Genomic DNA, 55,037 nt, shown 5'->3' on the forward strand with positions numbered 1-55,037 from the left:
GCGGTAGGCCCCGGGCCGGCCGTTGAGGCACCGCCGAGCAGCGCAGCGGTGCGCGGATCAGGGCTCGCGACTGTTTGAGTGGAGCGCAGCGGAGCGAGTTTGAGCGAGACCCCGCGTACCGCGAGCAGCGCAGGGCAGCCGCGAAGCGGCCGGTGACGTCGGCCGGCCCGGGGCCTACCGCCCGCCGCCGACGCCCGCCCACGCCGGCAAGCCCCCGCCCCGATCTCAATCAGCCAGCGTCCGGCGCCACCGGATGCTGCGCCATCGCCTCCAGCGCCCGCACCAGCGCCGAGTGGTCCTCCTGCCCGTACCCCAGCGCCGCGCATGCGTTCATCAGCTGCGCCGCACTCGCGGTCTGCGGCAGCGCCACCCCCAGCGCGCGAGCCCCCTGCAGCGCAAGGTTCAGGTCCTTCTGGTGCAGCGCGATGCGGAAACCCGGGGCGAAGGTGCGCTTGATCATGCGCTCGCCATGGACCTCGAGGATGCGCGACGACGCGAAACCGCCCATCAGCGCCTGCCGCACCTTGGCCGGATCGGCCCCGGCCTTGGAGGCGAACACCAGCGCCTCGCCGACCGCCGCGATGTTGAGCGCGACGATGATCTGGTTGGCCACCTTGCACACCTGGCCGTCGCCGACGCCGCCCACCAGCGTGATGTTCTTGCCCATCTTCTCGAGCAGCGGCCGCACGCGGCCGAAGTCGCTCTCGTCGCCGCCGCACATGATCGTGAGGCTGGCCGCCTTGGCGCCGACCTCGCCGCCCGAGACCGGGGCGTCGACGTAGGCGCACCCGAGCTCGGCGATCCGGGCGGCGAAGCCCCTGGTCGCGATCGGATCGATCGAACTGCAGTCGACCACGGTCTTGCCCTTGGAGAGCCCGGCCGCGACGCCAGCCTCGCCGAACAGCACCTTCTCCACGTCCGGCGTGTCCGGCACCATGATGAAGACGATGTCGGCCTGCCGCGCGACCTCGGTGCCGCTGGCGCAGACCGTGGCGCGAGAAGCAAAGGGCTCGGGGGTCTTGCCGTGGGTATGGACGAACAGCTGGTGGCCGGCTTCGAGCAGGTGGCCCGCCATCGGGGCGCCCATGATGCCGAGGCCGATGAAGCCGATCTTTTGGGTGGTGCTGGACATTGCTTTGGTTTCTTTCATCAGTTCTCAGGAGGTGAGGGCGGTGCGCCAGCCGAGGCCCTCGACGGTCGTTCCGCGCGGCTTGTATTCGCAGCCGATCCAGCCGTCGTAACCCAGCGAATCGATGTGCTTGAAGAGCCATGGGTAGTTGATCTCGCCCGTGCCCGGCTCGCCGCGGCCGGGGTTGTCGGCCAGCTGGATGTGGCCGATGCGCGCCATGTTCTTCGTGAGCGTGTTGCCGAGCTCGCCTTCCATGCGCTGCGCATGGTAGATGTCGTACTGCACCCGCAGGTTGGGCGAGCCGACTTCGTCGAGCAGGGCCAGCGCCTGGTCGGTGCGGCTCAGGTAGAAGCCCGGGATGTCGAAGGTGTTGATCGGCTCGATCAGCAGCCGGATGCCCGCGCTCTGCAACTCCTTCGACGCGAAGCGCAGGTTGTCGACGACGACCTTGCGCGCATCGGACGGTGCCACCCCCTCGGGCAGCTTGCCGAGCAGGCAGTTGACCTGCGGACATCCCAGCGCCGTCGCGTAGTCGATCGCACGGGTCACGCCCTCGCGGAATTCGGCCGTGCGGTCCGGGTGGCAGGCGATGCCGCGCTCGCCGCCGTCCCAGTTGCCGGCCGGCAGGTTGTGCAGCACCTGTGCCAGCTGGTTGTCGCGCAGGGCGGCGGCCAGTTCCTTCTTGTCGAAGGCATACGGGAACAGGTATTCGACGGCCTGGAAGCCCGCCTTCGCGGCGGCCTCGAAGCGCTGCATGAACGGCAGCTCGTTGAACAGCATCGTCAGATTGGCTGCGAACTTGGGCATGTGTTTGTCTCCTGGTCTGTCCCGCAAGGTTTCAGTCGAGCATGGCGGCGGCAATCGCCGTCGGCGCGTCTTCAAGGCCTTCTGCCAGCGCCTCGAACTCGTTGATGGCGTCGATCTCGGTGCCCATCGCGATGTTGGTCACGCGTTCGAGCATCACCTCGATCACCACCGGCACGCTGAACTCGGCCATCAGCTGCTCGGCGCGCTGGATCGCCGGCGTCATCTCTTCCTGCTTGTAGACGCGGATCGCCTTGCAGCCCAGGCCTTCCACCACCTTGAGGTGGTCGACGCCGTAGCTGCGCTCGACGCCGCTGTCCTCGCCGGCATTGATGTTGTCGAAGCCGAGCTGCACGCAGTAGTCCATTTCGAAACCGCGCTGCGCCTGGCGGATCAGCCCGAGGTAGGAGTTGTTCACCACGATGTGGATGTAGGGCAGCTTGAACTGCGCGCCCACCGCCAGCTCCTCGATCATGAACTGGAAGTCGTAGTCGCCCGAGAGCGCCACGATCTTGCGGCCCGGGTCGGCCGCGCGCACGCCCAGCGCCGCCGGAATGGTCCAGCCCAGCGGTCCGGCCTGGCCGCAGTTGATCCAGTGGCGCGGGTTGTAGACGTGCAGGAACTGCGCCGCCGCGATCTGCGACAGGCCGATGGTGCTCACGTAGCAGGTGTCGTGGCTGAAGTTGTTGTTCATGCACTGGTACACGCGCTGCGGCTTCATCGGCACGTCGCCGAAGTTGGTCTTGCGCAGCATCGTCTTCTTGCGGTCGCGGCATTCGCCGGCCCATTCGCGGCGGTCGGGCAGCCGGCCCTGGGCCTTCATCTCCTCGGCCACCTGCACGAAGAGCTCGAGGGCGGCCTTCGCATCCGAGACGATGCCGAGATCGGGCGTGAACACGCGGCCGATCTGCGTCGGCTCGATGTCGACGTGGACGAAGGTGCGGCCCTTGGTATAGACCTCGACCGATCCGGTGTGGCGGTTGGCCCAGCGGTTGCCGATGCCGAGCACGAAGTCGGAAGCCAGCATGGTCGCATTGCCGTAGCGGTGGCTGGTCTGCAGGCCGCACATGCCGGCCATCAGCGGATGGTCGTCGGCGATCGCGCCCCAGGCCATCAGCGTGGGAACCACCGGCACGCCGGTGGCTTCGGCGAAGCGCACCAGCAGGTCGCTGGCATCCGCGTTGATGATGCCGCCGCCGGCCACGATCAGCGGGCGCTCGGCCGCGTTGAGCATGGCGACGGCCTTCTCGACCTGGGCCCGCGTGGCGGCCGGCTTGTAGGGCGCGAGCGGCGTGTAGGTGTCGATGTCGAACTCGATCTGCGCCATCTGCACGTCGAAGGGCAGGTCGATCAGCACCGGGCCCGGGCGGCCCGAGCGCATCAGGTGGAAGGCCTGCTGGAACACCTGAGGCACCTGGCCGGGCTCGCGCACCGTGACTGACCACTTGGTGACCGGCTTGGAGATCGACTCGATGTCGACCGCCTGGAAGTCTTCCTTGTAGAGCCGGGCGCGCGGCGCCTGGCCCGTGATGCAGAGAATCGGGATCGAGTCGGCCCAGGCCGAGTAGAGCCCTGTGATCATGTCCGTTCCGGCCGGGCCGGAGGTGCCGATACACACGCCGATGTTGCCGGCCACGGCGCGGGTGTAGCCCTCGGCCATGTGCGAGGCGCCTTCGACGTGGCGGGCCAGGATGTGGGCGATGCTGCCCTGCTTGCGCAGCGCGGAATACAACGGGTTGATGGCGGCGCCGGGAACGCCGAAGGCCTGCGTCACGCCTTCCTTTTCCATCACGAGCACGGCGGCCTGTGCCGCGGTCATCTTTGCCATGCGAGTCTCCTTGGGTTGAGCTCGACTGTAGGAATTCGGGGCCGTCAGCAGAAGGGGGCGCTGGACCATAAAGCCTATTCCTGGGTGGAATAAGTGAGTAGCATCCGACCATGGACCGACTGTTGGCGATGGAGATGTTCGTGCGCGTGGTGGAGACCGGGAGCTTCTCCAAGGCGGCGCGCGAGTTCAACACCACCCAGCCCACCGTGACAAAGCAGGTCGCGGCCACCGAGGCGCGACTGAAGGCGCGCCTGCTGAACCGCAATACCCGCGGCGTCAGCCTGACCGAATCGGGCGCGCTCTACTACGAGAAATGCAAGGCCATCGTGCGCGACGCCGAGGAGGCCGAGAGCATCGTCCAGCTGCGGCAGTCGCAGGCGCAGGGCTTGCTGCGCATCGGCACCTCGACCGCCTTCGGCCGCCGCATCGTGGTGCCGCTGGCGCTGGAATTCATGGCGCGCCACCCGCAGGTGCAGGTCGACCTCAGTTTCGAAGACCGCTATGTCGACCTGGTGGCGCAGGGCATCGACGTCGCGATCCGCATGGGCAAGCTGGCCGATTCGTCGCTCGGCGCGCGCTTCCTGGGCATGAATCCCTGGGTCATGGTGGCCGCGCCGGCCTACCTCAAGAAGCACGGAATGCCCAAGAAGGCCCAGGACCTGAGCGCCCACGTGGCGCTGATCTACAGCAGCGTGGTCGGCGACGACGTCTGGCACCTGCACACGCCGCGCGGCGAGCCGGTCACGGTGCCGGTATCGGGGCGCCTGCGCTCGAACAACGTCTCGGCGGTGCTGGCCGCCGCGCGCGCCGGCCTCGGCATCGCGCTGATGCCGCGCTACGTGGCGAGCGATTCGCTGGCGTCAGGGCAGGTGAGCGAAGTGCTGGCCGACCACGCGCTGCCCGAGCAGGAGATCCATGCCGTCTTCCCCTCGCCCAAGCTGGTGCCGGGCAAGGTGTCGAGCTTCGTCGCCTTCCTGCAAGGGAGGTTCGGCGAACGCTGGTGGGAGCGCTGACGGGCGGTCGATCGGCAAGTCAGTGCGTGTCGTTGGCGACCCTCTTGCCCGGTGGCTGGATGCCATGCTCCCGCAGGACCGCCTCCGTGTGCTCGCCGAGCGCCGGAACCGCGGCCATCGCCGCCTCGAAGCCCGAGAAGGTCGCTGGCGGCAGCAGCGCGTCGATCTCCCCGACCGGCGTCATGACGCTTCGCCACCGCTGGCGTGCTTTCAGTTGCGGATGGTTCCAGACATCTTCCATGGTGTTCATCGGCGCGTTGGCAATCCGGGCTTCGTCCAGAAGCCGGAGGGCTTCCGACCGGTCGAGCGTGGACAGTCGCTTGACGATGAGCTCGTCCAGCAAGCCCCGGTGGGCGACGCGCTGTGTGTTCGAGGCGAATTCGTCCCGGGTCGCGGTCTCGGGGGAGCCGAGGACCACCTCGCAGAATCTCGACCATTCGCGCTCGTTCTGCAGACCGAAGATGATGCTGCTCCCGTCTCCCACCGGGTACTGGCCGTAGGGCGCGATGGCGGGATGCGAGCTGCCGGCGCGCACCGGTGCGGCACCCCCGTAGTGGCTGAAATTGAGCGGATACGACATCCACTCTGCCAGCGATTCGAGCATCGAAACCTCCACATGCTCGCCACGCCCCGTCCTCGACCGCTGCACGAGCGCGGTCAGGATGCCCGAGTAGGCGTACATGCCGGCCGAGATGTCAGCGATCGATATGCCGGCGCGCGACGGACGATCTTCCGGGCCGGTGACCGAGATCAGCCCCGCAGCGGCCTGAATGAGCAGGTCGTAGGCCCTGGCATCGCGTTCGGGCCCCGTGCTTCCGTAGCCGGAAATGTCGCACACGATCAGGCGGGGGTAGCGCGCCGACAGCGCGCCGAAGTCGAGGCCCATGCGAGCTGTGGCGCCGGGCGCAAGGTTCTGGACGAAGACATCCGCCGAACTCAGAATGCAATGCAGCGCCTCCACGGCCTCGGGCTGCTTGAGGTCCAGGCAGAGGCTTTCCTTGCCGCGGTTCGCCCAGACGAAGAAGGACGACATGCCGCGAACGGTCTCGTCATACCCGCGCGCGAAATCGCCGACCCCCGGCCGCTCGATCTTGATGACCCGCGCGCCCAGGTCCGCCAGTTGCCGGCTGGCGAACGGCGCGGCGACGGCGTGCTCGAGCGCAAGCACCTTGAGTCCATCGAGCGGGCGCGGGGCTTGGCGTGAAGTCATCGGGGAGGAGGAGTGAATGGCCGCGGCGGGGGCAGGGGGGTTACTTCTGGACGACATGGTCGGCGAAAGCCTGCGCGTACTTGGGGAGTTCCGAGAATTTCTGACACACGATCAGATGCTGCCGCAGCGCCCACGGCTCTCCCAGCTTGACGATGGCGATCGTTGCCTCTTCCTGGACTTCGGCCGCGACGGAGCGGGGGATCAGCAGGATGCCGACGTCCTGCTCCACCAGTTGGAGCGCTGCCGCGAAATTCGGCGCGTGGACGCGCACCCGCGGCTGAACGCCCAGGCGCGACGCCATCATCGAGAGGTAGAGAAAGTTGCTGGTCTTGCGGCCCGTTGCGATGAAGTCGAACGCCAGCGCATCTTCCAGCGAGACCTGTAGCCGGGCCGCCAGCGGATGGTGGACGGCGACGGCAAAGACGAGTTCATCGTCCGCGTAGTGCACGGCTTCGAGCCGCCGCAGGTCGACCGGGCCGGCCACGAGGCCGAGGTCCGCGGCGCCTTCGGCCACGGCGGCGACGATCTCGTCGCTGAGCCGCTCGGAAAGGTCGACATCGACGCTGGGATAGGCCGACAGAAAGCGCCCCAGCGTGGGCGTGAGCCGGTGCAGGGTGCTGCTGTTCGCGAAGACCCTCACCGTGCCCTTGACGCCGGAATTGAATCCGACCAGTTCGCCGTTGAGGCGAGCCGCTTCGGCCAGGATCGCCTTGGCGTGCTTGAGCACCACTTCGCCGGCCTGCGTGATCTCCATGCCCTTTTGAGTCCGCACGAACAGCGACACGCCCATGGCTTCTTCGAGGTGCTTCACCCGGTAGCTGACTGAGGGCGCCGAGAGGCAGAGGTCCGACGACGCCACGGTCAGGTTCCGGGACTCGGCGATAGCGACGACGACACGCAGATCGGTCAGTTCATAGCGCATGGTCGGCTCCCTCCGGCCGCTTGCGCAGCAAGTACTTCTGCGTTCCTTCGAGCACCTCGACGCCGTCCTGGTTGACGACGCTCGATCGCATGACCAGCACGCCCGTCGTGCGGCCCGGCACGAGCTCGATCACTTCAAGCGTGGCGTAGAGGGTGTCTCCCACGAACACCGGATGCAGAAAGCGGCTGGACTGTTCGATGAAGGCCTTCAGGGATTCCTCCACCATGTGCGGGAACAGGCCGGCGCCGGCCGCCGTCTGGATCAGCACCTGAAAACCATGGGCCAGCATCTGCGGCATCCCCAGGCGGCGGCAGTACGCCGCGTCATAGTGGATCGGATGGTTGTCTCCGCTGGCCAGCTGGAAAGCCGCGAACAGCGCATCGGTCATCGTTCGCGAGGGCAGGACGAATTTCTCGTGCAGTGAAAAGTCATCGAAGTAGCGCTGTTCGCACATGCGGTGGGCGGCAAAGTCGAAAGCCATGGCGTCGGGTTCCCGGAAGATCAGTCGGCGGCGATTTGGGCCGCCTTGGCGACGCGGCCCCATTTCAGGATCTCGCCATCCAGAAACTCGGTGAGTGCGGCGGGCGAAGGGTTCTTTTCAAGCAGCAGACCCATGTCGTAGGCCTTCGCCTTCAGTTCCTTGTCGTCGAGGGCGTCGCGCAGCGACCGGGCCAGCTTCTCGACGATCGGCGCGGCCGTGCCTGCAGGCGCGAACACCGCGTTCCACGTGTACGCCTCGTAGCCCGCCACCGTTTCCGCGATGGCCGGCGCGTCGGGTGTCTGCGGCAGGCGCTCTTTCATCGACGTGCCAAGCAGGCGGACCGCGCCCGACTTCGCCTGCGCAATGCCCGTGGGCGCGCTGTCGAAGGTGTAGCCGATGTGACCGCCCATCAGGTCGGCGCTGACGGGGCCGTTGCCGCGATAGGGAATGTGCGTGGACTGCAGGTTCGCTTCGTGGTTGAGGAGCGCTGCGCCGATGTGCGATGCACTGCCCACGCCCGCGGAGCCGTAGCTGACTTCCCCCGGATGGGCCTTGAGATAGTCGATGAATTCGCGCATGTTTCGGGCGGGGAACGATGGGTTGACCAGCAGCACCAGCGGCGATCTGGCGGCGAGCCCAATCGGGGTGAACGACCGGATGGTGTCGTAGGGCAGTTTCTTGTTGATGGCCGGGTTCACGGCGTGCGCCACGGTGGTCATCAGCAGCGTGTAGCCGTCCGGCCTGGCCCGGGCCACGGTATCGGTGCCGACGATGGTGCCTGCGCCGGTGCGGTTTTCAACGACCATCGTGGCGTTCATTTGCTTGCCCCATGCGCTGGCGAGCACGCGCGCGAAGGTGTCGGTCGGGCCGCCCGCCGCGTAAGGAATCACCAGGGTGATCGGCTGCCTGGGGTAGCTGTCCTGCGCCCGGACGGCGGGTGCGGCGAAGAAGAAGGCAGCGAGAAGTGCCCATCCCAGGCGCGACGGCAGGTTCATGATGTGTCTCCAGGAGCGTTGTTTTGCGGGGCCGTGAGTGTTGAAGCTCGGCCAGACGATAGCGGCGGCCCTCGGTGCCGGCCAGTCGAATTCTTCTAACGCCGCATTGCGCGCCCATGAACGCGTGGCGTGGGCCGGCGCGTGCCCCACGCCGACGCCCCGGCTCCCTACTGCAAGGGCGGCACGTTGCCGCTGTCCTCTTTCGAGGAGGCGAACAGGTCCCAGGCCGCCATGAACAGCGCCGCGATCACCGGCCCGATCACGAAGCCGTTGATGCCGAACAGCGCGATCCCGCCGATGGTCGACATCAGCACCATGTAGTCGGGCATCTGCGTGTCCTTGCCGACCAGGATCGGGCGCAGGATGTTGTCGACCAGCCCGATCACGAAGACGCCGACGAAGATCAGCACGAAGCCCTTGCCGAAGGCGCCCACGGCCAGGAAGTAGACGGCGACCGGGGTCCAGATCAGCGCCGCACCGATGGCCGGCAGCAGCGACAGGAAGGCCATCAGGACGCCCCACAGCAGCGAGCCCTGCAGGCCCAGGAACGAGAAAGTCGCGCCGCCGATGATGCCCTGCGTCGCGGCCACCGCGATGTTGCCCTTGATGGTGGCGCGGATCACCGTGGTGAACTTGTTCAGCAGGTAATGGGTGTGCGGCTTGGCCAGCGGCAGCGATTCGCGCACCTTCGTCGACAGGTCGGCGCCGTCGCGCAGCAGGAAGAACAACAGGTACAGCATGAGGCCGAAGCTGACGATGAATTCGAAGGTGTTCTGGCCGATCGCCAATGCGTGCGTGGCGATCACCTGGCTGCCTCGCGCGGCGGCTTGCGACACCTGGGCGATCAGCCCATCGACATTGCCAAGACCGAAGCGGTCGAGCAGGCTCAGCGCCCACTTCGGGATCACATCCACCACCTGCTGGAAATACCTGGCGAAGCTGATGTCGCCGGATCGGATCTTCTGCGACACCAGCGACACCTCTTCGACCAGCGACACGGTGACCGCGGTGAGCGGGATGATCACCACCACCATGGCCATCAGCAGCGTGCTGATGGCCGCGAGGTTGCGCCGGCCGCCCATCTTCCTGAGCAGCCGACGATAGATCGGCGTGAACAGGATCGCGAGCGCCAGGCCCCACATCACGGCGCCGAAGAAGGGGAGCAGGATCCAGCCGAAGGCGATCGTGACGGCCGCCAGCAGGAAGAGGAGCGTGCCGCGCTGCAGGGCTGGGGTATTCATGCCGGATCGACTGTAGCCGAAACAGCCGTCCCGCTTGAGGCCAGAGGTGTCAGCGCAGGCCGCGAGGCAATGCCAGCGGCGCCAGTGTCGCCCGCAGGCGCTCGTCGGCATCGGGCCCGGTCGCCACGTCGACCTGCAGCGCCTGCTCGACATTGCCGATGTGGTCCAGCATCAACTGGCGGGCGCGCGGCGTATCGCCGGCCTCGAGCGCCGCCACGATGGCGGCATGCTCGGCGCAGGATTCGGCCGCCTCGTGCTTCGACTGGAACAGCGTGGCCGCCAGCGTGGTGCGCGCCGTCAGGTCGCGCAGCACGTCGCAGAGCAGGCGGTGGCCCATCTGGTCGGCCAGGCAGACATGGAAGTCGGCCAGCAGGAAGGCGCGGGTGGCAGCGTCGGCGCCTGCGATGGCGCGCTTCTCGTCGGCGATGTGCTCGCGCAGCTTGCGGATCACCTTCGAGAGCGGCCGCCCGGCTTCGGCCAGGATGCCGGCCTCGACGATGCGGCGGGCCGCGAAGGCATCGCGCGCTTCCTCGGCCGAGGGTTCCACGACGTACCAGCCCCGGCGCGACTGCACCTCCACGAAGCCGCGGGCCTGCAGCTGCATCAGGGCCTCGCGCACCATGGTGCGGCTGACGCCGAAGTTCTCCGCCAGCGCCTGCTCGCCGAGCCGCTCGCCGGGCGCGAGCTTCTGCGCCAGGATCGCCTCGACCACGCGTTCGGCGATGTGGGTGGGCGTGACGTCGGTCATCGGCTTGCTCAATGGGCTGCCGAAACGGCGGCCGGCGAGCCCGGCTCGGCCAGCGGCTCGTCCTCGGGCGAGTGGGTGCCGTTGAGCACCGCATGGGCCCGCTCGCGGTCGATGTCGCCCTCCCAGGCGGCGATCGCGACCGTGGCGACACAGTTGCCGACCAGGTTGCCGAGCGCCCGGGCGATGCCCATGAACCAGTCGACCGACAGCACCAGCACCAGCCCGATGGCCGGGATTGCCGGAATCGCGTGCAGCGTGGCGGCCAGCACCACGATCGCCGAGCCCGGTACGCCGTGCGCGCCCTTGGAGGTGACCAGCGCGATCGCCAGGATGGTCAGCAGGTCGGCCATCGAGATCGGGGTGTTGGTCGCCTGGGCGATGAACACCGCTGCCAGCGTGATGTAGATCGAGAAGGCGTCGAGGTTGAACGAGTAGCCGGTCGGGATCACGAGGCCCACGGTCGAGTCGCGGATGCCCATGTGGCGCAGCTTGGCCATGATCTGCGGCAGCACGCTGTCCGAAGAGGTGGTGGCGAAGACGATCGTGAGTTCCTCGCGCAGGTAGCGCAGCAGCTTGACCAGGCTGAAGCCCGAGAAGCGCATCACCAGCCCGAGCACCACGAAGACAAAGAACAGCACGGCGAAATAGAACAGCGCGACCAGCATGCCGAGCTGCTTGAGCGAGCCGATGCCGTACTGGCCGACCGTGAAGGCGATTGCGCCCAGCACGCCCAGCGGCGCCAGCTTGATGATGATGCCCATGATCTTGAACAGCACCAGCGAGAGCGCATCGACCACCGCGCCGACCGGCCGGCCGCGTTCGCCGAGCAGCGACAGCGCGCAGCCGAACAGCACCGCGAACAGCAGCACCTGAAGCACGTCGCCGGTCGCGAAGGCATTGACCACCGTGGTCGGGATCAGCTTCATCAGGAACTCGACCGTGCCGCCGCTGGTCAGCTTGTCGGCGTTCGAGGCATAGGCGCTCATGGCCGCGGGGTCGAGCTTCGACGGATCGACATTCATGCCCACGCCGGGCTTGAAGACGAAGGCCAGCACCAGTCCGAGGGCCAGCGCGACCGTGGTCAGCACCTCGAAGTAGATCAGCGCCTTGACCCCGACCCGGCCGACGCGCTTCAGGTCGCCCGCGCCGGCGATGCCATGCACCACGACGCAGAACACCAGCACCGGAATGATCATCTTGATCAGCTTGATGAAGCCGTCGCCGAGCGGCTTGAGCTTGACGGCGAAGTCGGGAAAGAAGAGGCCCGCGACGACGCCGAGCACCAGCGCGATGACCACCTGACCGAAGAGCGATTTGGCGAAACGTGGCATGGGGGTTCCCTGTGTAGGTTTGCATGCAAGCTTCACGTTGTCTTGCATACAAGCAATGTAGGCAAGATTCACCGAAATGCCCTGAGGGTATTCCCGGAATCGGGTCACTGGCCTCCGAGAACTGTATGATGCGCATCATGCGAAAAGGAAAGCCCAATGCCAGAGCCGCAGCCAAGGATGCCACGCACGAACGCATCGTGGCCGTGGCCGCCCGGGCGATCCGTCGCAGCGGATACGACGGTACCGGGGTCGCGGACATCATGAAGGAGGCCGGCCTGACCCATGGCGCCTTCTATTCCCACTTCACCTCACGTGAGGCCATGTTGGCCGAAGCGGCAGGCAGGGCATGCGCGGAGTCCACTGCCGCCGTGGCCGACGTTGTGGCCAGCGTGCCCCGCGGCATGGCATTGGCATCCATGCTCAGCGCCTATCTCTCCAGGGAGCACTGTGAGCAGGTCGACACGGGATGCCCCCTTGCCGCGCTGGGCTCCGAGACGTCACGCCAGGCTTCCGATGTGCGTCGAGTGACGACGCGCCACATCAAGGAAATGATCGACCTGGTAGCCCGCCAGTCGCCGGACTGGGGACAGCCCGGTGCCCACGAACGGGCCATCGTGACCATCGCCACCATGGTGGGCGCTTTGCTGTTGTCACGCGCAGTCGATGAGCCAGATCTGTCTGACGAATTGCGCGAGGCCGCGCTCAAGCACCTGATCGCTGCGGGTCACTGAAAGCCACCGATGGATCGTGCTTATTTTTTCGTCTATTCACATGATGATCATCATGTGACAATGCCCCGCAGCCCACGCAATCTCCCCCCATTCACCGCCATGAACCAGGCCCCCGCAGTCTCACGACGCGATTCATGCGGGTGCACCAGGAACAAGGAAGACTGATGAAGGCATTTGTCCTGGAACGCTATGGCAAAAAGCGCGCGTTGCGGTCGACAGAGATGCCGACTCCGGAACTGCACGATGACGAGGTCTTGGTCGAGGTCCATGCCGCCGGCGTGAACCTGCTGGACGCCAAGATCAGGGACGGAGAGTTCAAGCTCATCCTGCCTTATCGCCTGCCGCTCATCCTGGGACACGATGTGGCGGGTGTCGTGGTCAAGGCGGGACCACGGGTGCAGCAGTTCAAGCCGGGTGATGAGGTCTATGCCCGGCCGGATGATTTCCGGATCGGCGCGTTCGCCCAGTTCGTCCCGGTCAAGGAGGCATCGCTTGCCCTTAAACCGAAGAACCTCACGATGGAGGAAGCCGCTTCCATTCCCCTGGTGGGCTTGACGGCATGGCAGGCACTGATTGAGAAGGCCAACCTGAAGAAGGGGCAAAAGGTCTTCATTCAGGCAGGCTCCGGCGGCGTAGGCACTTTCGCGATCCAGTTGGCCAAGCATCTGGGCGCAGCTGTCGCCACGACGACGAGCACTGCCAATGTCGGGCTCGTGAAGAGCCTGGGTGCAGACGTCGTCATCGACTACAAGACGCGGGACTTCGAGGACGTCTTGCGCGACTACGACGTGGTCCTGAACAGCCAGGATGGCAAGACCCTCGAAAAGTCTCTTGGCGTGCTCCAACGAGGTGGGAAGCTCATCTCCATCTCGGGACCGCCTGACCCCGAATTCGGCAAGGATATCGGGGCCCCCGGATTCGTGAAACTGGTCATGTGGCTGATGAGCTCAGGCGTCAGGCGAAAGGCGCAAGGCCGAGGCATCGGCTATTCGTTCCTCTTCATGAAGGCGAATGGGAGCCAACTGCGCGAGATCACCCGACTCATCGAAGCTGAGGCCATCCGACCTGTGATCGATCGGGTCTTTCCGTTCGAGTCGACCAACGAGGCCCTGGCTTACGTCGAAGCAGGCCGCGCGAAGGGCAAGGTCGTCGTCCAGATCAAGTGAGTCTTTTCTCCCCAACCATGGAGTTTCATTGTGAAGATTGAAAACGCTGTTGTCCTCGTCACCGGTGCCAATCGTGGCATCGGCTTGGCATTCACCCGCGAGTTGCTCGCCCGCGGTGCCCGCAAGGTCTACGCCGGAACGCGCGACCCCGCGGCCGTCATGCAGGCGGGTGTTCAGCCCCTGCGACTTGACGTCACCAGGTCAGACGACGTGGCGGCCGCCGCAGAGCGAGCGTCGGATGTGACGCTCGTGATCAACAACGCCGGCATTGCCCAGCCCGGAGGCTTTCTTGCGCCGGACAGCGAAGAGGTCGCGCGACGCATCTTCGAGACCAACTTCTTCGCCATGTTGCGCGTGAGCAGGGCCTTTGCACCGGCTCTCGAGGCCAACGGCGGCGGCGGTTTGCTCAATGTGTTGTCGGTCGCCTCATGGGTGAACGGCGGCGAACTGGCCGCCTATTCGGCCAGCAAGTCCGCCGCCTGGTCGCTCACCAATGCCCTGCGCCACGAACTGGCGGCGCAGAAGACGCAGGTGCTGGCACTGCACATGGCCTACGTCGATACCGACCTCACGCACGGGTTCGATGTCCCGAAGTCCAGTCCTGAGCAGATTGTCAAGCGCGCGCTCGATGGACTCGAGTCGGGCCTCGACGAGGTGCTGGCCGATGAACTCACGCTGCAAGTGAAGCGCGGGATGACGGCGGCCAGGCCCAGCTACCTGCCACAAGCCTCCTGAGGCCCCCATTCGATTGCGCCCCACTCCCTGCCAACGACAAAGTCTCGAACGACCTGCACTCACTCAAGGACCCTCATGCTGTTTGAACCTCTCACCGCCGCGTCGATTCAACTCGCCAACCGCGCCGTCATGGCACCGATGACGCGCAGCCGTGCCGTCGATGCCAACACCCCCAACGTATTGATGGCCGAGTACTACGGCCAGCGTGCTTCGGCGGGCCTGATCGTCAGCGAGGGCACCTCGCCCTCGCCCAATGGCCTGGGCTACCCCCGCATCCCCGGACTCTTCAACGGTGCGCAGGTGCGTGGGTGGAAGACGATCACCGACGCGGTCCACGCCAAGGGCGGCAAGATCTTCGCGCAGCTCATGCACACCGGCCGCGTGACTCACGTGGCCAACCTGCCAGCAGGCGCGGAGGTTCTCGGGCCGATGGCCATGGCGTGCCCCGGCGAGATGTACACCGACTCACAGGGCATGCAGCCGCACAGCACCCCGCGAGCGATGACGGCGACCGACATCGCCCATGCCGTCGACGAGTATGCGAAGTCAGCGCAGTTGGCCATCGAAGCGGGATTCGACGGTGTCGAGCTGCACGCCGCGAACGGCTATCTGATCGAGCAATTCCTGAACGCCAATGTGAACCTGCGCACCGACGCCTACGGTGGCAGCATCGAAGGCCGCAATCGCTTCGCGCTTGAAGTTTCCCGCGCCACTGCGGCCGCCGTCGGTGCCCATCGCGTCGGGATACGGGTGTCGCCCTACGGCGTGTTCAACAGCACGGGCGCGTTCCCCGACGTCGACGCTCAGTACTTGGCGCTCACTCAGGAACTGTCGAGGCTTGGCTTGCAGTACATCCACTTGCTCGACCATTCAGCAATGGGCGCGCCGTCGGTGCCTGCCGAATTGAAGTCCCGGCTTCGCGGTGCGTTCCAGGGCTTGTTCATCCTCGCTGGCGGCTTCGATCGCGCCCGTGCCGAAAGTGCGCTCAGGGCAGGCCAGGCGGATCTCATCGCCTTCGCCCGCCCGTTCCTCGCCAATCCCGACCTGGTGGAGCGCATGCGGGCCGAAGCGGCGCTGAATGCCGCAGACATGGCGACGTTCTACACCCCTGGTTCAAAGGGCTACACCGACTATCCGGCACTTGCGGCCTGACTTGCGGTGCCGGGCCGGTCGAGGGATCCTCGATCGCATGCTTTGCTGCGCCGCAATGACCACTTCGAAAAGGGGGGCGCCGCACGCCCTGGCTCGCCTTCGACGGGCGCCTGGATCGTGCTTCGCATGGAATTTTTTACAACATTGAAGGCCGTCAAGCACGAGCCAAGTGGCTGCGGAAAGCGCATCATCCTGTTTGACGAGCACCACGGTGCGGACTGCGTGCGAGGCAGGGCAGGGCATGACATGGATCAAGAAGGTTTTCTGGATCGGCGCTGGGCTCGCCGCCGTGGGTGCGCTTGTCTCATTCACGGTGGACGAATTGAAGACGTCCCGGCTGCAATCGGCCCTGTGGCGCGACCTCGCCAGCGGTGCCCGCTTCAGCGTCGACGCCGGTGCCAGCGATGCCATCCGCTTCCCCCATACCGGGCCCTACGATGAGCGGCTGGGCTACGACCAGCTGCCAGGCTTCATCGAGCGCCTGGAGCCCCTGGGCTTCGCGATCACCCGCCAGGCCCGCATGTCGCCGCGGCTGATCGAACTGCAGGAGCGCAAGCTTTTCATTCCCTACCGGGAGAAGAATCAGGCCGGCTTGACCGTGCGCGACTGCCGCGATGAAAAGCTGCTGCACACGCGCGTGCCGATGCGCGTGTACGAGCGTTTCGAGGAGGTTCCGCCGCTGCTGGTGAGCGCGATGCTGTTCGTCGAGGACCGCCACTTGCTCGACACGCAGCCGCCGCAGCGCAACCCCGCGATCGATCCGGAGCGCTTCGCGAAGGCCGCGCTCGAACAGGCGCTCCGGGCCGTTGACCCCAGCCAGGCGGCGACGGGTGGCAGCACGCTGGCGACCCAGATCGAGAAGTACCGCCATTCCCCCCACGGCCGCACCGCATCCATCGGCGAGAAGCTGCGCCAGATGACCTCGGCCTCGCTGCGCGCCTACCTGGACGGCGAGGACACGCTGGTGCGGCGCCGCCAGATCGTCGTCGACTATCTCGATACGGTGCCTCTGGCCGCGCGCCCCGGCATCGGCGAAGTGCACGGCCTGGGCGACGGGCTGTGGGCCTGGTACGGCCGCGACTTCGGCGAAGTCAACCGCCTGCTCGCCGACTACGACGAAAGCGCCGCGCCCGCGGAAGAAGCGCTCCAGCGCCAGGCCGAAGCCTTCAAGCAGGCGCTGTCGCTGATGATCGCGCAGCGCCGCCCGTCGCAGCATCTGCTCGGCGACGGCACGGGCCTGACGCGGCTGACCGACAGCTATCTGCGGCTGATGGCCGAAGCCGGCGTGATATCGCCTCCGCTTCGGGATGCGGCACTGCCGTTGCCCCTGCGCCTGCAGCCCGAGCTGCCGCCGGCGCCGAGGACCGACTTCGTCCAGCGCAAGGCCGTGAGCGCGCTGCGCACCCACATCTCCACCTTGCTCGACGTACCGCGCGCCTACGACCTCGAGCGTCTCGACCTCGAGGCGGAAACCAGCCTCGACGGCGAGGCGCAAGCGCTGGTGGCGCGAATCCTCGCCGGCCTGCGCACGCCCGCCGCGGCGAAGGCGGCGGGACTGGTCGGCTTCCACATGCTCGACCCCGGCGCGGACCCCGCCCCCCTGGTCTACAGCTTCACGCTGTTCGAGCGCGGCGCACGCGCGAACCTGCTGCGCATCCAGGCAGACAACATCGACCAGCCCTTCGACGTGAACCAGGGCGCGCGACTGGACATGGGCTCGACGGCCAAGCTGCGCACCCTGGTGAGCTACCTGGAGCTCGTCGCCGAGCTGCACGCGCGCTGGGCCGATCTGAGCCCCGTCGATCTGTCGGCGCTGGCGGTGAGCCCGCGCGATCCGCTGGGCGCCTGGGCGCGGCAATACCTCCTGCGCGCCAAGGACCGCAGCCTCGCGCCGATGCTCGAGGCCGCCATGCAGCGCCGGTACTCTGCGAGCCCGTCGGAGGCCTTCTTCACCGGCGGCGGCATGCACCAGTTCGCAAACTTCGAGCGCTCTCAGGGCGGCAGCTCGATGACGGTGCGAGAGGGTTTCAAGCACTCGGTCAACCTGGTGTTCATCCGCCTGATGCGCGATCTGGTGCGCCACCGGATGTACGGCGGCGAATCGAATGCCGAGCGCATGTTGAAGGATTCGACCGACCTGGGCCGGCGCGAAATGCTCGCGCGCTTCGCCGACCGCGAAGGCTCGGCCTACCTCGTGCGCTTCTATCGCAAGTACCAGCGTCAGCCCGCCGCGGGCGCCGAGGCACTGCTGCTGCGCGGCGTGAGGCCGTCGGCGCCACGCCTGGCGAGCGTGCTGTTCACGATCGAGCCCGAGGCCGACGAGGCGCAGCTCGACGCGCTGCTGATACGGCAGACGGGCCGCGGCGCTGCCTCGCCGCGCGCACTGCGGGCGCTGCGCACCACCTACGCCGGCTTGTCGCTCGCGGATCGCGGCTATGTCGCGCGCGTGCATCCGCTCGAGCTCTGGCTGGTCGGCTACCTGCGGCGTCACCCTGGCGCGTCGCTGACCGAGGTGCTGGACGCCAGCACGCGCGAACGCCAGGAGGCCTACGCCTGGCTCTTCAAGACGCGCCACAAGGGCGCGCAGGACAGGCGCGTGCGCGAACTGATCGAGCTCGACGCCTTCGCGCAAATCCATCAATCCTGGCAGCGGCTGGGTTACCCGTTCGCATCACTCACGCCCTCCTACGCGAGCGCGATCGGCGCGTCTGGCGACCGGCCGGCCGCGTTGGCGGAGCTCATGGGCATCATCGTCAACGACGGTGTGCGCCTGCCGACGCAGCGGGTCGGCGCATTGCACTTCGCGCGCGACACGCCCTACGAGACCCGGCTCGAGCCGCGCAACGCGAGGGTCGAACGCGTGATGTCCGTCGAGGTGGCTGCGACGGTACGCGGCGCGCTCGTCGAAGTGGTGCACGGCGGCACCGCCGGGCGGCTCCAGGGTGCGCTCAAGGACGCGGACGGCCGCGTGATCGAGATCGGCGGCAAGACCGGCACCGGTGACCACCGCTTGCAACGCATCGGCCGCGGCGGGCGGGTGATCTCGGAGCGCAAGATCGACCGCTCGGCCACTTTCGTCTTCATGATCGGCGACCGCTACTTCGGCACCATCATGGCCTACGTGCACGAACCCTATGCGGCCCGCTATCGGTTCACGAGCGCATTGCCGACCCAGCTGCTGAAGTCGCTAGGGCCGCAACTCCAGCTCGTGCTACAGCGAGACGGGTGCGGGGGCGATGGATAGCTGCTGGGAGTCGCGAATCCGCCCAAGGATCGACGCCAGCTCGTTCGCCTCCGCACGAGTGAATTCGCGCGCCAGCCTGTAGAACTGCGCTTGGTAGCAGGGCAACATGACCGCCGCTGTGAGCGCGTGGACGTCGTCGCTCCGAGCCAGGTGGCGACTGCAAGAAGCAATGCTTCGATAGATGTCGAGTGCCTGAGCGACGCGGCCTGAAGGTTGCGCGTCGCAGTTCATGGGATGCAGTACCAGATGCCCACCGGGGCCTTTCTTGCTTGTCTTGCCGGTCATCGCCGCTCCTTCGGGGGCGCCTCGGATGGCGCCTGGCGACCACTCTATTCACTCCGTAGCGCAGTGGTGAGTAACAAATCCGTCGTGAACGCAGGGCGCCGCCTGAGAGCGCCGCGGATCGACCGCTCCAGGGGCAAGGACGACTGAATTCGCCCGTCATCGGGCCGGGCCGCTATGCTGGGCGGCATGACTTCCAAGACGCTGCTCGTGGTCTACCACACCATGACCGGCGGCACCGCGCAGATGGCGCAGGCCGCCGCCGAAGGCGCGCGCGGCGAACCCGATGTGCATGTGCGCCTGCTGCATGCGCCGCAGGCCCAGCCCGACGACGTGCTGGGCGCTGACGGCTATGTGTTCGCCACGCCCGAAAACCTCGCCGCAATGGCCGGGCTGATGAAGGACTTCTTCGACCGCTGCTACTACGCCGCGCTCGACCGCGTGAACGGCCGGCCCTACGCCACGCTGGTGTGCGCTGGCAGCGACGGCCAGAACGCCGCGCGGCAGATCGACCGCATCGCAACCGGCTGGCGCCTGCGCTCCGTTGCGCCGGCATTGATCGTGTGCACCCATGCGCAGACGCCCGAGGCCATCGCGCGGCCCAAGCAGATCAGCGCCGAGGACCTTGCGCAATGCCGCGAGCTGGGCGCCGCGCTGGCCGCGGGACTGGCGCTTGGCGTGTTCTGACGCCGGCCGGAAGTCTTCACTTCATCACCAGGCCGCCGTCGACGAACAGCACCTGTCCAGTCATGAAGCGGCTCCATTCGGAAGCGAGAAACAGCACCGGGCCGGCGACGTCCTCGGGTCGCGCGATCCGCCGCAGCGGCGTTGCGGCGATCAGCGACTCGCGGAATTCTTCCCGGGTCGCGCTGCTGGCCTGCGTCGGGTAGACCAGGCCGGGGGCGACGCAATTGACGCGGATGCCGAGCGGCCCCAGTTCGGCGGCCAGGTTGCGGCTGAAGCCGACCAGCGCCGACTTGGCGGTCGTGTAGTCGTGGTACGGGATCACCGGCCGTTCGACCAGGTCGCTGACGATGTTGACGATGCTGCCCTGGGTGCGTTGCCTGAAGTGCGGCAGCACCGCCCGGCAGACGTTGTAGGCGCTGCCGACGGCGCCTTCGAACTGCGCCTGGTAATCCGGCCACGCCATGTCGCCGAACAAGGTGCGGCGCTGCGGGTCGAAGGCGTACGGCCGGAAGGCGTTGTTGACCACCACATCGATGCGACCCGCTTCGTCCAGGGCCTGTTCCACCATGGCCTGCACGGCCGTGGCCGAATTGACGTCGGCCTTCACGGCCCAGGCGTCACCACCGGCCGCCTTGCAATGCGCGACCACCTCGGCGGCCGCGGCGTCGTTGCTCAGGTGGTTGACCACCACCGTCGCGCCTTCGCTCGCGAAGGCCTGCGCGATGGCGGCGCCGATGCCGCGGCTCGCACCGGTCACCAGCACCACCTTGCCCTCGAACTTCACGGTGTCCTCCTTCATTGCGCAGGCAGCAGTTCCGTGCTGACGACGTCCGAGATCTTGATGTCGCGCTCGATCAGGCCCAGCTTGCGATAGGCATCCGCGGCCTTCTGCAGCGACTCCAGGTCGAACGCGCCAAGACCGTTCTTCGCGGTGGTGGCCGACACGCTGGCGGCATTGCGCAAGCGAATGATCTCCAGGTTGGCGGCGCGGTCGGTCCCGTCGATGGCGTGTTTCATGGCCAGGCCGGCCGCCTCCTCGGGGTTGGCGATCATCCAGGCCGCGCTCTCGCGATAGGCCTTCAGGAACCGCTTGAGCAACGGCTTCTTCTGCTGGTAGACCTGTTCCCGGACCACGAACAGGTCGCTCGACACGTTCAGGTAGTTGCGCACCTCCATCACGTTGACGTCGCCCACCCCCTTGCGCTTGCCCACCAGCAAGCCGGTGTCGGTGGCAGCGGTCGCATCGACCTGGCCTTGCAGCAGCGGCGCGAAGTTCGACAGCCCGGTGACGACGATGGTGACATCGGATTCGGACAGGCCGGCCTGGTGCAGCAGCACCAGCAGGTTCTGCCGGGTGCCGCTGGACAGGCTGTAGACACCGATCTTCTTGCCCTTCAGGTCGGCCGGCCTGGTGATGTTGGCGGACTTGAGCGAGACCACGTTGAAGACGTTCTGCGGGTAGATGTCGTAGATCGCCCGCAGCTTCTCGCCCTTGTCGAGGGCCGAGAAGAACGCGCCAGGGTCGGTGAAGGCCACGTCCGCCTGGCCGGTGAGGATGTTGCGGATCGCGTCGCCCCCGCCGGCGCCGGACACGTAGGCCAGATCGATTCCATTGGCCTTGAAGATGCCCTTGTCGGGCTCGGCCAGCAGGTGCGTGATCTCGGTGATCGGCTTGCTCCAGCCGGCCACGGTGATCTTCTCCGGCGCGTCACCGGCGTTGGCCCCGCCGGTAGCGATCAGGGTGAATAGCGCGGCGGTTGCCAGCAGTGCGCGGCGGCGTGCGATCGGTGTGTTCAAGGTCGTGTTCCTCATGAGATTCGGGTGTAGGGCCGCAGCAGTCGCTTCTCGACTGCGAGCGTGATCTGGTAGAGCGCGAGGCCGAGCACGGCGATGACCACCAGCACCGCGAACATCAGCGGCGTGTCCATCATTCCCTGCGAGGCGATGATCAGCGCGCCGAGCCCCTGGCTGGCGCCGATGAACTCGCCGACCACCGCCCCGACCAGCGCGAGCACCACCGCGACCCGCAGGCCCGCCAGGATCCCGGGCAGGCCGGCAGGCAGCTTCAGGCGCAGCAGCGTCTGGCGCCGCGTGGCGCCCAGCATCCGGAACAGCTCCAGCCGTTGCGGGTCGACCTGCTGCAGGCTGGTCACGGTGTTTTCCATCAACGGGAAGAAGCAGATCAGCGCCGTGATCACCACCGTCGATGTCATGCCGAAGCCGAACCACACGATGAAGAGCGGCGCCAGCGCCAGCTTGGGGATGACCTGGCTGATCACGACATACGGCTTCAGCACGCGCTGCAGCAGCGCCGACTCGGCCATCGCCACGCCGCTGATGAAACCGATCAGGCAGCCGGCGAACAGCCCGAGCATCAGCTCGAGGGCGGTCGTTCGGATGTGGGGCCACAGGTAGCCGGTGGACAGGCCCATCCAGAGCGACTTCATCACCGCCGAAGGCGCCGGCAGGACCAGGGCCGGAATGCCGGAAGCGCGCGCCGCCAGCTCCCATCCCGCGAGCAACGCGAGCAGCAGCGCCCAGGAGCCGAGCTGTGTGCGTGGGGAGATCGACTTCATGCCGTCGCCAGGTCCATCGCATCGCGCACTTGCGCGCAATGCAGGTTGAAGGCCGCGCCGTACCGCATCGCCGGCGCGCGCGGCCGGCTCACCTCGACGCGGATGTCCCGGACGATCCGGCCGCGGTCCATCACCGCGACCCGGTCGCCCAGATACACCGCCTCGGCGATGTCGTGCGTCACGAACAGGACGGTGGTGCGGCGCAGGCGGCACATCTGCAGCAGGTCGTCCTGCAGTTCGCCGCGGGTGATCGCGTCCAGCGCGGCAAAAGGTTCGTCCAGCAAAAGCAGCGCCGGCTCCAGGATCAATGCGCGCGCCAGGGCCACGCGGCTCTGCTGGCCGCCCGACAGCTGCCGGGGGTAATGCTGCGCATGGGCCGACAGGCCCAGCAGCGCGAGCAACTGCTCGGCCTTGTCGATCTCCTGCGCGGTGGGCTTGTGTTGCAGCGACACCGGCAGCAGCACGTTGTCGATCACGCGATGCCACTCGAGCAGGGTCGGCGACTGGAACACGAAGCCGAGTTGCGGGCCGGGCGCGACCACCTCCTTGCCCTGCAACCGGATGCTGCCGGTGTGAGGATGCAGCAGGCCCGCGGCGAGCTTGAGCAGGGTCGTCTTGCCGCAGCCGCTGCGCCCGACCAGGCAATGGAACTCGCCTTGCGCGATGGTCCAGTCGACGCTGCGCACCACCGGCGGCCAGCCGGGGTAGGTGAAGCCCACCTTGTCGATGTCGAGGAAGCTCATGGCCCTAGTCCGCGTACGGCGCCAGCCTGTCGGCCGCAAGTTCCGCCGACTGCTCGATCTCGACCATCCGCACCAGGTCCAGCAGGTTGAACCGGCCGTCGTGATGCCAGCCCGCCTCCGGCGAGGTCATCGAGCCGATGGCCGTGATGCGGGTGACGCCGGCAGCGCCCAGCAACTCCGACAGCCGGAACAGTTCGGCCGGTGCGGCCGCCACGCCCGCGGTCTGCAGAAAGGGCGGGTGCGCGGCCACTTGCGCGATCACCTGTTCCAGCGAATCGACCGCGACGACCTGGATGCTGCGGTTCAGCGCCGTGGGGGCCAAGGCCCGCGCTTCATCGGCGTAAGCGACGCCCCAGGCCGCACCGGCTTCGCCGATCAGCTCGCAGACAGGCTCGCCGCCGCCCGACATCGACTGCAGCTCGATGGCTTGCCGCCATCCGGCGACCGCGGCCGACTCCTCCAGCGCCAGGGCCCGGCGCGGGAAGCGGTTGTGCAGGTTGGCGAGCTCGCTGGCGAGGTACTGGGCGAATTCGCGCGGCGACACCTTGCCGCCGCGCTCGACGTAGAAGACATGCGGCGAATAGCAGCCCTGCTGGTCGTAGCGCATCACGTCCCAGGCGGCCAGGCGAGCCGTCGCCGGCGCGCGCAGGGTGTCGAGGGCCGCGGCGCCGACCAGGCCGAAGCCCAGCTTGTGGCCGTACGCCAGGAAGCGCGTCGTGACCGGGAGGCGGCGGCGGATGTCGTCCAGCGCGTCGTTGCCGCCGTAGGCGAGCACCGTGTCGGCCTCGGCATAGAGGGCCGACGCCTGTTCCTTCTCGCCGCCTTTCCACCACACCACGGCCAGGCAGTCGGCCAGCGGCGGGTGGACCTCGGCCAGCAGCCGCGCGAACAGGCCTGCGAACAGCGGCTCCGCGCTCGGCAGCTTGCCGATGTTGCCGGCCTTCACCAGCAATCCGCAGACCAGGCTCCACAGCGGCAGGGCCGGCACGTTGCCGGCCCAGCTGTGAACCAGCAGATCCGGCCCGAACGCCTTGGCCGCGCCGCCCTTGGGTCGCGGCTGGAACTCGTCCAGCAGCTTGGGATTGGCGAAGTCTTCGGCGACGAAGCGATGCAGTTGCGGCGCGCGAAAGGTCTGGAGGAAAGCCGTGAGGCCCAGGCGGACCATTTCGGCGTCATAGCCGCTGACGATCGGCAGCAGCTGGTCGGCCTGCATGCGGCAGGGGTCGGCCGGGTCGAGCAGGCGGGCGATCGCGCGATCCACCACGGCCACGATCTGCGACACGGTCATCGTCTTCAGATGGAGGCGGCTGGCCTGCTTGACCCGCAAGGCGAGCGCGGTCATCTGTGGCGGACTCAGCACGGGCACCGCGACTTCGAGCCGCGTGGTGCCCGATTCGAAGACCAGAGGCTGCCACTGCACGTCCGCCGGCGCCAGGCCAGGCAGGTAACCGGCAACCGCGCGCAGTGTCTTCATGCCGCTGCCGCCCGGATGAATTCCTCCACCGCCAGCGAACAGCCCTTGGCCTCAGCGCCTTCGGCGCGGCCGAGCAGCAGGAACCCGCCGTCGGCGGCCAGGCCTACGTCCTCGGTCAGGATGGTGGTCACGGAATTGAAGTTGGCGAGATCGCAATGGACCAGGATTCCGCGCTCGCTGCGCGCGACCTCGCGGCCCGTGAGCGGGTCGACCAGGCGCGAGCGGATCCAGTGCGGCCCCGACTTCACCGACGGCACCGACGCATTGCCGGCGTCGTAGAACTGCGTGCTCAGCTCGGTCATGCCGTACATGTTGATGCACTGCGATCGTTCGATGCCGAGCCGCGCCGACAGCTCCGCATAGAAGGCGTCGAGCGGCAATTCGCGCGACTGTCCCTTGTAGCCGCCGGTGTCCAGGACCCGGCTGCCTGCCGGCAGGCGGAACGACAGGCCGCGCTGCTCGAGTTCGTCGATCAGATGCACGAAGCTGTAGCTGGCGCCGAGCAGCGCATAGGGCGAGCCGCGGCGTTCGGCGTCCGCCAGCGCATCGCACAGGCCGGCGATGTCCAGCCCCTGCGGGCTCACGAAGTAGCGACTCTCCTCGGTGCCGAATTCATTCAGCGCGAGCGCCAGGTAGTGGGCCAGCGAGGAATTGGCCAGCACGGTTTCGGTGGGGAACAGGATGCCCATGCGCATCCGGCCGCTGCCGCGCATGAACCGGTTCGAGAAGTTGCGGATCATCGACCGGTCGTAGACCGCCAGCGTCGGATGAAAGTGACGGCCCTTCACCTCGCTGCGGGTCGTGCCGCTGGTCATGAAGACCCGGTCCGTGGCGGCCGGCGGCTCGCACCGCAGGTCGAGTTCCTTGAAGGCGTCGATCGGCACCGCCGGGATGTCGCTCCAGCGCTTCACGTGGCGCAGGGTTGCGCCGCGCCGCTGGCAGAAGCGCCGGTACGCCGGGTTGTTGCCGTACTGGTGGGCGAACAGGCGCAACGCCAGCCGATCGAACGCGTCGTCGGTGCACCCGTCCTGCGCGATGAAGGCGAGCACGTCGGCGACCACATCGCCGGCCGCGGCTGTGGCCGCGGGTCGATCTGCAGGGGGCTGGTTCATAAGGAGACTTCTTCGTGACCGTGAAACGGATGCTCCGAAGGCCACTTCGAGCACGGCAGGATCCGCCGATGATCGAAGTGTTGGCTCTTCTTCCGCCGGCATTAACCGGTTCAAGTTCGCGGGTTTGAATCTCAGCACTGTCGTGTGCACCCCGGAGCGTTGGCGATATTACATGCATCCCGGAGGTGCTGCTGCGAAGCGTGTTCACCGGGATCGGATGAAGGGTCATCGGATGCCCGTGCACGTGCAGACCTCGACCAAGACACCACGGCCGGCATGGGCTTGCGCTCCGGCGCCTCGAAGCAGGAGACTGAGTCCCGCTCGAACGAAGGGATCCGCCATGGCCACTTCCGATGATCTTCAAGCCACCGTGGAAGCGCTGGTTCGCAGGGGCAAGGGAATTCTTGCCGCCGACGAGAGCGGTCCGACCATTGCCAAGCGCTTCAAGGCGATCGGCGTCGAGTCGACGCCGGAGAACCGGCGCGCCTACCGCAGCCTGCTGCTGTCGACGCCCGGCCTGGGCGAGTACGTCAGCGGCGTCATCCTGTACGAGGAGACCCTGGGCCAGAGCGCGGACGACGGCGAGCTGCTCGCGGCCCTGGCCGCGCGGCAAGGCATCGTGCCGGGCATCAAGGTCGACGCCGGCAAGGGCCCGCTGGCACTCGCGCCCGGCGACGAGATCACGCAGGGACTCGACGGACTCGCCCAGCGCCTCGAAGCCTACGTGACGCAGGGCGCGCGCTTTGCGAAATGGCGCGCCGTCTACAACGTCTCCGGCACGCTGCCGAGCCGGATGGCGATCGAGGCCAACGCCGAGGCGCTCGCGCGCTACGCGGCGATCTGCCAGTCGCAGGGGGTGGTGCCGATCGTCGAGCCGGAGGTCCTGATCGACGGCGACCACAGCCTGGCGCGCTGCGCGGAGGTCACGCAGGAGGTGCTGCACGAAGTGTTCGTGGCCTTGCATCGCTATCGCGTGGTGCTCGAGCATATCCTGCTGAAGCCCAGCATGGTGGTGCCTGGCAAGGCGCATGCGCGGCAGGCCGGTCCCGAGGAGGTGGCGGCGGAGACCCTCCGCGTGCTGCGGCGCGCGGTGCCGGCGGCGGTCCCGGGCATCAACTTCCTGTCGGGCGGGCAGTCGCCTGTCGAAGCGACCGCCAACCTGGATGCGCTCAATCGCCCGGGCCGGCAGCCCTGGCAGCTGAGCTTCTCCTACGGGCGCGCGCTGCAGGATCCGGCGCTGCAGGCGTGGCAGGGTCAACCTGCCCATGCGCGCGCGTGCCAGGACGCGCTGCTCAAGCGGGCACGGCTCAATGGCCTGGCCAGCGAGGGGAAGTACAGCGCGGGGATGGAAGGGGAAGGCGCCCACTAGCGTCGATGGGGCGCGGTCATGCGGCCCGTCTTGCACGGCACTGCTGCGGCGACAATCCGAGGCTCCTTGAAAATGAACGCATCCATGCCGCTCGAACCGAACCTTCCTCTCTCCCCTGCGGATCCTTCGCCCGCGTCGCTGGAGACGAAGCGCGCGGCCCAGAGCGAGGGCAAGGCCCGTCGCTTGCGCAACGAAGCCGAGAAGCTCGCAGCCTGCTGCCTGGTCGTTCGCGCGGCTTCTGCTGCAGCGGACCACGAAGCGTTCGCCGAGGTGAGCCGTGCCGCGTCGAAGGCGCTTCGCGCCAAGTTCGGCGCTGGATCGATCACGTCGGCGTTTGCGTGGTTGGCCGGCGATGCGGGGCGAGCCGCACTGGCAAGCGTTCTTGCCGGCGAGGTCGAGCTGACCGGGCCGCTGTCGGTTCAGCAGGTCGTCGAGGCCGCGGAGCTGGCGCAGAAGGCGGAGCTTCTGCGCGGGAAAAGCTGAGGCTTCGCGCTCACGAACCCTCGCTGCCGCGTGCCTTCTCCCCGGCCTCCAGCTGCCGGTAGAAGTAGGTGGTGGTGCAGAGCCCACCGTGCGGCAGCAGCGCATAGCCCGGAATCGCGCCGACGCGTTGCCAGCCGAGCCGCTCGTACAGGCGTTCGGCGGTGTCGCTGGCGGTGTCGAGCACCAGCAGCGACTTGCCGCAGTCGCGCCCCATCTGCTCGGCCGCGCCCATGAGCGCCTCGCCCCAGCCCTGGCGCCGCGCGCGGCGGTGCACCAGCATCTTCGACAGGTCGGCGCGGTGCGGCTGGTTGTCCGGCTGGGCCAGCACCAGCTGCACGGTGCCGACGATGCCCTCGGCATCCTCGGCCACCAGCAAGGCGCGTTCGCCCTCGGCGACCCCCTCGGCGACGCGGCACCAGAACGCCATCGCCTCGGGCAGCGGCAACGGATGCATGAAGCTCACCGAGGCGCCGCCCTCCACGCAATCGATCAGCAGTTCGGACAGGGCGCGCAGCTGCGCATCGGAGACCGTTTGAAGGCGGCGGATGTTGCGAACGGGAGCATTGGCGTCGGTCGTCATGTCATCTCCAAGCAGAGGGCAGGGTGGCGATCACGACGGCATAGCGCGTGAGGCTGCGCGTCGGGTTGTGATAGCTCACGGGACGGTCCAGCACGTGGGCCAGGCAGTCGCCGGCCTCGAGCCGATGGACCGCGTCGCCGACCGTGACTTCGATCGTGTTCTCCAGCACCCACACCTGCTGGTGGATGCGGGGTTCGCGGGCGCCGCTCTCGTAGGCCACCCGCGCCTTCGGCGGGAAGGCCACCTCGACGATCTGGATCGGCGACGACCCGCCGGCGGGCGAGACGTTGCGGCGCACGTAGCCCGAATGCGGATCGCGCCACAAGGGTTGGTCGGCCAGCCGCGCGACGGGGTCGTCGCTGGCTTGCGGCGGCTCGAACAGCGAGGCCAGCGCGACGCCAAGGCCGGTGGCGAGCTTCTCGAGCAGCACCGCGGTGGGGCTGCTTTCGCCGCGCTCGATCAGCGAGATCATCGAGCGGCTGACCCCGCAGTGCGTGGCCAGCGCGTCGAGCGACAGGCCGCGCGCCGCGCGCAGTTCGCGAACCCGCGCGGCGATGCGATCGTTCAGGCTGTCTGCTTGTTCCGTCATGTTGGAATTATTGTCTTAGATATTGGATGAATCGTCCAGTGCCTCGGCGATCGCGGCTTGGTTAGCATCGTGGCGCGCGGGATGCGATCCCGCCCTACAAGAAGGAGATCCCCATGCGATATCTGGAGCTGCCCGGCGGCGGGCGGATGCCCGCGCTCGGCCTCGGCACCTGGAAGATGGGTGAATCGGCCGGCCGCCGCGCTGCGGAAGTCGCGGCGGTTCGCGCCGCCATCGAGATGGGCTACCGGCTCGTCGACACCGCCGAGATGTACGGCGAAGGCGGCGCCGAGGAGGTGGTCGGGCAGGCCGTGGCCGAGGCGCTGCGCGCGGGCGATGTGAAGCGCGAGGAGCTGTTCATCGTCAGCAAGGTCTATCCGCACAACGCCAGCCGCGCGGGCACGCCGGCGGCCTGCGCGCGCAGCCTCGCGCGGCTGGACCTCGACCACATCGACCTCTACCTGCTGCACTGGCGCGGGGAGCATCCGCTGGCCCAGACCTGCGAGGCGCTGCGCGCGCTGGTGGCGCAGGGGCGCATCCGCCGCTGGGGCGTCAGCAATTTCGACACCGACGACCTGGAGGAACTCGCCGCGCTGGGCAGCGACTGTGCCGCCAACCAGGTCTATTACTCGGCGGCCGAGCGCGGCCCCGAGTTCAGCCTGCTGCCCTGGCAGCGCGCACGCGGCATGCCGCTGATGGCCTACAGCCCGATCGACCAGGGCGCGCTGGCCGCCGATGCCGGCCTGCAGAAGATCGCCGAGCGGCTCGGCATCAGCGCGGCGCAGCTCGCACTGGCGTGGGTGCTGGCGCAGCCCGGCGTGGCCGCGATCCCGAAGGCGGTGCGCGAGGCCCATCTGCGCGACAACCTCGCGGCGGCCGGACTGACGCTGGGCGCGGACGTGCTGGCCGAGATCGACCGCCTTCATCCTGCCCCGCGGCGCAAGAAGCCGCTGGCGATGATCTGACCGATGAACCTTCAGCTCGGCCTTGTTCTTGCGCTGCTGGCCAGCGCCGTGGCGATGTTCGCGATCGGCCGCCCCCGCACCGACGTGGTCGCGCTGCTCATGATGGCGGCGCTGCCGTTCACCGGCGTGATCAGCATGCAGGAGTCGCTGGCCGGCTTCGCGGATCCCAACATCGTGCTGATCGCGATGCTGTTCGTGATCGGCGAAGGGCTGCTGCGCACCGGGGTCGCGCAGCGGCTCGGCGATCTGCTGGTGGCGCGGGCCGGCGGCAACGAGGCGCGGTTGATCGTGCTGCTGATGGTCATCGTGGCCGGCGTCGGCTCGGTGATGAGCTCGACCGGCGTGGTCGCGATCTTCGTGCCGATCGTGCTGCGCATTGCGCGCAACACCGGCGTGGCGGCCGGGCGGCTGATGATGCCGCTGTCCGTCGCGGCGCTCATCAGCGGCATGATGACCCTGGTGGCGACGGCGCCCAACCTGGTGATTCACGCCGAGCTGGTGCGCAAGGGTTTCGACGGCTTCCACTTCTTCAGCTTCACGCCCTTCGGCGTGCCGGTGCTGCTCGTCGCCATCGCCTACATGCTCGGGGTGCGGCGCTGGCTCGGCGGATCGAAGGCCCCGGCCGGGCCCGCCGGCCAGAGGGCGGGGCTCGGCCAGTGGATCGACGAGTACGCGCTGGCCGAGCGCGGGCACCGGTTCCGGGTGCTGCCCGGATCGGCCGCCGCCGGCCATGTCTTCGAAGCGCTCGAGGCGGGCGCCATCCCGGGCGTGAACCTGTTGGCCATCGAGCGCCAGCGCCGTTTCGCGAAGGACCTGCTGCCCCCCGGAACCCCGATCGAGACCGGCGACGTGCTGTTCCTCGACGTCTCGCGGCCGTCCGCCGATCTCGACGGCCTGAGCCACCGTTTCGCGCTCGAGCGGCTGCCGCTGGCCGGCGCCTACTTCTCCGCGCATGCGCAGGACATCGGCATGGCCGAGGTGCTGATCCCGCCGGGTTCGGGCCTGATCGGCAAGACCGTCGTCGAGGCCCGCCTGCGCGCCAACCACGACGTCTCGGTCATCGGCCTGAAGCATGGCCGCTCGGCCGAGCACGACGACATCCTCGACGAGCCGCTGAAGGCCGGCGACACGCTGCTGGTGGTCGGCATCTGGAATGTGATCCGAAGACTCCGGTCGGACATGCACCTGATCATCTTCAACCTGCCGTCGGAGTTCGACGAAGTGTCGCCCGCCGCCTCGCGCGCGCCGTTCGCATTGCTCGCGCTCGCGCTGGTCGTGGTGCTGATGGTCAGCGGCTGGGTACCCAATGTGCAGGCGGCGCTGATCGGCTGCCTGCTGATGGGCCTGTGCGGCTGCGTCGACCTGCGCAGCGCCTACCGCGCGATCCACTGGCCGAGCCTGGTGCTGATCGTCGGCATGCTGCCGTTCTCGCTCGCCCTGCAACGCACCGGCGGCGTCGATCTCGCGGCCCAGATGCTGATGGGCATCGTCGGCGACGCCGGACCGCGCACCGTGCTGGCCGTGATCTTCGCGGTCACGGCGGTGCTCGGCATGTTCATCTCCAACACCGCGACCGCGGTGTTGATGGCGCCGGTGGCCCTGGCCATCGCCAAGGAGCTGCAGGCCTCGCCGTATCCGTTCGCGATGACCGTCGCGCTGGCCGCCTCGGCCGCTTTCGTGACGCCGGTCTCGTCGCCCGTGAACACGCTGGTGGTCGGGCCGGGCGACTACAGCTTCATGGACTTCGTGCGCCTCGGCCTGCCGCTGGTGCTGCTGGTGCTGGTCGTGAGCGTCGCGCTGGTGCCATGGCTGCTGCCGTTCTGAAGCCGAGCAGTTAGACTGCGCGCCTTCGGGGAGGGACTCGCTCGCGCCGCGGCGGGTGTCGCCCATGGGCCAGCCGCTTCTGTCCTCCCTGGAAATTCGCAAGAACCAGAGACCCCACGGAGGGATGTGCAGCACCTGCTGGCGATGTTCGAGAAGGTGCGCGGCGAGCAGGTCTCCGACGACGCTCTACTGCTGGGTTAGCTCGCCCCCAGGTTGCCCCGCACTTCGTGTCGGGGCGCCCACCCCCTACCGGGGGCAACACCAGCGGACTGGCGAAGCCAGATCCGCGGTGTTTCACCAACGGGCCTGGCTGCGCCGGCCAAAGCAATGGGCGCTGTGGTTGTTCCACGGCTGCGCGCAGCGCGCCCGTTCGTGGGCAGTCGCGGAACCGGCTTCGCCGGGCCGCTGACTGCGCCCCCGGTAGGGGGTTGGGCGGGCTACACGAAGTGAGCCCAACCTGGGGGCGAGCCTAGTGCGCCTCGGCTTGTTTGGCAGCGGCCACGATCGCCGCCTCGTCATGCTTGGCGCCGTTCAGGAACAGGTTCAACAACACCGCGCAGATCGACGCCAGCAGGATGCCCGACTCCACCAGCGAGTGGATCGCGTGCGGCATCCACTGCTTGAAGTTGGGCGCCAGCAGCGGGATCATCCCGACGCCGATCGACACCGCGACGATCATCGCGTTGTGCCGGTTGGTCTTGAAGTCCACGCCCGACAAGATGCGGATGCCGGTGGCCGCGACCATGCCGAACATCACCAGCCCGGCGCCGCCCAGAACCACCGTCGGCAGCGACTCGACCAGTGCCGCCATCTTCGGCAGCAGGCCCAGCACGACCAGGATCACGCCGCCGGCCACGCAGACATAGCGGCTCTTGATGCCCGTGACCGCCACCAGCCCGACGTTCTGAGAGAAGCTGGTGTAGGGGAAGGTGTTGAAGACGCCGCCGATCAGGGTGCCGAGGCCGTCGGTGCGCAGGCCGCGCGCCAGGTCCTGCTGGCTGATCTTGCGGTCGGTCATCTCGCCGAGCGCGAGAAACATGCCGGTCGACTCGATCATCACCACGATCATGATCAACGACATCGTGAGGATCAGCACCGGGTCGAATTTCGGCAGGCCGAAGTGGAAGGGCAGCACGATGTCGAACCACGCGGCGCTGCCGACCTTCTCGAAGGTCATGAAGCCGAAGGCGGTGGCGACCACGGCGCCGATCACGATGCCCAGCAGCACCGAAATGTTGGCGATGAAGCCCTTGGCGTACTTGACGATCAGCAGGATCGACACGAGCACGAGCGCCGCGATGGCGAGCCCGCCCAGGTCGGCGTAGCGCGGGTTCGGCACCGAGGGCACGATCGACAGGCCCTTGGGCACCGGCGGCACGGCCGAGCCGGGCGAGGTGACGTCGGCCAGCCACTTGGCATAGACCGGGTCGACCAGCGCCGGCGCGGTCGGCCCGACCGGGTTGCCGAAGATCCAGTTGATGCCCACGCGCATCAGGCTGATGCCGATCACCGCGATGATGGTGCCGGTGACCACCGGCGGGAAGAAGCGCAGCATGCGCGAGACCATCGGCGCGATCAGTATCGAGATGATGCCGGCGCCGATGATGGCGCCGAACAGCAGCTGCGCGCCGGCCTGGCCCGGGTTGGCGTTGGCGATCGCGACCATCGGCGCGACCGACGCGAAGGTCACGCCCATCATCACCGGCAGCTTGATGCCGAACCACTGGGTGGCGCCGAGCGACTGGATCAGCGTCGCGATGCCGCAGCAGAACAGGTCGGCCGAGATCAGCAGCGCGACCTCCTGCGGCGTGAGCTTGAGCGCGCGACCGACGATCAGCGGCACCGCCACCGCACCGGCATACATCACGAGCACGTGCTGCAGGCCGAGGGCGGCGAGTTTGCCGGCCGGCAGGCGCTGGTCGACCGGGTGGATGGAAGGCGAGGCAGCCGTCATTGCGTGGACTCCTGGGCAGCGTGGAGGAAGGGGAAGGGGCGAACGCGTCTTGCCGTGAATCGTTTACCGTTCTGTACGCGAAACTGTATACAGATCAGGTGGTCGCCTGTATGGCGGAAAACCCGCGCTCCGTGCGCCCGAGCAAGTCGCGGGCCCGCGCTTCTCAGAACCTGTTTACGATCTCCCTGGGGTCGCGCAGGCGTTTTTTCGGGAGGGGATGCAAGGCGCAGTGCGCCGCCCATAGCATGGCTATGGGCAAGCGCTGCAACGCCGCAGACCGCCCGAAAAGACGCCTGCCCTTCGGGTTGGGGCGAAATCGGGCGATTTCTGCGTGCCGCTGCTTGCATGGGCAGGAGCCCATGCGGCGCAACGGCACTTCGAACTCATCCCGATTGCGCCCCAACGCGACCCCAGGGAGATCGTAAACAGGTTCTCAGGCCAGCAGAGCCTTGACGAGGTCGAGCTGGCGATCCGGCACGCCGGCCGAAAGTTGAAGGTTGGCCTCGATGCGCAGCAGGTGGTCCGTCATGCACGCCACGGCGGCCTCGACATCGCCGCTGCGGCAGACGCGCAGGAATTCTGCGTGTTCGTCGGACGAACAATGCGGATCGTTCGACGAGTGGTACAGCATGGCGATCAGCGAGCTGCGCGCGACCAGCTCACGGATCAGTTCTGCCAGGGTCTGGTTGCCAGCGGCCTCCGCCAGCGCGACGTGGAAGTCGCCGAGCAGCTTCTCCCGCACCGTGCCGGTCGTCGTGGTGGCGCGCAAGGTGGTGCGCTCGAACTGGATGTGCTGCTCGAGCGCCTGGTAGTCGGCGGGACGCGCCTTGGCGACGAACAGCCGCACCACCTCGCTTTCGAGCAGGCGCCGGACCCCGAAGACTTCGCGCGCCTCCTGCACGCTGGGCTTGCTGACGAAAGCCCCCTTGTCCGGGATCATTTCGATCAGTTTTTCCTTCGACAGCGTCAGCAGCGCCGCCCGGATCTTGGTGCGGCTGACCGAATAGAGCCGCCCCAGTGCTTCCTCGCGCAGCCAGGTGCCGGGCGGCAGCCGCTTCTCGACGATCGCGGTGGCGATGTCCTGCGCGATGCCTTCGACGGTGGCGGTCTTGTCGACCGCAGCCTCTGTCCCGGACCTTGCAGGCGGCGGGAGGGGGTGAGCGGAAGCTTTGGGGGCGCGTGGCATGGCGCCATTGTGAATGAGGCTGGATGGGCCTGGATGCGGCGGAGCCCTGGGTCGCCGCCCGCCGCGATCAGGCCGCCCGCTTCAGCGGCGGCATCGCCGGCAACGCGAAGTCGCCGAGGAGGCCGCTGATCGGCTTGGGCAGCGGGCGTGCCAGTTCGCCGCGCTTGCTGGTGGCCAGGCGCAGGCTCACCAGCGATTCGACCAGCTGCGTCCCGGCGGCCACGCCGTCGACCACCGGCACGCCGAGCACCTGTCCGATGTGCTCGCACAGGTCGGCCATGCCGGCGCAGCCGAGCACGATCGTATCGGAGCCGTCCTCGTCGAGCGCGCGGCGGCATTCGTCGACGATGCGCTCGCGCGCGCGCGATCCGGGCGCCTCGAGCTCGAGCACCGCGATCTCGCAGGCTCGCACGTTGGCGCAGAAGCGTTTCATGCCGTAGACCTCGGCGAGGTGCCAGGCCTGTCCCATCGTGCGGGCCAGGGTGGTCACGACGCTGAAGCTGCTTCCCACCAGGCTCGCCAGATGCATGGCCGCCTCGGCGATGCCGACCACCGGGCCGCGCGCCAGTTCCCTGGCGGCCTTGAGACCGGGGTCGCCGAAGCAGGCGATCACGTAGCCGTCGATGCCGTCGCGCTCGCCGGCGGCGATCTCCTGCAGCAGGCCGGGCACCGCCAGCGCCTCGTCGTAGTGGCTTTCGATCGAGGCCGGCCCCATGGCGGGGCTGACCGCCACGATCTCGGTGCCGGGCCGCGCCACCGAGCGCGCGCAGGCACCGATCTTCTCGGTCATGCTCCAGGTGGTGTTGGGATTGATGATCTTGATGCGCATGATGGGTCGGGGATTGGAAATGAGCTTGCTCAGCGCTTGCGGTTCTGCAGCATGTAGAAAACGAAGCCGAGGCCGGTGCCGATGAACCAGGCGTAGTTGGCGGCACCGCGCAGGGGCGGCACCAGCACGCACAGCACCGGCACCAGCGCGGCCGGGACCAGCGCCCAGATGGCGCGCCGGTTGTAGCCGTTGTCGTACCAGTAGGCGCCTGCCGGGCTCAGGGTGTAGAGCGCATCGACGTCGACGCGCTGCTTTTGCACCAGGTAGTAGTCGGCGATCAGGATGCCGAACAGCGGCCCGATGAAGGAACCCAGGATGTCCAGCGTGTAGTGGATGACCTCCGGGTTGTTGTAGAGGTTCCACGGCGTGATGAAGACAGAGCCCACCGCGGCGATCATGCCGCCGGTGCGCCAGCTGATCTTCTGCGGCGCGACGTTCGAGAAGTCGAAGGCTGGCGAGACGAAATTGGCGACGATGTTGATGCCGACGGTGGCGATCATGAAGGTCAGCGCGCCGATCACCACCGCGGTGGTGCTGTCGATCTTCGCCACGGTGTGGACCGGATCGGTGATGAGTTCGCCGAACACCGGCAGCGTCGCGGCGGAGGTGATCACGGCCAGCAGCGAGAAGAATAGAAAATTGACCGGCAGGCCCCAGAAGTTGCCCTTCTTGACTGCGTCGAAGCTCTTGCCGTAGCGCGAGAAGTCGCCGAAGTTGAGCATCGGCCCGCTGAAGTAGCTGACCACCAGCGCAGTCGCGCTGAGCATCACCGGCAGTGCGTCCCAGCCCGCGAACTTGACGCCACCCAGGCGCATGTCGATGTTGCTCCAGCCGGCCTTCCAGACCAGCCAGCCGCACAGCGCCGCCATCACCACGTACACGGCCGGACCGGCCCAGTCGATGAAGCGCCGGATCGCTTCCATGCCGTGCCAGAACACGATGGCCTGCAGCACCCACATGACCATGAAAGCCACCCAGCCGAGCGCCGAGAGACCGACGAAGCCGTGCTGCGCCACGTCCGCGTAGGGGGCGAGGCCGGGATGGAAGTGCAGCGCCAGCAGCATGAATGCGCCCGAGGCCAGGTAGGTCTGGATGCCGTACCAGGCGACCGCGATCAGGCCGCGGATCACGGCCGGGATGTTGGCGCCCAGCACGCCGAACGAGGCGCGGCAGATCACCGGATAGGGTGTGCCGGTCACCTGGCTGGGCTTGGCCACCAGGTTGCAGAAGAACTGCACGATGCAGATGCCCACCAGCAGCGACACCAGCACCTGCCAGCTCGACAGGCCGAGCGCGAACAGGCTGCCGGCCGTGATGTAGCCGCCGACGCTGTGGACGTCGGACATCCAGAAGGCAAAGATGTTGTATTGGCCCCAGGTCTGCCGCTTCAACGGCGCAAGGTCTTCGTTGGTCAGGCGCGGGTCGTAGCCCGGCTTGATCACTGCGTTCGATTCGCTCGGGTGCACGGCGCCTGGGATCGGCAGCTCGATGCTGGCTTGGCTGACGGTTGCGTTCACGGGTGTCTCCTCGTGGCGGATGGTCGAAGGGCCGAACGGAATGCTCGGCCGGTTGATTGCACCCTATATTTGTATACAAAAAATGGGTGCAATCAAGCCCGATGTGGGGCCAAGGACTCCGTGATTACCCTGATCTGACGGGGCGGGGCGGAGCGAGGCGCCGGCAGGTGGCCAGCGATGGGACGTAAAAAGTACACAAGATCTAATGAATCATCTTGTTACTTTTGCAGTAATTAGGCACAATGTATTACATCGATGTGCTGCCGATCCGCGGCGCCACACGGACCACCCTTTCCTTGCGAGGCCCCCATGAAGACCCAGAAACAGGCAATCAGTGAAGGCTACGACGTCGATCTGTCGGGCCCCGGAAGACCGATGGGCGCCAAGGGCAAGTACCCCGATTTCGAGGTCATTCCCTTGCTGACGGAGATGGAGGCGGAGCTCATCAACACGCTGGGCCTCGTGCGCAACCTGCTGCTCGAAGGCACGCCTTCGCCAGACGCCCGGGAGGGCGTGGTGCTCGCGATCGACGGCCTGCTGGCCGCCTCGCGCTCCTGACCCCTCATCCCTCGAACCCTATTCAGACAGGAGCCACCTCATGAACACCTATCAGACAGTCAGCCAGGCCAGCGGCGTGGCACGCACCCTGAGCAGGAGCGCTGCCTGCACCATCGTCGTGTATCAGGCCGGCGGCAACCGATTCATCACCGCCCGGCCGTCCGATGCCGTGAGCGGCCTGGTGATCGGCATCTATCAGAACGGCTACCAGGTGCAAGGCGCCCGCCGCGCGGGCTGAATCCGGCACCCGGCGCGGCGCCGCTTTTCGCGCCGCCGCCCCCCCCCCCGCTCAACGCCTGCCTAAGGCGCCATGGCGGCCGGTGCCCTGGGCGAAGCGCCCGGCACCCTTCGCGCCCTCTCTTCGCCAGCGACAGCTCCCATCGAGCGCAGGCCGAACTTCGGTCGGTGCATGCACTGCTGCGGGAACGCGGCGATCTCGCGCGCCAGCGCCTGCGCCGAGGCCAAGGCATTTCCGGGGCACCACCACGCAATTGACAAGCCGCCACCTCGGAAGCGGCGACACCGGCCACCTCGTCGAGCGCACGACCGATCCCGACGATCCGGGCAAGGCGCAGGGTGCGGGCGTCGAACCGTGCATGGACACAGCCTTCCGCCTGAATCGATGGATCCGCTGAGAAGGAGAAGGCGCCCTCAAGCCGGGCAAGGAAAAGGGCCGAAAGGAAGCCTGTTGCGTCGGCTTCTGCAACGTTTTGTGACTGATTAATATTAATAGATTGGTTTGTCGAATTGAAATTGATTGTTTGGATGGTTGTGGGAAATTTCTAAAAAGACAATAAGAAAATTCTGAAATTGATTTGAATATATAGACGATCCATGTGTGGATTTTTTCGCAAAGAGAGGGAATATGCGATTCTATAAGTGCTGATGTATTCCGCATTGGGTTTGGATGCGACTTAAAATCGAGACGAAAGCGCGGGTTGAATGCTATTCGATTGAGAAATGGCCCACGCGCAATAGCCGTCAGACGGCCAAAACTCATAGCAAGGGAATCCAAATGCATACAGTCATCGTGGTCGACGATCACCCGGCCATCCGGCTCGCGGTCCGCTCCGCACTCGAGGCCGGCGGCGACTTCAAGGTCGTCGGCGAGGCCGGCGACGGCCCCACTGCGCTGGCCGCCATTCGCGATCAGCACCCCGACCTGGTCATTCTCGATCTCGATCTGCCTCGGCTCAGCGGCCTGGACCTGCTCGAGCGCGTGCGGAAATCCCAGCCCGAGATCAAGCTGCTGGTGTTGTCCGCGCAGCAGGAATCCGTTTTCGCCGCCCGCACGGTGCAGGCGGGCGCCAACGGCTTCATGAGCAAGAACGAAAACATGACGGCGGTGGTGCAGGCCGCCCAAACGGTGCTCGCCGGCTATAGCCTGTTCCCCTCGTCAGCGCTGTCCCCGCAGGCCCATCTCAATTCGCCGGCCAGCCCCGACGCCTTGATCAAGACCTTGTCCGACCGGGAACTGACGGTGCTGCAATACCTCGCGCGCGGCATGAGCAACAAGGAAATCGCCGAAACGCTGCTGATCAGCAACAAGACGATCAGCAGCTACAAGACACGCATCTTCGAGAAGCTCAGAATTTCCACGCTGGTTGAATTGGTCGATTTCACCCGCGCTCACCGTCTCATTTCCTGAGGGGCCGAAATGATCTTCGGCCATCTGGAGGGTCACTGCCTCTGGTTCTATGCGTTCGCCGCGGGTTTCGCGTTGTGCCTCGTCCTGAGCACGATCCGGACTCGGTCGTTGCGCATCGAGATGGGGCGCCGGCTGGCCGCGAAGGCCGAACTGCACGACCAGCTCGCCTTCCAGCGGGCGACGCTCGAGGGCATCCCCTATGCCATCTGCGTGCGCGACGCCGAGGCGCGGCAGATCTTCTGCAACGCAGCCTACGAAACGCTCTTCGGCACCACGCGCGAGGCGATCGAAGGCAAGACCGTGTGCGAAAGCGGGCTCGACTTCGCCGATCCCGAGCATATGACCCTGCTTCACGAGCGCTACCTCGACCTGCTCGCCAACCACGGCACCATCAGCGAGGACGTCGACGTGTCTGTCTACGGCCAGACGCGGCGCATTCTCCACTGGGCGGCGCCCATCGCGCTGAAGGAGGGCGCTGCGGCATCCGCGCTGATCGCCGGCGCGATCGACATCACCGAGCGCCAGCACCTGATCGAGCAGATCGAAACGGCCCTGACCCGGGCCGAGGAGGCGAACCGGGCCAAGTCCAACTTCCTCGCCACCATGAGCCACGAAATCCGCACGCCGATGAACGCGGTGCTGGGCCTGCTCGAACTGCTGGTGCGCGAGGGCCGGTTGAACGCGAAGGACCGGGAATCGGTCGAGCTGGCCCGCAGCTCGGCGCAATCCCTGCTCGGGCTGATCGACGACATCCTGGATATCTCGAAGATCGAGGCCGGGGGCCTGGAGATCGTGCTGGCGCCGGTACGGCTGCGGCCGATCCTCGAAGATGTGGCCAAGGTGTTCTCGGGCATGGCGCGCCAGCGCGGACTGGTCATCGGGCTCGACCTGGATCCGGCGGTCGGCGAATGGCATGTGACCGATGCGACGCGCTTCAGGCAGATCGTCAACAACCTGGTCAGCAATGCCATCAAGTACACCGATGCCGGCAGCGTCACGCTGCGCCTGCGCCACGCGAATCGGAGCGGGGACACCGAGTCGGTCGTCCTCGAGGTCGAGGACTCCGGCATCGGCATCGCGTCCGAGGATGTCGCGAACCTGTTCCGGCCCTTCTTCCAGGCCGAGGCCGCCGGGCCGCGTGCCGTCAGCGGCACGGGGCTGGGCCTGCCCATCGTGCAGAGGCTGTGCCGGAAGATGGGGGGCACGATCGAGGTTCGCAGCCAGCGCGGGCAGGGAACCTGCATCCGGGTCGCGTTCGACCTGTTGGTCGTGGCCGCGCCGCTGGCCGCGACGCTGCCGGCGATCCAGGACGACAACGAGTCCGGGCGTTCCTGGCGCTGGCACGGCAAGGTCCTGGCGGTCGACGACCATCCGGCCAATCGGCTGCTGCTGCGCCGCCAGCTGGATCACCTGGGCCTGGACTGCGAACTGGCCGAAGACGGCGAGACTGCACTGGAACTCTGGCGCGATGGCGGCTTCGACCTCGTCATCACCGATTGTTCGATGCCGGTCATGGACGGCTACGCATTGACTGCGGCCATCCGTGCGCTCGAGCGCGAGCAGCGCCTGCCGCGCTGCCCGGTCCTGGGCTGCACCGCCCATGTGCAGGAAGCGGAGAGGCGCCGCGCCCTCGAAGTGGGGATGGACGAGTGCCTGATGAAGCCCTTCAGCCTCGATGGCCTGTCGGCGGCGCTCCATCGGCATCTGCGCGCGGATCTTGCGGCACCGCCATCCGCGCCGCCGCCGGAAGCCCCGGCCGGGAGACCGTTCGACCCGCTGGCGCTGCGCAGCCTGTCCGACGGCGATGCCCGGGTCGAGGCGAGATTTCTCGAGGCCCTGCTGCGAGCCAACCTCGGCGACCTGCGGCAGCTTGTCGACCACGTCGAGTCGGGCGAGCTCCCTGAAGCGGCTTCCATGGCGCACCGGATCAAGGGCGCGGCACGGATGGTCCAGGCCGAGCGGGTGGTTCAGGCGTGCGAAGCGCTCGAGCTCGCGTGCCGCGGCGAGCAGCCGTCGTCACCGACCGGTGGCCTGGCCCTGCTGGTGGAGCGCCTGGACGAACTCAATCGGGCGATCGAAGTGCTACTGGCGGATCTGGGGCAGCCCGCCATGCAGTCCTGGACGCATGGCGCAGCAGCCAGATCCAGCTCGTCGCCGAACCGTTCGTGAGCAGGCGTGCGTCGCTCACGAGATCCTCCCGACGGCCGGAGCGAGGGCGCGCTCGGCCTCGATCCGTTGCATTGCCGCGGCGCGTGACGAGGCCTGGAAGTCGTCGGGCACGATCAGGACGTCGCTGCTCGCCCAGCACAGCACGCGCTGCGCCACGCTGCCGAAGACGAAGTCCACGACCGGCGAGTTGCTGCGCTTGCCGACCACCAGCAGATCGGCGCCCACATGGTCCTGCTGGATCGCGGCCTGCCGGGCGGGGTCGCCGTGGCCGATGGCCGACATCACGCGGTTGCGGCGGGAGTCGAACGAATCGGTGAGCCAGAAGATGCGGTCGCGCGCATGGCGCATGCATTCGTGCCTGTAGGCCTCGATGGCGTGCCGGGACACCTCGGCGGAGCGCAGCTTCGCCTCGTTGCGGGTGCTGATGGCGTGAAACAGCTCGACTTCGGCGTCGTCGTCCAGCATCCAGGCCAGCTTGACCAGGTTCTTCGATGCCGGCGTGAAGTTCACGGCGACCAGGATCCTGCCGTAGCGTTGCCGCGGTGCCAGCTTGCTGACCAGGATCGGGCAGCGGCAAAGGCGCGCCAGCCGCTCGGCGGTCTGGCCGCGCAGCAACGCGCCGAGCGTGCGTTCGCGGCCATGGCCGAGCACCAGCAGGTCGGCGCAGCTGGCTTCCTGCGCGACATCCGCAAGGCTGTTCGCGCTCCGGCTCACCGTCCGCACGGTGATGGCGAGCCGGCGGCCCAAGTCCTTGGCGGCGTGCGCCAGCCGGCTGGCCGCGTCGACGGGCGCTGCGTCGCCCTCGGTGGCGAAAACCATGAGCTTGAGCGTGGCGCGGTGCAAGACCGCGAGCTGGGCCGCACGTTCGACGGCCTGGTTGGCTTGCCGCGAAAAGTCGGTGATGGCCAGGATGGATCGGATGTTCATTGCAGGGTGCTCCTCTGCCGCCTGCCCGATCGGACGGGCAGCGGCCACTACCGCGCGAGGCTGGTGCCCGGCGGTCGAAAGGTCTGCGCTGAAAGGGGAGAGGAGCGGACCGCCGGGCTTAGGAATCTGCGGGCGTCGGCTGGCAACCCGCCGTGCTCGCCAGGAACTGCGCATGCGCGCGGTCCGCCGCAAGGGGCAGGACTGCGAAGGCAGCGTGGTTCTGGGGCTGGACGGGGATTGGCATGCGGCCGAGTCTATCGGCGACCCCCGATCGGCTCAAGCAATGGCCTCACGCTCCTTGCCGATATGAGAACGCCGGGCGACGGGCCCGGCGCTGCGCTCGGAGGCTGGGGCCGGCTCAGGCCAGCAGGTCGCTCAGGGTCCGCGCGATGACCTTGGTGGCGCGCCGCAGGTCTTCGAGCACCACGCGCTCGTCGTTGCGCTTGGCATGCGACTCGAGCACGGTGCGCGGGCCGGCGCCGTAGATCACGCCCGGGATGCCGGCTTCGCCGTACAGCCGCACATCGGTGTAGAGCGGCGTGCCCATGGCCTTGATCGGCTCGCCGAAGAGCGCCTGGCCGTGCTTCTGGATCGCATCGACCAGCGGCTTGTTGCCGGCCAGCGGCTTCATCGAATTGGCCAGCAGCATGCGCTTGATGTCGACCGTGATGCCGGGCAGCGGCGCCGCGGCATCGGCGATGACCTTGCGGATGCTGGCTTCGACCTCGACCGGGTTCTCCTCGGGGATCATCCGGCGGTCGAGCTTGAAGACCACCTTGCCGGGCACGACGTTGGTGTTGGTGCCGCCCTCGATGCGGCCGACATTGAGGTAGGGGTGCGTGATGCCCTCGACCTTCGACGTCACCTGCTGGTAGAGCGTGTTCTGTGCATAGAGCGCGTTCAGGATGTGGACCGCGCCCTGAAGCGCATCGACGCCGCTGGTCGGGATCGCGGCATGCGCCATCTTGCCGTGCACCGTGACTTCCATCTGCAGGCAGCCGTTGTGCGCCGTGACCACCTCGTAGCTGAAGCCGGCCGCGATCATCAGGTCGGGCTTGGTGAGGCCCTGCTTGAGCAGCCAGCCCGGGCCCAGGATGCCGCCGAATTCCTCGTCGTAGGTGAAGTGCAGTTCGACGCTGCCCCGGCTCGGCTTGGCCACCGCCTCGAGCGCTCGCACTGCGAAGGTGAAGCTCGCGAAGTCGCTCTTGCTGACCGCGGCGGCGCGGCCGTAGAGGCTGCCGCCGTCGATCTCGCCGCCGTAGGGGTCATGGCTCCAGCCTTCGCCGGGCGGGACCACGTCGCCGTGCGCATTGAGCGCCACCGTGCGTCCACCGTTGCCGTACTTGCGGCGCACGATCAGGTTGGTGATGGATTCGAGGCCGTAGTCCTTCACCTCCTGTTCGGGCACGGCGTGCTTCTCGGCCTCGAAGCCGAAGGCCTCGATCAACTCCGCCGTGCGCTCGGCGTGCGGTGCGTTGTTGCCGGGCGGCGTGTCGGTGGGCACGCGCACCAGGTCCTGCAGGAAGCGCACTTCCTCGTCGAAGTGGGCGTCGATCCAGGCGTCGAGTTTCTTGTAGTCGGTCATGGTTGGCTTTGCTCGGTGGCGATGTTGTCCAGCAGCAGCTGAAACGCAAGAACCGCCAGCTGCATGTCGTCGTTGGTGCTCGATTCGAGCGGGTTGTGGCTGATGCCCGAATTGATGCCGCGCACGAAGAGCATGGCTTGCGGCATCACCTCGTGCAGTTTCATCGCGTCGTGGCCGGCGCCGCTCGGCATGCGGAACAGTGGCACGCCGAGCGTGTCGACCGCCTTCTCCCAGCGCTGCTGCCATTCGGGCGCGCTGGGCGCCGCGGCCGCGCGCATCGTTTCCTCGAGCGTGTGGCGCACGCCGCGGCGCTCGCAGATCTCCTTCAGCGCTTCGACGACGTCGGCCGCGAGCGCGTCGCGCTGTTCGTTGTTCGGCGCCCGCAGGTCGAGGCTGAACTTGCAGCGCCCGGGCACCACGTTGATCGAGCCGTTCGGCACTTCGAGCATGCCGACCGTGGCGACCGAATCGCCGTCCTTCGCAGCGCGCTGCTCGGCGAACAGGATCAGCTCGGCCACGGCGGCCGCGGCGTCGCGGCGGCGGTCCATGGGGGTGGTGCCGGCGTGGCTGGCCATGCCGATGACCTCGCCGACGTAGCGCACGCTGCCGTTGATCGAGGTCACGATGCCGAGCGGCAGGTCGAGTTCGGTCAGCACCGGGCCCTGTTCGATGTGGACTTCGACGAAGCCCAGGTACTTCGAGGGATCGCGCTGCAGCTTCGGGATGTCTTCGTCCTTGAGGCCCGCGTGGCGCCGCGCCTCGCGCATCGTGATGCCGTCGGCGTCCTTCTGGTCGAGCCATGCCGTGTCGAAGTGGCCGATCAGTGCGCCGGAACCCAGGAAGGTGGCCTTGTAGCGCTGGCCTTCCTCTTCGGCGAAGCCCACGACCTCGAAGGCGAACGGCAGCCGGCGGTTCTGCCGCTTGAGTTCGCGCACGCAGGCCATCGGCACGAAGATGCCGAGCCGGCCGTCGTACTTGCCGCCGTTGCGCACCGTGTCGTAGTGCGAGCCCGTGAGCAGCGCCCGGGCGCCGGGCGTGGCGCCCTCGTAGCGGCCGACCACGTTGCCCACGGCATCGATCTGCACGCTGTCGAAGCCGGCGTCGCGCATGTCCTGGGCGAGCTGTGCTGCGCAGGCGCGGTGCGCGTCGGTCAGGTAGGTGACCGTGAGCTGGCCCTTCTCGGCGTAGCCCGGGTCGGTGTGGACGGCGAGCTTCTCCTGCCAGTCCCAGACCACGTTGCCGAGCGTCGGGTCGGCATCGAACTTGTCGTCCAGGCGGATCTCCGCGATGCGGTGGATGTTGCGCAGCGCCTCGCCGAGCTCGAAGGCCGGGTGGTGGTGCAGCCGGCGCTCGAAGGTCTCGATGATCTCGCGCTTCAGGAGGCCCGTGCCGCGCGGGCCGCGCACCGCGAGGATGAACGGGAAGCCGAACTTGGCGTTGTAGTCGGCGTTGAGCTGCTGGATCCTCGCGAATTCCTCGGGCGTGCAGTCGGTCAGGCCGGCCTTGTTCTGCTCGTTGGTCGATTCGGCGGTCAGGCTCTTGCTGACCATGGCCTTGCCCGCGAGTTCGGGGTGGGCGCGGATCAGGCCGAGCTGCTCTTCGCGCGAGGCGTGGGTCACGGCCTGCACCAGCGCATGCTTGAGGTGCGGGAGCGAGCGGAACGGACGCGATACGAGCGAGCGCGCCGCGATCCAAGGCGAATGCTCGTAGACGCCGTCGAGCAGCGCGACGGCTTCGTCGGCCGATGCCGCGTTGAGTTGGTCGATGGTGAGCGCCATGTCAGTTTCCTTGCGAGGCGGCGTAGGGATGCGTCGCTTTCCAGTGCCGCGCGATGTCGAGCCGGGTGCAGACCCAGACCCGGTCATGCGCGGCGATGTGGTCGAGGAAGCGCTGCAGCGCGACGATGCGCCCGGGCCGCCCCAGCAAGCGGCAGTGCATGCCGATGCTCATCATCTTCGGCGCCTCGTCGCCCTCGGCGTAGAGCGCGTCGAAGCTGTCCTTCATGTATTTGAAGAACGGGTCGGCGTGCGAATAGCCCTGCGGCAGCGCGAAGCGCATGTCGTTGCAGTCGAGCGTGTAGGGCACGATCAGTTGCGGCACCACCTGGCCGTCGGTCTTCTGCACCTTCATCCAGAACGGCAGGTCGTCGCCGTAGTAGTCGCTGTCGTATTCGAAGCCGCCGTAGTCGGCCACCAGGCGGCGCGTGCGCGGGCTGTCGCGGCCCGTGTACCAGCCGAGCGCGCGCTGGCCCGTGAGCTTCTCGATGGCCTCCATGCCCAGCCGCATGTGCTGGCGCTCCGTGGCCTCGTCGAGGTTCTGGTAATGGATCCAGCGCCAGCCGTGGCAGGCGATCTCGTGGCCCAGTTCCTTGAAGGCGGCTGCAAGTTCGGGATAGCGTTCGAGCGCCATGCCGACGCCGAACACGGTCAGCGGCAGGCCGCGTTTCTCGAACTCGCGCAGGATGCGCCAGACGCCTGCGCGCGAACCGTATTCGTAGATCCCCTCCATGCTGATGTGGCGGTCGGGGTAGCTCGCGGGGTTGAACATCTCGGACAGGAACTGCTCGGAGCCGGCGTCGCCGTGCAGCACGCAGTTCTCGCCGCCTTCCTCGTAGTTGAGGACGAACTGGACCGCGATGCGGGCCCGGCCGGGCCATTGCGCATGCGGCGGATTGCGGCCGTAGCCGACGAGGTCGCGCGGGTAGGGCAGTGTGGAGTCGTAAACGGTCATGGGTCGTCAGGCCAGTGCCAGTGTGATGTCGTGTGTCGGGACCTTGCGGTCGAAAGTGAGGTTGGCCTCGACGTGCTCGAGATGCTCGGTCATGAGTCGCACGGCGCGTTCCTCGTCCTTGGCGGCGAGGGCCTTCACGATGTCGGCGTGCTCGTCGTTCGAGTGCTCTGCCGCGGTCGCGCTCTGGTACATCAGCGTGATCAGGGCGCAGCGCGAGATCAGCTCGCCGAGGATCTGCGCCAGCACCGTGTTGCCCATCAACTCGGCCATGCGCACGTGGAAGTCGCCAAGCAACTCGGTGCGGCCCGAGATGTCCTCGCCCGAGACGGCGGCCTTCTCGAGTGCGACGTGCTCCCTGAGTGCCTTGATCTTGGCCGGCGTGACGTTGCGAACGAAGGCGCGCGTCATCTCGGCCTCGAGCATGCGGCGCACCGCGAACACCTGCTTGGCCTCGTCGACCGCGGGTGCCGCCACGAAGGCGCCGCGCGCGGGCTCGAGCCGGATCAGCTTGTTCTGCGACAGCTGGAACAGCGCCTGCCGCACCAGCGTGCGCGAGACGCCGAAGTGGTCCGCGAGCTTCTGCTCGGCCAGCTTGCTGCCCGGCTGGAGCCTGTGCTCCACAATGGCCTTGGTGAGTGCGTCGACGATCGCGCGGGTGGTGGTCGAGTCCATGTTTTTCATGATAGACCCAAAGCCGATAACTGTATACACTTTTGTCGACCGTAATTTCCCGAATGCACCGAAGGAGAAGATTCATGGGCCTGAGCACTCACGTACTGGACACGATGCACGGCTGCCCGGCCGGCGGCATGGAGGTCGCGCTCTTCACCACCGACGGCACCGCGGAGGACGCTCGCGCCACGCTGGTCAGGCGCTTCACGCTGAACGCGGACGGCCGCAGCGACGGGCCGCTCTATGACAACAGCACGCTGAAGACCGGCACCTACCGGTTGGTGTTCGATGTCGCGGGCTATTTCAAGGCCCGCGGCGTGACGCTGCCCGAGCCGAACTTCCTGAACCGGGTGGCGCTGGATTTCGGCGTCGCGCATACCGACCAGCACTATCACGTGCCCCTGCTGGTGAGTCCGTGGAGCTACTCCACCTACCGTGGGTCATGATGCTCGCCCCCAGGTTGCCCGGCACTTCGTGTCCGGGCGCCCACCCCCTACCGGGGGCGCAGTCAGCGGCCCGGCGAAGCCGAAAACGTGGCTCGCCCCCAGGTTGAACTCACTTCGTGTAGTTCGCCCACCCCCTACCGGGGGCGCAGTCCGCGGCCCGGCGAAGCCGGTTCCGCGACTGCGCACGAACGGGCGCGCTGCGCGCAGCCGAGAAACGGTCGCAGCGCCGGCTTTTGCTTTGGCCGGCGCAGCCAGGCCCGTTGGTGAAACACCGCGGAACCGGCTTCGCCGGGCCGCTGGTGTTGCCCCCGGCAGGGGGTGGGCGCCCGGACACGAAGTGCCGGGCAACCTGGGGGCGAGCTACATCCGCGAGCTACATCTGCCCTTCGCTGAGCGTATCGAGCTGGAAATGACCGCCTTCGTCCCACAGCCAGGTGTCGGTCCAGGTCACCTTGCCGAGCCGCGAGGCGGCCGGGTAGGGCGCGGCCACGAGCACGGTGCGCTCGATCTCGGCGATCACCTCGGGCGCGTGCGTCGGTGCCCGCATCCAGTGCATCGACAGCACCTTGCCGTCGGCATCGAGGTTGACCTGCAGCGTGCCGACCGCGTAGAGCAGCGGCGGCAGCTTGCCGCCGTAGATGCGTGCCTTGTTGATCTCGTAGACGTGGCGGGCGGCGTCCTTGCGGTAGTCGCGCGCCGTGGCGGCGCTGGACGCGCGCGGCTTGCCGCGGCTGTTGTCGCCCGGCTCGGGCTTGGCGCTGCTGAGTTGGCCCGGGACGGCACCGCTCGGCGTGGTGCTGCAGCCGGCGAGCCAAAGGCTGGCGAGGAGGGTGGCCGCGAGGGCGAGGCGGCGCGGCAAGGACTGAAAATGCATCGGCCGGTTTATACCGTGCCCGGCCGGGTGCCGCGCAACCGGAGGTATCGTCGGGCCGATCCAATGGAGGTTTCGCAATGAGCGGCGCAGTCGACGAACTGCTCGCGCGCCTGCAGCGCGAAGGCGCAGTGCTGGTGCAGGTCGTTTCGACCGAAGGCTCCGCGCCGCGCGAGGCCGGCACCTGGATGGCGGTCTGGGCCGATGGGCTCACCGCCACCATCGGTGGCGGCCAGCTCGAGTTCCAGGCCATCGACGCGGCGCGGGCCTGGCTGGCCGGCGGCCCGGCCATCGAGGGCGTGCGGCGCTATCCGCTGGGGCCGAGCCTGGGCCAGTGCTGCGGTGGGGTGGTGTTCCTGTCGTACCGCCGCATTGAGGCGGCGGATGCGCAGGCGCTCCAGGCCGAACTGCTTGCACACCTGGAACCCGTGGCGCTGTTCGGCGGCGGCCATGTGGGCGCGGCGCTGGCACGGCTGCTGGCGACCCTGCCGTTCGCGGTGCGCTGGATCGACAGCCGCGACGGCGTGTTCCCCCCCGAACTGCCGGCGCAGATCGAAACCGAGCATTCCGAGCCCGTGCAGCACGCGGTGGGGCAACTCGCGCCGGGCTCGCGCGTGCTGATCATGAGCTTCAGCCATGCCGAAGACCTCGACATCGTGATCGCCTGCCTCAAGCGGCTGCGCGAGCGCGACGACCTGCCCTACATCGGCCTGATCGGCAGCAAGACGAAGTGGGCGACCTTCCGCCATCGGCTGGAGGCGCGCGGCTTCACCGCCGAGGAGATGGCCTGCGTGACCTGCCCGATCGGCGTTCCCGGCATCGGCGGCAAGGAGCCCGAGGTGATCGCCGTGGCCGTGGCGGCACAGTTGTTGCAGTCGCTTCCTTCCGCATGAAGCGCTCAGGGTTTTCCTGCATGCCCCGTGCCGCAAAACCTTCGAGTCCGCAAGCAAAAGTGTATACACTCCAGTCCACAAGCCGCAGCGGAGCGAGACCTCGACCAGGGTCTGCGTTCGCGGCACTTTCTCTGCTTACAGCGCCCGCAGTGGTGAGCAGGCCGGAACACCGCGGCGCTCCCACGCGCCGACAAGGTTGAGAGCAAATGGAAAGCTATTACCTCGACTGGGCCAACCTGCTACTGCGCTGGGTCCACGTCATCACCGCCGTCGCCTGGATCGGCGCCTCCTTCTACTTCGTGATGCTGGACAACAGCCTGGAGAAGCCGCAAGACCAGGAGTCCTTGGACAAGGGCGTCGGCGGCGAGCAGTGGGCGGTGCATGGCGGCGGCTTCTACAACATGCAGAAGTACGCGCTGGCGCCCAAGCGGCTGCCGGACCACCTGCACTGGTCGTACTGGGAGAGCTACTCGACCTGGCTCACGGGCTTCGCGCTGTTCACGATGTCCTATCTGTGGAACGCGAGCACCTACCTGATCGACAAGTCCAGGATGGACTGGCAGCCGGGCGCCGCGATCGGCGTGGCGCTGGCCTTCTTCGTGGTCTTCTGGATGGTGTACGACGGCATCTGCCAGTTGTTCGGCCGGCGCAAGAACGGCGACACCATCGTCGGCGTATTGATTGCCGTCTTCATCGCCTTCGCGACCTGGCTGGCCTGCCAGTGGTTCGCCGGCCGCGCGGCCTTCCTGCTGGTCGGCGCGATGATGGCGACGACCATGAGCGGCAACGTGTTCTTCTGGATCATCCCGGGCCAGCGCAAGAACGTGCAGGCGCTGCGCGAAGGGAAGCCGGTCGACCCGGTGCATGGCCAGCGCGGCAAGCAGCGCAGCGTGCACAACACCTACTTCACGCTGCCGGTGCTGTTCGCGATGCTGAGCAACCACTACAGCTTCACCTACACCCACAAGTACAACTGGATCGTGCTGCTGTTGATCATGCTCGGCGGCGCGGCCATCCGGCAGTTCTTCGTGGTGCGCCATCGCTTCAAGCTCGGCAATGCGCGCAATCCGATTCCGTACGCGTTGTTCGGCATCGCGGTGCTGGGCCTCACCATCGTCTGGATGAAGCCTGAGCCGGCAGCGGAACCGGCGCCCGGGGCGGCAGTCAAGAAGGTGTCTTACGGCGAAGTGCAGAAAGTGCTTGAGCAGCGCTGCTACATGTGCCATGGCGCGCAGGTGCAGATGAAGAATGTGCGCCTCGACACGCCGGACCAGGTCGCCGCGCACGCGCAGGCGGTGTACCAGCAGGCGGTGGTGACCAAGATCATGCCGATGAACAACTCGACCGGCATCACGGATGCCGAACGGGCTCTGATCGGCAAGTGGTTCGAAGGCGGGGCAAAAACTGAATAGGCTCGCCCCCAGGTTGCCCCGCACTTCGTGTCGGGGCGCCCACCCCCTACCGGGGGCAACACCAGCGGCCCGGCAAAGCCGGTTCCGCGGTGTTTCGCGAAGGGCCCGGCTCGCCTGGCGGCGAGCGGGCGGAGATCGAGAGAATTTCGGGGACATAAGGTGACGTATGAACACATCGAAGCTGCAGCAAATACCTGACGCGCACTCGGCGCCCCGCGAATTCCTCGCGCATCTTTACCGCGTCGCGGTCGAGCGCGCGCTGCCGCTGGCGAGCATGGGGGCCTACCTGCCCCCGCCGCCGAAGGGGCGCACGTTGGTGCTCGGCGCCGGCAAGGCCGGCGGCTCGATGGCGCAGGCGCTGGAGGCGCTGTGGCCGGCGGGAGCGCCGCTGTCGGGTCTGGTGGTCACGCGCTACGGTCATGTGCCGCCGCGCCCCGCAGGGCTGGCCTCCCGGATCGAACTGGTCGAGGCCGCGCATCCGGTGCCCGACCAGGCGGGGCTGGATGCCGCGCAACGGATCCTCGCGCTGACCGAAGGCCTCACGGCCGATGACCTGGTGCTGTGCCTGATCTCGGGCGGCGGCTCGTCGCTGCTCACCCTGCCGGCCGAAGGGCTCACGCTGGCCGACAAGCAGCGCATCAACACCCAACTGCTCGAATCGGGCGCCCACATCGGCGAGATGAACTGCGTGCGCAAGCACCTGTCGCGCATCAAGGGCGGGCGGCTCGCCGCCGCCTGCGCGCCGGCGAAGGTCGTGACGCTCACCATCAGCGATGTGCCGGGCGACGATCCGGCCGTGATCGCGAGCGGACCCACCGTGCCCGACGCGAGCAGCTGCGCCGACGCGCTGGCGATCCTCGACCGCTACCGGATCGACGTGCCGGCACCGGTGCGGGCCCGGCTCGAGAGCGGTGCGCTCGAGACGCCCAAGCCCGGCGATGCGGTGTTCGAGGGCCACGTGACGCACGTGATCGCGGCACCCCAGCAATCGCTCGACGCGGCGGCGGCCGCGGCGCGTGCCGGCGGCATCGCGGCGCACGTCCTCAGCGACGAGATGGAAGGCGAATCGCGCGAAGTGGGCAAGGTGCATGGCGCCCTGGCGCGTGCGGTGGCGCTGCGCGGGGCGCCGTTCGCGAAGCCCTGCGTGATCCTGTCGGGCGGCGAAACCACGGTCACGATCCGGCCGCGGCAGCCCGGCCAGGCCAAGGGCCGCGGCGGCCGCGCGGGCGAGTTCTGCATGGGGCTCGCGGGTGCGCTGGCCGGCTGCGAAGGCGTCTGGGCGCTGGCCGCCGACACCGACGGCATCGACGGCGTCGAGGACAATGCCGGCGCCCTCGTCACGCCCGACACGCTGCGCCGTGCCGAGGCGGCCGGCGCCAAGCTCGCAAGCCACCTCGACCGCAACGACGCCTACGGCTACTTCGACGCCATCGGCGATCTGCTGGTCACCGGGCCGACCCACACCAACGTCAACGACTTCAGGGCCCTGCTGATCCTGTAGCGGTTGGCCCACAGGCTCCCCGTCGAAGCTGGTGAGAGAATCGGCGACAACGCCGAGCCTCATGAATCCACCCAACGACCTGCGCCCGGCGCCCCGCCCCTTCGAGAGCTGGCAGGTCGAGATCTGGCTTCGGATCCGCAGGCATTTCGTCCTCAAGGTGATCGGCACCACTGCGTTCACCTGGCTCTTTTTCATCGGCTACTTCCATCTGCTGCGCCAACCGGCGAGTCCGGTCGCGGCGATGCCGTTGACCGCGATCGACCGTCTGATCCCGTTCCAGCCGCAGGCGCTCGTCGCCTATTTCTCGCTCTGGCTGTACGTGGGGGTCGCACCCGGACTCCAGCTCACGTTCAAGGAACTGGTGGTGTACGGGCTATGGGTCGGCGGGCTGTGCCTGACCGGGCTCGGGTTCTTCTATTTCTGGCCGACGCAGATCCCGCCGATGACGCTGCCGCCGACGGACTTCCCCGGCTTCGCGATCCTGCAGGGCGTCGACGCCGCGGGCAACGCCTGTCCGTCGATGCACGTGGCGATCGCGATCTTCACGGCCCTCTGGATCGAGCACATCCTGCGCCAGGCAGGCGCGCCGATGGCGCTGCGCGTGATCAATGCACTGTGGTTCGCGGCCATCGTCTGGTCGACGCTGGCGATCAAGCAGCACGTGGTGCTCGACGTGGTGGCCGGCGCGCTGCTCGGCGTCGTGTTCGCGCTGCCTTCGCTGCGCTGGCGGCCTCGTGCCGGCGCGATTTTCGCCCGGCTGGAGCGGATATCATGAGCCGTCACTGCCCGCGGGCCGGTTCGGCGGCCGTGACAGGAAGATCTGATTCTCGCGGGCCGACATCCACAACAACATTGCCGTTCGCAGGCAGCGCCGACGGCCGGAAATGACGACGGACACCGTACGATGAGTTCGCTGAAGGAATTGCAGGATCTGATTCACGAGAAGTACGGCATTGAAGCGTCGGCACTCGACCCGCATGCTTCGATGCGCGAGAAAGGCTTCGATTCGCTGGCCCTGGCCGAGTTCGTGTTCGCGATCGAAGACCGCTTCTCGATCACGATGCCCGACGACGACCCGAACATCGACACGCTGGCCGCCCTCGCGGCCGTGGTCGACAAGGCCAGGGCAACCCAGACCACGTGAGCCCGGTTGCCGTCACAGGCCTGGGCGTCGTGGCACCCCACGGCGATGACCACGGCCGCTTGTTCGCGGCGCTGCTGCGGGGCGACTCGGCGCTGGAGCCGGTCTTTCCCGAACTGCCCAAGCCCGCGGTCGCGGCCCGGGTGGCTTTCGATGAATCCCGCTGGTTCACCAAGCTGCAGCTCGCCGGCGTGGACCGCGTGAGCCAGCTCGCGGTGGCCGCCGCCGACCTGGCGATGCGCGACGCCGAGGCGCTCGGTGACCTGGATCCCGAACGCATCGGTGTCTTCGCCGGCTGCGGCATGGGCGGCGCCGCGGCGCTCGAAGCCGCCTACCGCGGCGGCGCACGCGTGCCGCCGCTGACCATCCCGGCTTTCATGCCGAGCGCACCGGCCTCGCACGTGGCGATGCGCCAGCGCGTCCAGGGGCCGGTGTTGACCTATTCGGTGGCTTGCGCCTCCTCGTCGGTGGCCATCGCCGAGGCCGCCAAGGCGGTGCAGCGCGGCGACGTCGACCTGGCGATCGCCGGCGGCAGCGAGGCGCTCGTCGTGCCGGGCGTGGTGCTCGCCTGGCAGGCGATGCACACGCTCGCCAGTGTCAGGCCCGGCGAAGAGGCGACCGCGATCCGGCCCTTCGCGAGCGACCGCAGCGGCTTCGCGCTTGGCGAGGGCGCCGCATTCCTGGTGCTCGAATCGGCCGAGCGCGCCCGCCGGCGCGGCGCGCGGGCCTATGCCGAGCTGGCCGGCTGGGGCCTCAGCTGCGACGCCACGCATCTGACCAAGCCCGATGCCGCCGGCCAGGCGCGCGCACTGCGCCAGGCGCTGCGGCAGGCCGGAATGCAGCCCCGCGACATCGGCTACTGCAATGCCCACGGCACGGCCACACGCATCGGCGACGCGGTCGAGCGCGACGCGCTGGCCGAGGTCTGGGGTAGGGACCTCGATCGCCTGCGCGTCAGCGCGACCAAGGCGCTGCACGGCCATCTGCTCGGCGCCGCGGGCGCGCTGGAAGCCGTGGTGACAGTGCTGGCCCTCCATCGGCGAGAGCTGCCGCCGAGCATGCATTGCGAGGCGATCGATCCCGCCTGCAGCCTGAACCTGGTGGCGCCTGGCCACTCGGCCGCGCCGGAACTGCAAGCCGCCATCAGCAACTCCTTTGCTTTCGGCGGCACGAATTCGGTGCTGCTGTTCAGTCGGGCCTGAGCCGTGACGAGCATGGGGGCCCGTTAAACTCGAATCGGTTTCGCATCCCCTCACACACGCATTGGAGTCAACATGATCGGACGTTTCGCTGCACTGGCTGTCGCGCTGCTGCTCTCGGCCTGCGCGAGCGTCGGCGGCCCCACGGTCAAGATCGATGTCGACCCGGGCGCCAACTTTTCGCGCGTGCGCACCTACAGCTGGGTGGCGCGGCCCGACGGCGGCACGCCGCTGATGCAGCAGCGCATCGTCGACGGCATCGATTCCCGGCTGCAGGCGCAGGGCTGGAAGCCGGCGCCCGACGGCGACATCCATGTGTCGGCCCATGTCTCGTCGTCGGAGAAGGAAAGCCTCAACAGCTATTACGCGCGGGTCGGCTATGTCGGTT

At 67.6% G+C, this 55,037-nt stretch carries 53 protein-coding genes and 1 riboswitch (1 of these 54 running past the window's edge); of the genes, 24 read left to right on the forward strand and 29 right to left on the reverse strand.

What is annotated here, in order from left to right:
- Positions 1-229 precede the first annotated feature (229 nt).
- From AC1D2O_RS21345 to gcl, 3 genes are read right to left on the reverse strand one after another with little or no spacing between them, the layout of a single operon-like run.
- Entirely contained in the window at positions 230-1,132 is a 903-nt protein-coding gene (locus tag AC1D2O_RS21345) for a 2-hydroxy-3-oxopropionate reductase (protein WP_478086930.1), read from the reverse strand.
- A gap of 24 nt (positions 1,133-1,156) precedes the next feature.
- Positions 1,157-1,936: a hydroxypyruvate isomerase gene (gene hyi, locus AC1D2O_RS21350; RefSeq protein ID WP_478086929.1), complete on the reverse strand. Its 780-nt coding sequence runs from the start codon at positions 1,934-1,936 to the stop codon at positions 1,157-1,159.
- A 31-nt stretch (positions 1,937-1,967) separates the two neighbouring features.
- Positions 1,968-3,761, reverse strand: coding sequence for a glyoxylate carboligase (gene gcl / locus AC1D2O_RS21355; RefSeq protein WP_478157867.1), 1,794 nt, complete (start codon positions 3,759-3,761; stop codon positions 1,968-1,970).
- A 110-nt stretch (positions 3,762-3,871) separates the two neighbouring features.
- Between gcl and AC1D2O_RS21360 the strand changes: the two genes are divergently transcribed.
- Positions 3,872-4,774: a LysR family transcriptional regulator gene (locus AC1D2O_RS21360; protein WP_478086926.1), complete on the forward strand. Its 903-nt coding sequence runs from the start codon at positions 3,872-3,874 to the stop codon at positions 4,772-4,774.
- Between the two features lie 19 nt (positions 4,775-4,793).
- Here AC1D2O_RS21360 and AC1D2O_RS21365 read toward each other — a convergent pair whose 3' ends face one another.
- The 7 genes from AC1D2O_RS21365 to AC1D2O_RS21395 form a co-directional block, all read right to left on the reverse strand.
- Complete coding sequence (locus AC1D2O_RS21365) at positions 4,794-5,984, reverse strand: CaiB/BaiF CoA transferase family protein (protein ID WP_478086925.1); 1,191 nt, start codon at positions 5,982-5,984, stop codon at positions 4,794-4,796.
- A 40-nt stretch (positions 5,985-6,024) separates the two neighbouring features.
- Positions 6,025-6,906: a LysR family transcriptional regulator gene (locus AC1D2O_RS21370; RefSeq protein WP_478086924.1), complete on the reverse strand. Its 882-nt coding sequence runs from the start codon at positions 6,904-6,906 to the stop codon at positions 6,025-6,027.
- Complete coding sequence (locus AC1D2O_RS21375; RefSeq protein WP_478086922.1) at positions 6,896-7,387, reverse strand: MaoC family dehydratase; 492 nt, start codon at positions 7,385-7,387, stop codon at positions 6,896-6,898. The genes AC1D2O_RS21370 and AC1D2O_RS21375 overlap by 11 nt, the downstream gene beginning before the upstream one ends.
- A 20-nt stretch (positions 7,388-7,407) precedes the next feature.
- On the reverse strand, positions 7,408-8,382 hold the full coding sequence (locus tag AC1D2O_RS21380) for a tripartite tricarboxylate transporter substrate binding protein (protein WP_478086921.1): 975 nt from the start codon (positions 8,380-8,382) through the stop codon (positions 7,408-7,410).
- A 167-nt stretch (positions 8,383-8,549) separates the two neighbouring features.
- Positions 8,550-9,623, reverse strand: coding sequence for an AI-2E family transporter (locus tag AC1D2O_RS21385; RefSeq protein ID WP_478086920.1), 1,074 nt, complete (start codon positions 9,621-9,623; stop codon positions 8,550-8,552).
- A 49-nt stretch (positions 9,624-9,672) separates the two neighbouring features.
- Entirely contained in the window at positions 9,673-10,371 is a 699-nt protein-coding gene (locus AC1D2O_RS21390; RefSeq protein WP_478086918.1) for a GntR family transcriptional regulator, read from the reverse strand.
- Between the two features lie 8 nt (positions 10,372-10,379).
- Positions 10,380-11,702 (reverse strand): C4-dicarboxylate transporter DctA, encoded by a 1,323-nt coding sequence (locus AC1D2O_RS21395; protein ID WP_478086916.1) that lies wholly within the window; start codon positions 11,700-11,702, stop codon positions 10,380-10,382.
- Between the two features lie 125 nt (positions 11,703-11,827).
- Between AC1D2O_RS21395 and AC1D2O_RS21400 the strand changes: the two genes are divergently transcribed.
- The 5 genes from AC1D2O_RS21400 to AC1D2O_RS21420 all read left to right on the forward strand — a co-directional run bounded on the left by AC1D2O_RS21400 (position 11,828) and on the right by AC1D2O_RS21420 (position 18,730).
- Positions 11,828-12,433 carry a TetR/AcrR family transcriptional regulator gene (locus AC1D2O_RS21400; protein ID WP_478157868.1) on the forward strand — a complete coding sequence of 202 codons (606 nt, stop codon included), beginning with the start codon at positions 11,828-11,830 and terminating at the stop codon, positions 12,431-12,433.
- Positions 12,434-12,597: 164 nt separating this feature from the next.
- Positions 12,598-13,599: an NADP-dependent oxidoreductase gene (locus AC1D2O_RS21405; RefSeq protein ID WP_478086912.1), complete on the forward strand. Its 1,002-nt coding sequence runs from the start codon at positions 12,598-12,600 to the stop codon at positions 13,597-13,599.
- Between the two features lie 30 nt (positions 13,600-13,629).
- Positions 13,630-14,334: an SDR family oxidoreductase gene (locus AC1D2O_RS21410; protein ID WP_478086911.1), complete on the forward strand. Its 705-nt coding sequence runs from the start codon at positions 13,630-13,632 to the stop codon at positions 14,332-14,334.
- A 75-nt stretch (positions 14,335-14,409) separates the two neighbouring features.
- Positions 14,410-15,486 carry an alkene reductase gene (locus tag AC1D2O_RS21415; RefSeq protein ID WP_478086910.1) on the forward strand — a complete coding sequence of 359 codons (1,077 nt, stop codon included), beginning with the start codon at positions 14,410-14,412 and terminating at the stop codon, positions 15,484-15,486.
- Between the two features lie 241 nt (positions 15,487-15,727).
- Positions 15,728-18,730 carry a transglycosylase domain-containing protein gene (locus AC1D2O_RS21420; protein WP_478086908.1) on the forward strand — a complete coding sequence of 1,001 codons (3,003 nt, stop codon included), beginning with the start codon at positions 15,728-15,730 and terminating at the stop codon, positions 18,728-18,730.
- On the opposite strand, the gene AC1D2O_RS21425 is transcribed toward AC1D2O_RS21420, so the two are convergent.
- Positions 18,698-19,015 carry a hypothetical protein gene (locus AC1D2O_RS21425; protein WP_478086907.1) on the reverse strand — a complete coding sequence of 106 codons (318 nt, stop codon included), beginning with the start codon at positions 19,013-19,015 and terminating at the stop codon, positions 18,698-18,700. The genes AC1D2O_RS21420 and AC1D2O_RS21425 overlap by 33 nt on opposite strands.
- A 186-nt stretch (positions 19,016-19,201) precedes the next feature.
- Here AC1D2O_RS21425 and AC1D2O_RS21430 point away from each other — a divergent pair, with 186 nt between their 5' ends.
- On the forward strand, positions 19,202-19,699 hold the full coding sequence (locus AC1D2O_RS21430) for a flavodoxin family protein (protein ID WP_478086905.1): 498 nt from the start codon (positions 19,202-19,204) through the stop codon (positions 19,697-19,699).
- 16 nt (positions 19,700-19,715) lie between these two features.
- On the opposite strand, the gene AC1D2O_RS21435 is transcribed toward AC1D2O_RS21430, so the two are convergent.
- From AC1D2O_RS21435 to AC1D2O_RS21460, 6 genes are read right to left on the reverse strand one after another with little or no spacing between them, the layout of a single operon-like run.
- Positions 19,716-20,498, reverse strand: a complete 783-nt coding sequence (locus AC1D2O_RS21435; RefSeq protein WP_478157869.1) for an SDR family oxidoreductase — start codon at positions 20,496-20,498, stop codon at positions 19,716-19,718.
- Positions 20,495-21,511, reverse strand: a complete 1,017-nt coding sequence (locus AC1D2O_RS21440) for an ABC transporter substrate-binding protein (protein WP_478086903.1) — start codon at positions 21,509-21,511, stop codon at positions 20,495-20,497. The genes AC1D2O_RS21435 and AC1D2O_RS21440 overlap by 4 nt, the downstream gene beginning before the upstream one ends.
- Positions 21,508-22,275 carry an ABC transporter permease gene (locus AC1D2O_RS21445; RefSeq protein WP_478086901.1) on the reverse strand — a complete coding sequence of 256 codons (768 nt, stop codon included), beginning with the start codon at positions 22,273-22,275 and terminating at the stop codon, positions 21,508-21,510. The genes AC1D2O_RS21440 and AC1D2O_RS21445 overlap by 4 nt, the downstream gene beginning before the upstream one ends.
- Positions 22,272-23,018: an ABC transporter ATP-binding protein gene (locus tag AC1D2O_RS21450; protein WP_478086899.1), complete on the reverse strand. Its 747-nt coding sequence runs from the start codon at positions 23,016-23,018 to the stop codon at positions 22,272-22,274. Before AC1D2O_RS21450 ends, AC1D2O_RS21445 begins: the two co-directional genes overlap by 4 nt.
- A 4-nt stretch (positions 23,019-23,022) precedes the next feature.
- Entirely contained in the window at positions 23,023-24,492 is a 1,470-nt protein-coding gene (locus tag AC1D2O_RS21455) for an acyl-CoA reductase (RefSeq protein WP_478157870.1), read from the reverse strand.
- Positions 24,489-25,604 (reverse strand): LuxE/PaaK family acyltransferase, encoded by a 1,116-nt coding sequence (locus AC1D2O_RS21460; protein ID WP_478086897.1) that lies wholly within the window; start codon positions 25,602-25,604, stop codon positions 24,489-24,491. The genes AC1D2O_RS21455 and AC1D2O_RS21460 overlap by 4 nt, the downstream gene beginning before the upstream one ends.
- A gap of 70 nt (positions 25,605-25,674) precedes the next feature.
- Positions 25,675-25,768: riboswitch (TPP riboswitch) on the reverse strand.
- A gap of 176 nt (positions 25,769-25,944) precedes the next feature.
- On the opposite strand from AC1D2O_RS21460, the gene AC1D2O_RS21465 reads away from it, so the two are divergent.
- Positions 25,945-26,973, forward strand: a complete 1,029-nt coding sequence (locus tag AC1D2O_RS21465) for a class I fructose-bisphosphate aldolase (protein WP_478086895.1) — start codon at positions 25,945-25,947, stop codon at positions 26,971-26,973.
- Positions 26,974-27,045: 72 nt separating this feature from the next.
- The gene (locus tag AC1D2O_RS21470; RefSeq protein WP_478086894.1) at positions 27,046-27,456 is read left to right on the forward strand and encodes a hypothetical protein; all 411 of its coding nucleotides are present in this window, start codon (positions 27,046-27,048) and stop codon (positions 27,454-27,456) included.
- 10 nt (positions 27,457-27,466) lie between these two features.
- Here AC1D2O_RS21470 and AC1D2O_RS21475 read toward each other — a convergent pair whose 3' ends face one another.
- Both AC1D2O_RS21475 and AC1D2O_RS21480 read right to left on the reverse strand, forming a co-directional pair.
- Positions 27,467-28,036 carry an N-acetyltransferase family protein gene (locus AC1D2O_RS21475; RefSeq protein WP_478157871.1) on the reverse strand — a complete coding sequence of 190 codons (570 nt, stop codon included), beginning with the start codon at positions 28,034-28,036 and terminating at the stop codon, positions 27,467-27,469.
- A gap of 1 nt (position 28,037) precedes the next feature.
- Positions 28,038-28,625 (reverse strand): helix-turn-helix domain-containing protein, encoded by a 588-nt coding sequence (locus tag AC1D2O_RS21480; protein WP_478157872.1) that lies wholly within the window; start codon positions 28,623-28,625, stop codon positions 28,038-28,040.
- Between the two features lie 113 nt (positions 28,626-28,738).
- Between AC1D2O_RS21480 and AC1D2O_RS21485 the strand changes: the two genes are divergently transcribed.
- Both AC1D2O_RS21485 and AC1D2O_RS21490 read left to right on the forward strand, forming a co-directional pair.
- Complete coding sequence (locus tag AC1D2O_RS21485; protein WP_478093774.1) at positions 28,739-29,587, forward strand: aldo/keto reductase; 849 nt, start codon at positions 28,739-28,741, stop codon at positions 29,585-29,587.
- Between the two features lie 3 nt (positions 29,588-29,590).
- Positions 29,591-31,411, forward strand: coding sequence for an SLC13 family permease (locus tag AC1D2O_RS21490; protein WP_478093776.1), 1,821 nt, complete (start codon positions 29,591-29,593; stop codon positions 31,409-31,411).
- A 469-nt stretch (positions 31,412-31,880) separates the two neighbouring features.
- Here AC1D2O_RS21490 and AC1D2O_RS21495 read toward each other — a convergent pair whose 3' ends face one another.
- The 4 genes from AC1D2O_RS21495 to AC1D2O_RS21510 form a co-directional block, all read right to left on the reverse strand.
- Positions 31,881-33,365, reverse strand: a complete 1,485-nt coding sequence (locus tag AC1D2O_RS21495; protein ID WP_478157873.1) for a nucleobase:cation symporter-2 family protein — start codon at positions 33,363-33,365, stop codon at positions 31,881-31,883.
- Between the two features lie 433 nt (positions 33,366-33,798).
- Positions 33,799-34,551: a GntR family transcriptional regulator gene (locus tag AC1D2O_RS21500; protein WP_478094051.1), complete on the reverse strand. Its 753-nt coding sequence runs from the start codon at positions 34,549-34,551 to the stop codon at positions 33,799-33,801.
- Between the two features lie 67 nt (positions 34,552-34,618).
- Positions 34,619-35,380, reverse strand: a complete 762-nt coding sequence (locus tag AC1D2O_RS21505; RefSeq protein WP_478094049.1) for an aspartate/glutamate racemase family protein — start codon at positions 35,378-35,380, stop codon at positions 34,619-34,621.
- 29 nt (positions 35,381-35,409) lie between these two features.
- The gene (locus tag AC1D2O_RS21510) at positions 35,410-36,897 is read right to left on the reverse strand and encodes an NCS1 family nucleobase:cation symporter-1 (RefSeq protein WP_478157874.1); all 1,488 of its coding nucleotides are present in this window, start codon (positions 36,895-36,897) and stop codon (positions 35,410-35,412) included.
- A gap of 309 nt (positions 36,898-37,206) precedes the next feature.
- Here AC1D2O_RS21510 and AC1D2O_RS21515 point away from each other — a divergent pair, with 309 nt between their 5' ends.
- The 5 genes from AC1D2O_RS21515 (at position 37,207) to AC1D2O_RS21535 (ending at position 41,272) form a co-directional block, all read left to right on the forward strand.
- Positions 37,207-37,455 carry a hypothetical protein gene (locus tag AC1D2O_RS21515; RefSeq protein WP_478090673.1) on the forward strand — a complete coding sequence of 83 codons (249 nt, stop codon included), beginning with the start codon at positions 37,207-37,209 and terminating at the stop codon, positions 37,453-37,455.
- Positions 37,456-37,495: 40 nt separating this feature from the next.
- On the forward strand, positions 37,496-37,693 hold the full coding sequence (locus tag AC1D2O_RS21520) for a hypothetical protein (RefSeq protein ID WP_478090672.1): 198 nt from the start codon (positions 37,496-37,498) through the stop codon (positions 37,691-37,693).
- A 253-nt stretch (positions 37,694-37,946) separates the two neighbouring features.
- Positions 37,947-38,090, forward strand: coding sequence for a hypothetical protein (locus AC1D2O_RS21525; protein ID WP_478090671.1), 144 nt, complete (start codon positions 37,947-37,949; stop codon positions 38,088-38,090).
- A gap of 272 nt (positions 38,091-38,362) precedes the next feature.
- Positions 38,363-39,103, forward strand: a complete 741-nt coding sequence (locus AC1D2O_RS21530; protein ID WP_478090670.1) for a response regulator — start codon at positions 38,363-38,365, stop codon at positions 39,101-39,103.
- A gap of 9 nt (positions 39,104-39,112) precedes the next feature.
- On the forward strand, positions 39,113-41,272 hold the full coding sequence (locus AC1D2O_RS21535; protein WP_478090669.1) for an ATP-binding protein: 2,160 nt from the start codon (positions 39,113-39,115) through the stop codon (positions 41,270-41,272).
- 15 nt (positions 41,273-41,287) lie between these two features.
- On the opposite strand, the gene AC1D2O_RS21540 is transcribed toward AC1D2O_RS21535, so the two are convergent.
- The 5 genes from AC1D2O_RS21540 to AC1D2O_RS21560 all read right to left on the reverse strand — a co-directional run bounded on the left by AC1D2O_RS21540 (position 41,288) and on the right by AC1D2O_RS21560 (position 47,195).
- Positions 41,288-42,199, reverse strand: coding sequence for a universal stress protein (locus AC1D2O_RS21540; RefSeq protein ID WP_478090668.1), 912 nt, complete (start codon positions 42,197-42,199; stop codon positions 41,288-41,290).
- A 358-nt stretch (positions 42,200-42,557) separates the two neighbouring features.
- Positions 42,558-43,784, reverse strand: a complete 1,227-nt coding sequence (locus AC1D2O_RS21545) for a M20 family metallopeptidase (protein WP_478157875.1) — start codon at positions 43,782-43,784, stop codon at positions 42,558-42,560.
- A complete protein-coding gene (gene uraD, locus AC1D2O_RS21550; RefSeq protein WP_478157876.1) occupies positions 43,781-45,562 on the reverse strand; it encodes a 2-oxo-4-hydroxy-4-carboxy-5-ureidoimidazoline decarboxylase in 1,782 nt (593 codons plus the stop codon). The genes AC1D2O_RS21545 and uraD overlap by 4 nt, the downstream gene beginning before the upstream one ends.
- A 1-nt stretch (position 45,563) precedes the next feature.
- Positions 45,564-46,514 (reverse strand): allantoinase PuuE, encoded by a 951-nt coding sequence (gene puuE, locus AC1D2O_RS21555; protein WP_478157877.1) that lies wholly within the window; start codon positions 46,512-46,514, stop codon positions 45,564-45,566.
- A 6-nt stretch (positions 46,515-46,520) separates the two neighbouring features.
- Complete coding sequence (locus AC1D2O_RS21560; protein WP_478157878.1) at positions 46,521-47,195, reverse strand: GntR family transcriptional regulator; 675 nt, start codon at positions 47,193-47,195, stop codon at positions 46,521-46,523.
- Positions 47,196-47,269: 74 nt separating this feature from the next.
- Between AC1D2O_RS21560 and uraH the strand changes: the two genes are divergently transcribed.
- Positions 47,270-47,632 (forward strand): hydroxyisourate hydrolase, encoded by a 363-nt coding sequence (gene uraH, locus AC1D2O_RS21565; protein ID WP_478094940.1) that lies wholly within the window; start codon positions 47,270-47,272, stop codon positions 47,630-47,632.
- A gap of 373 nt (positions 47,633-48,005) precedes the next feature.
- Here the strand turns inward: uraH and AC1D2O_RS21570 are convergent, their stop codons facing one another.
- Positions 48,006-48,506, reverse strand: a complete 501-nt coding sequence (locus tag AC1D2O_RS21570; protein WP_478093858.1) for a hypothetical protein — start codon at positions 48,504-48,506, stop codon at positions 48,006-48,008.
- A gap of 77 nt (positions 48,507-48,583) precedes the next feature.
- Between AC1D2O_RS21570 and xdhC the strand changes: the two genes are divergently transcribed.
- The 7 genes from xdhC to AC1D2O_RS21605 form a co-directional block, all read left to right on the forward strand.
- Positions 48,584-49,396 carry a xanthine dehydrogenase accessory protein XdhC gene (xdhC, locus tag AC1D2O_RS21575; protein ID WP_478093856.1) on the forward strand — a complete coding sequence of 271 codons (813 nt, stop codon included), beginning with the start codon at positions 48,584-48,586 and terminating at the stop codon, positions 49,394-49,396.
- Between the two features lie 206 nt (positions 49,397-49,602).
- A complete protein-coding gene (locus AC1D2O_RS21580; RefSeq protein WP_478093854.1) occupies positions 49,603-50,808 on the forward strand; it encodes a urate hydroxylase PuuD in 1,206 nt (401 codons plus the stop codon).
- Between the two features lie 166 nt (positions 50,809-50,974).
- Positions 50,975-52,309, forward strand: a complete 1,335-nt coding sequence (locus AC1D2O_RS21585; RefSeq protein ID WP_478157879.1) for a glycerate kinase type-2 family protein — start codon at positions 50,975-50,977, stop codon at positions 52,307-52,309.
- Between the two features lie 61 nt (positions 52,310-52,370).
- The gene (locus AC1D2O_RS21590) at positions 52,371-53,084 is read left to right on the forward strand and encodes a phosphatase PAP2 family protein (RefSeq protein WP_478093517.1); all 714 of its coding nucleotides are present in this window, start codon (positions 52,371-52,373) and stop codon (positions 53,082-53,084) included.
- Between the two features lie 129 nt (positions 53,085-53,213).
- Positions 53,214-53,453, forward strand: a complete 240-nt coding sequence (locus AC1D2O_RS21595; RefSeq protein ID WP_478093518.1) for an acyl carrier protein — start codon at positions 53,214-53,216, stop codon at positions 53,451-53,453.
- A complete protein-coding gene (locus AC1D2O_RS21600) occupies positions 53,450-54,652 on the forward strand; it encodes a beta-ketoacyl-[acyl-carrier-protein] synthase family protein (RefSeq protein WP_478093520.1) in 1,203 nt (400 codons plus the stop codon). Before AC1D2O_RS21595 ends, AC1D2O_RS21600 begins: the two co-directional genes overlap by 4 nt.
- A 72-nt stretch (positions 54,653-54,724) precedes the next feature.
- On the forward strand, positions 54,725-55,037 hold the 5' portion of the coding sequence (locus AC1D2O_RS21605; RefSeq protein WP_478093521.1) for a DUF4136 domain-containing protein. Its footprint extends 224 nt past the window's final position; the window shows 313 of its 537 coding nt (coding positions 1-313); its start codon is at positions 54,725-54,727; its stop codon lies beyond the right edge, outside the window.

It is taken from the genome of Variovorax sp. P1_G12 (genome assembly GCF_056405555.1).

What these genes read in the sequence shown, in the direction of transcription:
- AC1D2O_RS21345 (WP_478086930.1), bottom strand. Translation starts at nt 1,132, where the DNA reads ATGTCCAGCACCACCCAAAAGATCGGCTTCATCGGCCTCGGCATCATG.
- hyi (WP_478086929.1), bottom strand. Translation starts at nt 1,936, where the DNA reads ATGCCCAAGTTCGCAGCCAATCTGACGATGCTGTTCAACGAGCTGCCG.
- gcl (WP_478157867.1), bottom strand. Translation starts at nt 3,761, where the DNA reads ATGGCAAAGATGACCGCGGCACAGGCCGCCGTGCTCGTGATGGAAAAG.
- AC1D2O_RS21360 (WP_478086926.1), top strand. Translation starts at nt 3,872, where the DNA reads ATGGACCGACTGTTGGCGATGGAGATGTTCGTGCGCGTGGTGGAGACC.
- AC1D2O_RS21365 (WP_478086925.1), bottom strand. Translation starts at nt 5,984, where the DNA reads ATGACTTCACGCCAAGCCCCGCGCCCGCTCGATGGACTCAAGGTGCTT.
- AC1D2O_RS21370 (WP_478086924.1), bottom strand. Translation starts at nt 6,906, where the DNA reads ATGCGCTATGAACTGACCGATCTGCGTGTCGTCGTCGCTATCGCCGAG.
- AC1D2O_RS21375 (WP_478086922.1), bottom strand. Translation starts at nt 7,387, where the DNA reads ATGGCTTTCGACTTTGCCGCCCACCGCATGTGCGAACAGCGCTACTTC.
- AC1D2O_RS21380 (WP_478086921.1), bottom strand. Translation starts at nt 8,382, where the DNA reads ATGAACCTGCCGTCGCGCCTGGGATGGGCACTTCTCGCTGCCTTCTTC.
- AC1D2O_RS21385 (WP_478086920.1), bottom strand. Translation starts at nt 9,623, where the DNA reads ATGAATACCCCAGCCCTGCAGCGCGGCACGCTCCTCTTCCTGCTGGCG.
- AC1D2O_RS21390 (WP_478086918.1), bottom strand. Translation starts at nt 10,371, where the DNA reads ATGACCGACGTCACGCCCACCCACATCGCCGAACGCGTGGTCGAGGCG.
- AC1D2O_RS21395 (WP_478086916.1), bottom strand. Translation starts at nt 11,702, where the DNA reads ATGCCACGTTTCGCCAAATCGCTCTTCGGTCAGGTGGTCATCGCGCTG.
- AC1D2O_RS21400 (WP_478157868.1), top strand. Translation starts at nt 11,828, where the DNA reads ATGATGCGCATCATGCGAAAAGGAAAGCCCAATGCCAGAGCCGCAGCC.
- AC1D2O_RS21405 (WP_478086912.1), top strand. Translation starts at nt 12,598, where the DNA reads ATGAAGGCATTTGTCCTGGAACGCTATGGCAAAAAGCGCGCGTTGCGG.
- AC1D2O_RS21415 (WP_478086910.1), top strand. Translation starts at nt 14,410, where the DNA reads ATGCTGTTTGAACCTCTCACCGCCGCGTCGATTCAACTCGCCAACCGC.
- AC1D2O_RS21420 (WP_478086908.1), top strand. Translation starts at nt 15,728, where the DNA reads ATGACATGGATCAAGAAGGTTTTCTGGATCGGCGCTGGGCTCGCCGCC.
- AC1D2O_RS21425 (WP_478086907.1), bottom strand. Translation starts at nt 19,015, where the DNA reads ATGACCGGCAAGACAAGCAAGAAAGGCCCCGGTGGGCATCTGGTACTG.
- AC1D2O_RS21430 (WP_478086905.1), top strand. Translation starts at nt 19,202, where the DNA reads ATGACTTCCAAGACGCTGCTCGTGGTCTACCACACCATGACCGGCGGC.
- AC1D2O_RS21435 (WP_478157869.1), bottom strand. Translation starts at nt 20,498, where the DNA reads ATGAAGGAGGACACCGTGAAGTTCGAGGGCAAGGTGGTGCTGGTGACC.
- AC1D2O_RS21440 (WP_478086903.1), bottom strand. Translation starts at nt 21,511, where the DNA reads ATGAGGAACACGACCTTGAACACACCGATCGCACGCCGCCGCGCACTG.
- AC1D2O_RS21445 (WP_478086901.1), bottom strand. Translation starts at nt 22,275, where the DNA reads ATGAAGTCGATCTCCCCACGCACACAGCTCGGCTCCTGGGCGCTGCTG.
- AC1D2O_RS21450 (WP_478086899.1), bottom strand. Translation starts at nt 23,018, where the DNA reads ATGAGCTTCCTCGACATCGACAAGGTGGGCTTCACCTACCCCGGCTGG.
- AC1D2O_RS21455 (WP_478157870.1), bottom strand. Translation starts at nt 24,492, where the DNA reads ATGAAGACACTGCGCGCGGTTGCCGGTTACCTGCCTGGCCTGGCGCCG.
- AC1D2O_RS21460 (WP_478086897.1), bottom strand. Translation starts at nt 25,604, where the DNA reads ATGAACCAGCCCCCTGCAGATCGACCCGCGGCCACAGCCGCGGCCGGC.
- AC1D2O_RS21465 (WP_478086895.1), top strand. Translation starts at nt 25,945, where the DNA reads ATGGCCACTTCCGATGATCTTCAAGCCACCGTGGAAGCGCTGGTTCGC.
- AC1D2O_RS21470 (WP_478086894.1), top strand. Translation starts at nt 27,046, where the DNA reads ATGAACGCATCCATGCCGCTCGAACCGAACCTTCCTCTCTCCCCTGCG.
- AC1D2O_RS21475 (WP_478157871.1), bottom strand. Translation starts at nt 28,036, where the DNA reads ATGACGACCGACGCCAATGCTCCCGTTCGCAACATCCGCCGCCTTCAA.
- AC1D2O_RS21480 (WP_478157872.1), bottom strand. Translation starts at nt 28,625, where the DNA reads ATGACGGAACAAGCAGACAGCCTGAACGATCGCATCGCCGCGCGGGTT.
- AC1D2O_RS21485 (WP_478093774.1), top strand. Translation starts at nt 28,739, where the DNA reads ATGCGATATCTGGAGCTGCCCGGCGGCGGGCGGATGCCCGCGCTCGGC.
- AC1D2O_RS21490 (WP_478093776.1), top strand. Translation starts at nt 29,591, where the DNA reads ATGAACCTTCAGCTCGGCCTTGTTCTTGCGCTGCTGGCCAGCGCCGTG.
- AC1D2O_RS21495 (WP_478157873.1), bottom strand. Translation starts at nt 33,365, where the DNA reads ATGACGGCTGCCTCGCCTTCCATCCACCCGGTCGACCAGCGCCTGCCG.
- AC1D2O_RS21500 (WP_478094051.1), bottom strand. Translation starts at nt 34,551, where the DNA reads ATGCCACGCGCCCCCAAAGCTTCCGCTCACCCCCTCCCGCCGCCTGCA.
- AC1D2O_RS21505 (WP_478094049.1), bottom strand. Translation starts at nt 35,380, where the DNA reads ATGCGCATCAAGATCATCAATCCCAACACCACCTGGAGCATGACCGAG.
- AC1D2O_RS21515 (WP_478090673.1), top strand. Translation starts at nt 37,207, where the DNA reads ATGAAGACCCAGAAACAGGCAATCAGTGAAGGCTACGACGTCGATCTG.
- AC1D2O_RS21520 (WP_478090672.1), top strand. Translation starts at nt 37,496, where the DNA reads ATGAACACCTATCAGACAGTCAGCCAGGCCAGCGGCGTGGCACGCACC.
- AC1D2O_RS21530 (WP_478090670.1), top strand. Translation starts at nt 38,363, where the DNA reads ATGCGACTTAAAATCGAGACGAAAGCGCGGGTTGAATGCTATTCGATT.
- AC1D2O_RS21535 (WP_478090669.1), top strand. Translation starts at nt 39,113, where the DNA reads ATGATCTTCGGCCATCTGGAGGGTCACTGCCTCTGGTTCTATGCGTTC.
- AC1D2O_RS21540 (WP_478090668.1), bottom strand. Translation starts at nt 42,199, where the DNA reads ATGAACATCCGATCCATCCTGGCCATCACCGACTTTTCGCGGCAAGCC.
- AC1D2O_RS21545 (WP_478157875.1), bottom strand. Translation starts at nt 43,784, where the DNA reads ATGACCGACTACAAGAAACTCGACGCCTGGATCGACGCCCACTTCGAC.
- uraD (WP_478157876.1), bottom strand. Translation starts at nt 45,562, where the DNA reads ATGGCGCTCACCATCGACCAACTCAACGCGGCATCGGCCGACGAAGCC.
- puuE (WP_478157877.1), bottom strand. Translation starts at nt 46,514, where the DNA reads ATGACCGTTTACGACTCCACACTGCCCTACCCGCGCGACCTCGTCGGC.
- AC1D2O_RS21560 (WP_478157878.1), bottom strand. Translation starts at nt 47,195, where the DNA reads ATGAAAAACATGGACTCGACCACCACCCGCGCGATCGTCGACGCACTC.
- uraH (WP_478094940.1), top strand. Translation starts at nt 47,270, where the DNA reads ATGGGCCTGAGCACTCACGTACTGGACACGATGCACGGCTGCCCGGCC.
- AC1D2O_RS21570 (WP_478093858.1), bottom strand. Translation starts at nt 48,506, where the DNA reads ATGCATTTTCAGTCCTTGCCGCGCCGCCTCGCCCTCGCGGCCACCCTC.
- xdhC (WP_478093856.1), top strand. Translation starts at nt 48,584, where the DNA reads ATGAGCGGCGCAGTCGACGAACTGCTCGCGCGCCTGCAGCGCGAAGGC.
- AC1D2O_RS21580 (WP_478093854.1), top strand. Translation starts at nt 49,603, where the DNA reads ATGGAAAGCTATTACCTCGACTGGGCCAACCTGCTACTGCGCTGGGTC.
- AC1D2O_RS21585 (WP_478157879.1), top strand. Translation starts at nt 50,975, where the DNA reads ATGAACACATCGAAGCTGCAGCAAATACCTGACGCGCACTCGGCGCCC.
- AC1D2O_RS21590 (WP_478093517.1), top strand. Translation starts at nt 52,371, where the DNA reads ATGAATCCACCCAACGACCTGCGCCCGGCGCCCCGCCCCTTCGAGAGC.
- AC1D2O_RS21595 (WP_478093518.1), top strand. Translation starts at nt 53,214, where the DNA reads ATGAGTTCGCTGAAGGAATTGCAGGATCTGATTCACGAGAAGTACGGC.